General features: G+C 41.7%; 50 protein-coding genes (2 of these 50 cut by a window edge). 26 read left to right on the top strand and 24 right to left on the bottom strand.

The window, feature by feature from the left end; translation table 11 throughout:
• From mpl to QL886_RS07430, 4 genes are all read left to right on the top strand, one after another.
• Positions 1 to 486: the 3' portion of a UDP-N-acetylmuramate:L-alanyl-gamma-D-glutamyl-meso-diaminopimelate ligase gene (gene mpl, locus QL886_RS07445; protein WP_290178206.1), read on the top strand. Its footprint begins 996 nt before the window's first position; the window shows 486 of its 1482 coding nt (coding positions 997-1482); its start codon lies beyond the left edge, outside the window; its stop codon occupies positions 484 to 486.
• A gap of 359 nt (positions 487 to 845) precedes the next feature.
• Complete coding sequence (locus QL886_RS07440; RefSeq protein WP_057757652.1) at positions 846 to 1100, top strand: GlsB/YeaQ/YmgE family stress response membrane protein; 255 nt, start codon at positions 846 to 848, stop codon at positions 1098 to 1100.
• A gap of 233 nt (positions 1101 to 1333) precedes the next feature.
• Positions 1334 to 1888, top strand: coding sequence for a peptide deformylase (gene def, locus QL886_RS07435; protein WP_057757649.1), 555 nt, complete (start codon positions 1334 to 1336; stop codon positions 1886 to 1888).
• 147 nt (positions 1889 to 2035) lie between these two features.
• Entirely contained in the window at positions 2036 to 3211 is a 1176-nt protein-coding gene (locus QL886_RS07430) for a type III PLP-dependent enzyme (protein WP_290178314.1), read from the top strand.
• A 77-nt stretch (positions 3212 to 3288) separates the two neighbouring features.
• Here QL886_RS07430 and QL886_RS07425 read toward each other — a convergent pair whose 3' ends face one another.
• The 3 genes from QL886_RS07425 to dnaJ form a co-directional block, all read right to left on the bottom strand.
• Entirely contained in the window at positions 3289 to 4215 is a 927-nt protein-coding gene (locus QL886_RS07425; protein WP_290178205.1) for a hypothetical protein, read from the bottom strand.
• Positions 4216 to 4291: 76 nt separating this feature from the next.
• Positions 4292 to 5122: a 4-hydroxy-tetrahydrodipicolinate reductase gene (gene dapB / locus QL886_RS07420; protein WP_290178204.1), complete on the bottom strand. Its 831-nt coding sequence runs from the start codon at positions 5120 to 5122 to the stop codon at positions 4292 to 4294.
• A gap of 172 nt (positions 5123 to 5294) precedes the next feature.
• On the bottom strand, positions 5295 to 6431 hold the full coding sequence (gene dnaJ / locus QL886_RS07415; RefSeq protein ID WP_057757637.1) for a molecular chaperone DnaJ: 1137 nt from the start codon (positions 6429 to 6431) through the stop codon (positions 5295 to 5297).
• A 255-nt stretch (positions 6432 to 6686) separates the two neighbouring features.
• Here dnaJ and QL886_RS07410 point away from each other — a divergent pair, with 255 nt between their 5' ends.
• Positions 6687 to 7505 (top strand): DUF2939 domain-containing protein, encoded by an 819-nt coding sequence (locus QL886_RS07410; RefSeq protein ID WP_290178203.1) that lies wholly within the window; start codon positions 6687 to 6689, stop codon positions 7503 to 7505.
• Positions 7506 to 7659: 154 nt separating this feature from the next.
• On the opposite strand, the gene QL886_RS07405 is transcribed toward QL886_RS07410, so the two are convergent.
• Positions 7660 to 8724, bottom strand: coding sequence for a disulfide isomerase DsbC N-terminal domain-containing protein (locus QL886_RS07405; RefSeq protein ID WP_290178202.1), 1065 nt, complete (start codon positions 8722 to 8724; stop codon positions 7660 to 7662).
• Between the two features lie 377 nt (positions 8725 to 9101).
• On the bottom strand, positions 9102 to 9806 hold the full coding sequence (locus QL886_RS07400; protein ID WP_057757631.1) for a 16S rRNA pseudouridine(516) synthase: 705 nt from the start codon (positions 9804 to 9806) through the stop codon (positions 9102 to 9104).
• A 197-nt stretch (positions 9807 to 10003) separates the two neighbouring features.
• On the opposite strand from QL886_RS07400, the gene QL886_RS07395 reads away from it, so the two are divergent.
• The 4 genes from QL886_RS07395 (at position 10004) to QL886_RS07380 (ending at position 13074) form a co-directional block, all read left to right on the top strand.
• Positions 10004 to 10606: a YigZ family protein gene (locus tag QL886_RS07395; RefSeq protein WP_290178201.1), complete on the top strand. Its 603-nt coding sequence runs from the start codon at positions 10004 to 10006 to the stop codon at positions 10604 to 10606.
• A 204-nt stretch (positions 10607 to 10810) separates the two neighbouring features.
• A complete protein-coding gene (locus QL886_RS07390) occupies positions 10811 to 11908 on the top strand; it encodes an alpha/beta fold hydrolase (protein WP_290178199.1) in 1098 nt (365 codons plus the stop codon).
• Between the two features lie 59 nt (positions 11909 to 11967).
• Complete coding sequence (locus QL886_RS07385) at positions 11968 to 12519, top strand: acyl-CoA thioesterase (RefSeq protein ID WP_057757622.1); 552 nt, start codon at positions 11968 to 11970, stop codon at positions 12517 to 12519.
• A 177-nt stretch (positions 12520 to 12696) separates the two neighbouring features.
• Positions 12697 to 13074 carry a DsrE family protein gene (locus QL886_RS07380; RefSeq protein ID WP_102078217.1) on the top strand — a complete coding sequence of 126 codons (378 nt, stop codon included), beginning with the start codon at positions 12697 to 12699 and terminating at the stop codon, positions 13072 to 13074.
• Positions 13075 to 13187: 113 nt separating this feature from the next.
• Here QL886_RS07380 and QL886_RS07375 read toward each other — a convergent pair whose 3' ends face one another.
• Positions 13188 to 14297, bottom strand: a complete 1110-nt coding sequence (locus tag QL886_RS07375; protein ID WP_290178198.1) for a hypothetical protein — start codon at positions 14295 to 14297, stop codon at positions 13188 to 13190.
• 1 nt (position 14298) lies between these two features.
• The gene (locus QL886_RS07370) at positions 14299 to 15504 is read right to left on the bottom strand and encodes a hypothetical protein (RefSeq protein ID WP_290178197.1); all 1206 of its coding nucleotides are present in this window, start codon (positions 15502 to 15504) and stop codon (positions 14299 to 14301) included.
• Positions 15505 to 15877: 373 nt separating this feature from the next.
• Between QL886_RS07370 and QL886_RS07365 the strand changes: the two genes are divergently transcribed.
• Positions 15878 to 16927 carry a nitronate monooxygenase gene (locus tag QL886_RS07365; protein ID WP_290178196.1) on the top strand — a complete coding sequence of 350 codons (1050 nt, stop codon included), beginning with the start codon at positions 15878 to 15880 and terminating at the stop codon, positions 16925 to 16927.
• A 19-nt stretch (positions 16928 to 16946) separates the two neighbouring features.
• Here the strand turns inward: QL886_RS07365 and QL886_RS07360 are convergent, their stop codons facing one another.
• On the bottom strand, positions 16947 to 17666 hold the full coding sequence (locus QL886_RS07360; protein ID WP_290178195.1) for an aspartate/glutamate racemase family protein: 720 nt from the start codon (positions 17664 to 17666) through the stop codon (positions 16947 to 16949).
• 340 nt (positions 17667 to 18006) lie between these two features.
• Between QL886_RS07360 and QL886_RS07355 the strand changes: the two genes are divergently transcribed.
• On the top strand, positions 18007 to 18261 hold the full coding sequence (locus tag QL886_RS07355; protein ID WP_102078218.1) for a DUF2798 domain-containing protein: 255 nt from the start codon (positions 18007 to 18009) through the stop codon (positions 18259 to 18261).
• 110 nt (positions 18262 to 18371) lie between these two features.
• On the opposite strand, the gene oppF is transcribed toward QL886_RS07355, so the two are convergent.
• The 5 genes from oppF to QL886_RS07330 all read right to left on the bottom strand — a co-directional run bounded on the left by oppF (position 18372) and on the right by QL886_RS07330 (position 24378).
• Entirely contained in the window at positions 18372 to 19394 is a 1023-nt protein-coding gene (gene oppF, locus QL886_RS07350) for a murein tripeptide/oligopeptide ABC transporter ATP binding protein OppF (protein WP_290178194.1), read from the bottom strand.
• Positions 19395 to 19397: 3 nt separating this feature from the next.
• Entirely contained in the window at positions 19398 to 20567 is a 1170-nt protein-coding gene (gene oppD / locus QL886_RS07345) for an oligopeptide ABC transporter ATP-binding protein OppD (protein WP_290178193.1), read from the bottom strand.
• Positions 20568 to 20594: 27 nt separating this feature from the next.
• Positions 20595 to 21500: an oligopeptide ABC transporter permease OppC gene (gene oppC / locus QL886_RS07340; RefSeq protein WP_057757598.1), complete on the bottom strand. Its 906-nt coding sequence runs from the start codon at positions 21498 to 21500 to the stop codon at positions 20595 to 20597.
• 98 nt (positions 21501 to 21598) lie between these two features.
• Positions 21599 to 22519, bottom strand: a complete 921-nt coding sequence (oppB, locus tag QL886_RS07335) for an oligopeptide ABC transporter permease OppB (RefSeq protein ID WP_290178192.1) — start codon at positions 22517 to 22519, stop codon at positions 21599 to 21601.
• A gap of 188 nt (positions 22520 to 22707) precedes the next feature.
• The gene (locus QL886_RS07330; protein WP_290178191.1) at positions 22708 to 24378 is read right to left on the bottom strand and encodes an ABC transporter substrate-binding protein; all 1671 of its coding nucleotides are present in this window, start codon (positions 24376 to 24378) and stop codon (positions 22708 to 22710) included.
• Between the two features lie 933 nt (positions 24379 to 25311).
• On the opposite strand from QL886_RS07330, the gene QL886_RS07325 reads away from it, so the two are divergent.
• On the top strand, positions 25312 to 26289 hold the full coding sequence (locus QL886_RS07325; RefSeq protein WP_290178190.1) for a zinc-binding dehydrogenase: 978 nt from the start codon (positions 25312 to 25314) through the stop codon (positions 26287 to 26289).
• Between the two features lie 184 nt (positions 26290 to 26473).
• Positions 26474 to 27478 carry a YhdH/YhfP family quinone oxidoreductase gene (locus tag QL886_RS07320; RefSeq protein WP_290178189.1) on the top strand — a complete coding sequence of 335 codons (1005 nt, stop codon included), beginning with the start codon at positions 26474 to 26476 and terminating at the stop codon, positions 27476 to 27478.
• 79 nt (positions 27479 to 27557) lie between these two features.
• Here QL886_RS07320 and QL886_RS07315 read toward each other — a convergent pair whose 3' ends face one another.
• From QL886_RS07315 to QL886_RS07305, 3 genes are all read right to left on the bottom strand, one after another.
• Complete coding sequence (locus tag QL886_RS07315) at positions 27558 to 28550, bottom strand: hypothetical protein (RefSeq protein ID WP_290178188.1); 993 nt, start codon at positions 28548 to 28550, stop codon at positions 27558 to 27560.
• 269 nt (positions 28551 to 28819) lie between these two features.
• Positions 28820 to 30430, bottom strand: coding sequence for a glutamine-hydrolyzing GMP synthase (guaA, locus tag QL886_RS07310; RefSeq protein WP_290178187.1), 1611 nt, complete (start codon positions 30428 to 30430; stop codon positions 28820 to 28822).
• Between the two features lie 221 nt (positions 30431 to 30651).
• Entirely contained in the window at positions 30652 to 31809 is a 1158-nt protein-coding gene (locus QL886_RS07305) for a MalY/PatB family protein (RefSeq protein WP_290178186.1), read from the bottom strand.
• A 366-nt stretch (positions 31810 to 32175) separates the two neighbouring features.
• Here QL886_RS07305 and QL886_RS07300 point away from each other — a divergent pair, with 366 nt between their 5' ends.
• Positions 32176 to 32994 (top strand): hypothetical protein, encoded by an 819-nt coding sequence (locus QL886_RS07300; RefSeq protein WP_290178185.1) that lies wholly within the window; start codon positions 32176 to 32178, stop codon positions 32992 to 32994.
• Positions 32995 to 33300: 306 nt separating this feature from the next.
• Here QL886_RS07300 and QL886_RS07295 read toward each other — a convergent pair whose 3' ends face one another.
• Positions 33301 to 34083: an FRG domain-containing protein gene (locus tag QL886_RS07295; protein ID WP_290178184.1), complete on the bottom strand. Its 783-nt coding sequence runs from the start codon at positions 34081 to 34083 to the stop codon at positions 33301 to 33303.
• Between the two features lie 3 nt (positions 34084 to 34086).
• Positions 34087 to 34887, bottom strand: coding sequence for a crotonase/enoyl-CoA hydratase family protein (locus QL886_RS07290; RefSeq protein WP_290178183.1), 801 nt, complete (start codon positions 34885 to 34887; stop codon positions 34087 to 34089).
• A gap of 229 nt (positions 34888 to 35116) precedes the next feature.
• Between QL886_RS07290 and QL886_RS07285 the strand changes: the two genes are divergently transcribed.
• Positions 35117 to 35872, top strand: coding sequence for a LysE family transporter (locus QL886_RS07285; RefSeq protein WP_290178182.1), 756 nt, complete (start codon positions 35117 to 35119; stop codon positions 35870 to 35872).
• 87 nt (positions 35873 to 35959) lie between these two features.
• Positions 35960 to 36997, top strand: coding sequence for a 23S rRNA (adenine(1618)-N(6))-methyltransferase RlmF (gene rlmF / locus QL886_RS07280; protein ID WP_102094836.1), 1038 nt, complete (start codon positions 35960 to 35962; stop codon positions 36995 to 36997).
• A gap of 106 nt (positions 36998 to 37103) precedes the next feature.
• On the opposite strand, the gene QL886_RS07275 is transcribed toward rlmF, so the two are convergent.
• The 5 genes from QL886_RS07275 to dnaA all read right to left on the bottom strand — a co-directional run bounded on the left by QL886_RS07275 (position 37104) and on the right by dnaA (position 45106).
• On the bottom strand, positions 37104 to 37727 hold the full coding sequence (locus tag QL886_RS07275; RefSeq protein ID WP_290178180.1) for a manganese efflux pump MntP family protein: 624 nt from the start codon (positions 37725 to 37727) through the stop codon (positions 37104 to 37106).
• A gap of 126 nt (positions 37728 to 37853) precedes the next feature.
• Positions 37854 to 40469, bottom strand: coding sequence for a DNA topoisomerase (ATP-hydrolyzing) subunit B (gene gyrB, locus QL886_RS07270; protein WP_290178179.1), 2616 nt, complete (start codon positions 40467 to 40469; stop codon positions 37854 to 37856).
• Between the two features lie 511 nt (positions 40470 to 40980).
• Complete coding sequence (recF, locus tag QL886_RS07265) at positions 40981 to 42192, bottom strand: DNA replication and repair protein RecF (protein WP_290178178.1); 1212 nt, start codon at positions 42190 to 42192, stop codon at positions 40981 to 40983.
• 138 nt (positions 42193 to 42330) lie between these two features.
• A complete protein-coding gene (gene dnaN / locus QL886_RS07260) occupies positions 42331 to 43506 on the bottom strand; it encodes a DNA polymerase III subunit beta (protein ID WP_290178176.1) in 1176 nt (391 codons plus the stop codon).
• A gap of 160 nt (positions 43507 to 43666) precedes the next feature.
• Positions 43667 to 45106 carry a chromosomal replication initiator protein DnaA gene (dnaA, locus tag QL886_RS07255; protein WP_290178175.1) on the bottom strand — a complete coding sequence of 480 codons (1440 nt, stop codon included), beginning with the start codon at positions 45104 to 45106 and terminating at the stop codon, positions 43667 to 43669.
• Positions 45107 to 45697: 591 nt separating this feature from the next.
• Here dnaA and rpmH point away from each other — a divergent pair.
• The 8 genes from rpmH (at position 45698) to QL886_RS07215 (ending at position 53147) form a co-directional block, all read left to right on the top strand.
• Entirely contained in the window at positions 45698 to 45832 is a 135-nt protein-coding gene (gene rpmH / locus QL886_RS07250) for a 50S ribosomal protein L34 (protein ID WP_007394757.1), read from the top strand.
• A 179-nt stretch (positions 45833 to 46011) separates the two neighbouring features.
• Positions 46012 to 46383: a ribonuclease P protein component gene (gene rnpA / locus QL886_RS07245; protein ID WP_290178174.1), complete on the top strand. Its 372-nt coding sequence runs from the start codon at positions 46012 to 46014 to the stop codon at positions 46381 to 46383.
• Position 46384: 1 nt separating this feature from the next.
• Complete coding sequence (gene yidD, locus QL886_RS07240; protein WP_290178173.1) at positions 46385 to 46771, top strand: membrane protein insertion efficiency factor YidD; 387 nt, start codon at positions 46385 to 46387, stop codon at positions 46769 to 46771.
• A 215-nt stretch (positions 46772 to 46986) separates the two neighbouring features.
• Positions 46987 to 48669, top strand: a complete 1683-nt coding sequence (gene yidC / locus QL886_RS07235; RefSeq protein WP_160021025.1) for a membrane protein insertase YidC — start codon at positions 46987 to 46989, stop codon at positions 48667 to 48669.
• A gap of 280 nt (positions 48670 to 48949) precedes the next feature.
• On the top strand, positions 48950 to 50338 hold the full coding sequence (gene mnmE, locus QL886_RS07230; RefSeq protein WP_290178313.1) for a tRNA uridine-5-carboxymethylaminomethyl(34) synthesis GTPase MnmE: 1389 nt from the start codon (positions 48950 to 48952) through the stop codon (positions 50336 to 50338).
• A gap of 87 nt (positions 50339 to 50425) precedes the next feature.
• Positions 50426 to 50884: a transcriptional regulator NrdR gene (gene nrdR, locus QL886_RS07225; RefSeq protein WP_057762240.1), complete on the top strand. Its 459-nt coding sequence runs from the start codon at positions 50426 to 50428 to the stop codon at positions 50882 to 50884.
• 101 nt (positions 50885 to 50985) lie between these two features.
• Positions 50986 to 52041 carry a bifunctional diaminohydroxyphosphoribosylaminopyrimidine deaminase/5-amino-6-(5-phosphoribosylamino)uracil reductase RibD gene (ribD, locus tag QL886_RS07220; protein ID WP_290178172.1) on the top strand — a complete coding sequence of 352 codons (1056 nt, stop codon included), beginning with the start codon at positions 50986 to 50988 and terminating at the stop codon, positions 52039 to 52041.
• 431 nt (positions 52042 to 52472) lie between these two features.
• Positions 52473 to 53147, top strand: coding sequence for a riboflavin synthase (locus QL886_RS07215; RefSeq protein ID WP_290178171.1), 675 nt, complete (start codon positions 52473 to 52475; stop codon positions 53145 to 53147).
• A gap of 105 nt (positions 53148 to 53252) precedes the next feature.
• On the opposite strand, the gene QL886_RS07210 is transcribed toward QL886_RS07215, so the two are convergent.
• Positions 53253 to 56006, bottom strand: a complete 2754-nt coding sequence (locus QL886_RS07210) for a hybrid sensor histidine kinase/response regulator (RefSeq protein ID WP_290178170.1) — start codon at positions 56004 to 56006, stop codon at positions 53253 to 53255.
• Between the two features lie 326 nt (positions 56007 to 56332).
• Here QL886_RS07210 and fmt point away from each other — a divergent pair, with 326 nt between their 5' ends.
• Both fmt and QL886_RS07200 read left to right on the top strand, forming a co-directional pair.
• On the top strand, positions 56333 to 57403 hold the full coding sequence (gene fmt / locus QL886_RS07205; RefSeq protein ID WP_290178169.1) for a methionyl-tRNA formyltransferase: 1071 nt from the start codon (positions 56333 to 56335) through the stop codon (positions 57401 to 57403).
• A 65-nt stretch (positions 57404 to 57468) separates the two neighbouring features.
• On the top strand, positions 57469 to 57671 hold the 5' portion of the coding sequence (locus QL886_RS07200; protein ID WP_290178168.1) for a transcription antitermination factor NusB. 1369 nt of this gene lie beyond the right edge of the window; 203 of the gene's 1572 nt are visible here — the first part of the coding sequence; it begins with the start codon at positions 57469 to 57471; the stop codon falls past the right edge of the window.

The following is a 57671-nucleotide window of genomic DNA, read 5'->3' as shown; positions in this document are numbered from 1 at the left end:
AGTGTTGAGACTGCTTGTGCTGCTTTATCAGATTTCGCTGGTATTAAACGTCGGATGGAGTTGATTGGCGATGTCAATGATATCTTAGTTTTTGATGATTTTGCCCATCATCCAACAGCTATTACGACCACATTAGATGGTGCCAAAAAGAAGCTGGCTGATAGACGTATTTGGGCTATCATTGAGCCGCGTAGCAACACCATGAAAATGGGTATTCATCAAGACAGTTTGGCTCAATCAGCGGCACTTGCTGACTATACATTATGGTACGAGCCTACTGGTTTGGAATGGGGCTTAAAAGAGGTCATCGAACAAGCCAAAGCTACTAGCAACGCTATCGGCAACCAACAAGTACTATCAAGCATTGATGCTATCATTGAGCATATCAGCAGTCATGCAAAAGCAGGTGACGCGATTGTAGTTATGTCAAATGGCGGCTTTGAAGGAATTCATCAGCGTTTATTAACCGCATTGCATAATGGTTAATGCTTCTAGCTAAGATAAAGAATCAGCTCTTATAAAGAAATAACTCTTCTTATTTTCCTCTATATAAACGCAGCTCATCTAATAGATGGCTGCGTTTTTTACTTCTAATATTTATACGCCTTCATTTATATGAATTTGGCACTACAGGTACCACATTGATAAACGCTGTTAGCACCACTGCTACCTTTGTAACCTTTCGTTTACTTATTGCCCTTACTCGATAGCAAATCGGACTTTTTCCTCACATAGCCCCTACAGTAGTAACATTTTATGCTTACTTTTGCGTCCGAGGAGTGTTTACAATAGATTTATCAAAACTTGTAACACATTATAAATATTAATAATATTAGGAGAATAACATGAGCTTTATTTGGATGATTATTGTAGGTTTAGTCGCAGGTTTATTAGCACGTGCTATCAAACCAGGTAACGACCCTATGGGTTGGATTATGACTATCGTATTGGGTATCGTTGGTGCAATGCTAGGTGGTTTCCTAGCTGGTCTAATTGGTATTAACGCTGATGGTGGTTTCACTGGGCTTATATTCTCAGTAATTGGTGCAATTATTTTATTGTTCCTATATGAAATGATTGTAAACAAACGCCGTGCATAATTATTCATAAGCCATGCATAGTTTAGTCATAAATGATTACTAGCTAATTAAAATACTATATAAACAAAGCCTTGCGTTGAGCAGGGCTTTTTTATGCCATTTATCATCGAAATTTAGTCTTTCTATCTGCATATAGCATCATATGACTGCGAAAGTATTGATAAGCATTACTTTTGTCCCCATTTATCTTATAATATCAACCCTATTTTGTCCTTATCATTGAGGTGAGCGTTATGGCACTACTCCCTATCTTAAGTTACCCAGATCCTCGCTTGCGTACTATCGCCAAGCCTGTTAAGGAAGTGACTGCTGAAATCAAAACCTTAATCGCAGACATGATCGAGACGATGTATGATGCTCAAGGCATCGGGCTTGCAGCCAGTCAAGTGGATCATCATATTCAGCTTATCGTTATGGATTTGTCTGAAGACAAAAGCTCTCCTAGAGTTTTTATCAATCCAAAAGTCACGCCACTGGTAGAAGAAAAGCAACCGTATGAAGAAGGCTGCTTATCTGTACCTGATGTCTATGACAAAGTCGAACGTCCTAATAAAGTCCGTATTGAAGCGTTAGACGGTAACGGTGAGGTCATCGACGAGGTAGTTGAAGGACTGCTTGCTGTTTGTATCCAACATGAAATGGATCACCTAAATGGCGTAATCTTCGTTGACTACTTGTCTCGTCTTAAACAGACTCGTGCTCGTGATAAAGTCCGCAAAGTTCTTAAAATACGTGAAAAGCAAGAAGCACAATCAGCAGAAAAACAGACACAAGCCGTCAATTCTTAAAGCGCTACTCTTTATTCTTATCTTTTTTATTTCGTCTTCATCCTTCACATAGTTACGTCTACAGTGAGTGTTAATATTTAGCATTCACTGTTTGGCGATAACTTTTATAACCGATACAGTTTCCACAAAAGGTTTACTACTATGACAATGATCAAAATTGACCAATATTTTGAACCTGCCAGCTGGCAGAAATTTACCAAGGCTGCTGAAGGTCGCGAGACGCCTTTCTTAGTAGTTGACCTTAGTCGTATCGAAACCAAATACCATGAAATGGTAAGCCTGTTTCCTAATGCAAAACTGCATTATGCAATGAAAGCTAGCCCTGCTGTGGAAGTAATCGACCTATTGGCAAACCTTGGTTCAAACTTTGACTGTGCCTCTATTTATGAGCTTGATCGCGTGCTTGGTTGCGGCGTTGAGCCATCTCGTATCTCATATGGCAACACCATCAAAAAAGCTGAACATGTTAAATATGCTTTTGAGAAAGGTATCGATCTATATGCGACTGACTCAGAAGCGGATCTAAAAAACATTGCCAAACACGCTCCAGGTTCTAAAATATTTGTGCGTATCTTGGTTCAAGGCTCAGAGACAGCAGAATGGCCATTATCACGTAAGTTTGGTTGCCATCCTAATATGGCCATCGACCTACTGGTTCAAGCACGTGAGTTGGGCTTGGTTCCTTATGGTATCTCATTCCACGTCGGTAGCCAGCAAAAAGACGTCGCTGCATGGGATGATGCATTATCCAAAGTTAAATATATGTTTGACTGGATGAAGAACGAAGAAGGTATCAAGCTACAAATGATCAATTTGGGCGGCGGCTTCCCGACCAATTACATTAGCGAAGTCAACCCTATCAAAGTCTACGCGGAAGAGATTACCAGCTATCTGACTGACGACTATGATGATAATGAGATGCCGGAGATTATTTTAGAGCCGGGTCGTTCGTTGGTTGGTGGTTCAGGTGTATTGGTCAGTGACGTGGTACTGATATCTCGTAAGTCTGATACTGATTTGACTCGTTGGGTATATACCGACGTTGGTCTATTCCAAGGCTTAATCGAGACGCTAGGTGAAGCTATCAAGTATCCTGTCTATACGCCTAAGATGGAGACGTCTACTAGTGAAGGCACAGTAGTACTGGCAGGCCCAACCTGTGATTCAACTGATATTATGTATGAAGAAGCAGGCTATCAGCTACCAGAAGAGCTTGAGATTGGTGATAAAATCTACTGGCTCACCACTGGTGCTTATACCAACTCGTACTCATCGGTAGAGTTCAATGGTTTCCCACCGCTAGAAGTGGTTTATATTGACTAGTATTTGTAATGTTTCACAATAAAGCGCGGCACGGTTAATACCCGTATCGCGCTTTTTTGTGCGTAACGATTTAATAACTAGTCAATTCGCAAAGAAATAGGCACGCTATTATTGGTATTACGGCTACTGTTACTAGTACTACTGATTGAGTTTTGTGAAATCTGTCCAATCGTTACCCATTGTCCACGTGGCAAGATCATCGTACTGTTCAATCTTTGACCTCGAATAGCATTGCTAGCACGGTTAGTATTATTAGTAGAACTCATTTGATTATAAGATGAATTCGGCTGCACTAAGCTTTCTTCCACTTGGGAGAGTTGTACTTCCACCTGTCCATTAGGCAGCAGTCTTGGCGTGACGGCAATCCCTTGTGTCGTTGGCAGTAGTATTTGCTGCTGAATCACGATCTGTGGTTTGAAATTATTGTTAGCTGAACGATGATAAGTTGAATATTTATTAGCATTATAGGTTTGAGTCAGTGAGTAGAGAGTACCTGTGCTGATACTCGCCGCATTGCCAGATAGTGTTTGTACTTGATACAGATTATTACCCTGCTGCTGGCTGCTACGCTGACTAATAACCCCTGCACCTTGAATACCACGATTGGTAATAATGACTTGACCCTGCTGAATACTACCTTGCCCGCTACTACTATTGCCAACACGTACGGCAACCGTCAATGCCTGTGGCTGACGGTCAATCTGAGACAACAATTGCTGTACCGCCTGATAATTACGTGCGGTCGTCCGCAGTACCAATTTATCTTGATAGGTAGTCACCGTGCCACCGTCTGCGCTACTATTTAATTGTTGTCTTACTGCAGGTAACAGACTAGCCCCACCATAGGTATGAATGACATAGGTTTGAGAGGTGCTGGCTTGTACGGTAATTGGTAGAACCGCTAGACTCAGCGCACCGACAGACAAACATACACGGCTCGTAAGGTTGATGGTACAAATAGCACTAATCATTTTATGCCTAACATAACGTTTGATACTATTCATACCTGCTCCCTTGCTGCTATTAAGTCATCAGTCATCACGCTATAGTCAATCATTAACCATTAACTATAAATAGTCGTTAGTCACTTAATCCAAGTACATCTTGCATGTTGTACTGACCTACTTCCTGCTCAACGACCCACGTTGCGGCACGTACGGCACCAGCGGCAAATGTCATGCGCGCGCGTGCACGATGGGTAATCTCGACCACTTCGCCATCTGCGATAAACATTACAGTATGATCACCTACGATTTCGCCGCCGCGTACTGCATGGATACTGATTGTCCCAGATTCGCGCTCGCCAGTTTGTCCTTCGCGGCCATAGATAGCGACGTCTTTTAGGTTTTGTCCGCGAGCTTCTGCGACGGCTTCAGCCATCATATATGCCGTACCAGAAGGTGCATCGATTTTGTGTTTATGATGGGCTTCGATGATTTCTACATCAGCATCATTACCAAACGCTTTGGCAGCCATACCGAGTAGCTTCAATGATAAATTAACGCCTGTCGAATAGTTACCCGCATATACGATAGTTATTTTCTCACTTGCTTTTGCCAGTACTTGTTCTTGCTGTTCATTGAATCCTGTCGTCCCGATGACCATAGCGACGTTATGCTCAGCACAAACTTGCATGTTTTTTTCAGTGGCGTCAGGCAAGCTAAAATCAATCAGTACATCGATATCGTTAATCACAGCAGCTAAGTCATCAACGATTTGTACATTTAAATGACCGATAGCAGCAACTTCGCCTGCATCTGCTCCAACTAGGCTAGAGCCTTGACGCTCAATCGCTGCTTTTAATGCAGTCTGCGGATTGTTCTGTACTGCCTCGATAAGCATACGACCCATACGCCCGCCTGCACCGATTACCCCAACGTTGATAGATTTATTATTCGCTTGTTCGCTCATGTTTTTACCTTAGATATTTTATATTTAGTGAAATTATTTTTGACCATATTTATCGTAAGTTTAGCAAATATCGACACATGAATGGCTTTTTATACCATCAATAAAAAGCCCAAAGGTTTCATGTGAAACCTTTGGGCTTAGTTTAATACTAGCTACTTAGTCAGATTATTTCTTAATCGAATAAATCGCCGATTTTTTTGAAGAATGACTTTTTATGTGGCGACTGTTGATGTTTGCTGTCATCATCCAAAGTATCTTGGAATTGGCGTAGCAAGTCTTTTTGCTCACGAGTAAGATTTACTGGCGTTTCGATAACCACACGGCAAATCAAGTCACCTTTCATGGTAGTACGGACTGGCGTCACACCTTTGCCGCGTACACGCAGTAACTTACCGCTTTGCGTACCTTCTGCCACTTTGATTTTTACTTTGCCATCTAAGGTTGGGATTTCGACTTCTTTACCCAATGCTGCATCAGTGATGCTTACTGGCACATCCATATATAGGTCAGCGCCTTGACGGGTAAAGACATTGTGCTGTTTAACGCGTACTTCGACATATAGATCGCCATTTTGTACGCCAGCGCCGCCCGCTTCGCCTTCGCCTGCTAGACGAACGCGATCGCCATCATCGACGCCTGCAGGGATAGAGACTTCTAAGGTGCGTGATTTGTCTTTTACGCCGTTGCCATGACAGTCCGAACAAGGGTTTTTGATCTGTTTACCAGTACCACCGCAATGAGGACAAGCTTGCTGTACCGCAAAGAAACCTTGCTGCATACGTACTTGACCTTGGCCATGACAAGTCTGACAGGTAACAACATCAGAAGCATTTTTTGCCCCTTTACCATCACAGGTATCACAAGGCGCAGGAGCCGTGAAACTGATTTCTTTTTTGCAGCCACGTACGGCTTCTTCTAATGTCAGCTCAATCACATAGCGCAAGTCAGAGCCGCGACGCGAACGCCCACCACCGCCGCCACGTTGCTGACCGAAGATATCACCGAAGTTACCAAAGATATCGCCAAAGATATCTTGGAAGTTACCGCCACCTGCGCCGCCGAAGCCGCCGCCACCCATGCCGTTTTCAAAGGCTGCATGGCCCATACGATCGTAGGCTGAACGTTTCTCTTCGTCGCTCAATACTTCGTAAGCCATCGAAGCTTCTTTGAATTTGTCTTCCGAATCAGGATCATCAGAGTTGCGATCTGGATGGTATTTCATGGCAAGCTTACGGTAGGCTCGCTTAATTTCTTTGCTGTCAGCGGTCTTGCTGACACCTAATATTTCATAAAAATCGCGCTTACTCATGCTCTCTCCTATCGTCTTTACAGCCACACCGGTTCGTCAAATCATCAGCTCAATTGATAATTGTCTTAATCTTATTCGTGGTTCTTAGGTAGTGAATATGTATGACGTTTCACATGAAACACAATAATTCACCATGCTATAGAACCATAATGCTTAGACTTAACCAACAAATACGGTGAAGGCTGCTTAGCCAAATCAATTATAAAAAGTTTGCGCTATTTATGGAGATGGTCTGCTGATTTATCAAGCTCTTAAATGATGAAATTAGTAGTTGGCATCGCTGCGGCAAAAGCCAAACGATTCATTAAGGTTACTGCAAAGCTTTTCGTACCTGAGCGGTGCCCAGTCGTGCTAATATTTACCGCCACATCTACGGTCATTTATACTCATAGTGATGACGCTTGCGACAAGGTATCAAGTCTTATGAAAAAGCTGGTTATTCTATTAATCATCATTGCGGTAGCAGTGTATGCAGGCTCGCCTTATTACAGCGCTTATCAGCTCAAAAACGCTTATGACGATAAAGACGGTGCCACTATCGCAGCGGCTATTGATTATGAGCAAGTGCGACCAAGCGTCCAAAATCAGCTAACCAGCCAATTTGCGACGACAATGACTAAGTATCCATTAATTTCTGAATTGGGCGGTGAGCCGTTGACCCAAGCCGCGAATGGTTTTATCGCGCAGGCAGTTGAAGGTGCTATCACTCCGCAAAATATCGAAAAGGTGATTAATACCCAAGGTCAAGCCAATACAGCAACCAAAGAGCTAGCTGCAGCATGGGCCATCGCTAGCGATCAAGTTGATTTGAAAAACCTAATTCAGAGCTTAATTATTCAGCGCGGTGATGTCGATGCCGTGGTCAAAAGCCAAATGCAGCAAGTCATGAAAAAACAAGCGGCAGAACTTGAGCAGCAAGTCGCCCAAGGCAATGACAGCGAAAAGCCAACGCTGAGCTACTGCGGTATTAACTGCTTTAGTATTAGTGGTCAGGTAAAAGGCTACCCTCTCACTATCGAGATGCAACGTGAAGGACTTATCAATTGGAAAATCGTTGATATCGTCTTACCATAAATTATTTAAGACAGCTTTTGAGATGCAAAAATGTCTACATAGAACCCAAAAAGACCGCCTTATGAACTGATTCATAGGGCGGTTTTTTTACTTTGTTTAGCAGTCCAATACCTTAAAGTTTTGAATTGCTAGAACACTCAACCATACTAATCAATTATTCAACACCCAAAAATTCTAGAAATTCTGGACTCTCAAAACTCGCCTGATATAGCACGCCATCTTCACGATAGATTGCAGGCGTCGCCATTACCGCGAGTCCAGCTGCTTTTTCACGATTGGGTGTTACATGGTCAACCGTACAACTTGCTGATGCAGGTGTCATTTCACCTGTCAGCATTGCCTTGTCAAATGCCTGACGACGACTGTCTTCATCCGCTTGGCACCAGATACCACGCATCTGCTTTGGTGACGCCTCATATATCGGATAGCCGATGACATTGACCGTCACGCCTTTTGCATTGAGTGATGGCACTTGATGATGCAGGCGGCGGCAGTAAGGGCAGTTCACATCATCAGCTACATAGATAACGGCTCTCTCAGTAGTGGTTGCTGGATAAGTAATCAGCTGGCTTTTATCCAATGACGCAAACACAGACTGGTTTTTACGTTTTTCAAAGTTCTCATCGAGGCCGATAAACTGACCATTTTCGATGACTGATATTTCACCATCGGTAATATACTGCGCATCATCTGATAGTAAAAACGGCACCCCTTCTAGCGTTGCTCCCCAGATAACACCCGGTACTGCGGTATAAAAGAATGGCGTTTTAGCGCTCATGTTCTTAAGCGCAGCCATATTTGCTAGCATGTCAGACTTGACACTCGTATTGACAGGTTCGCCTACCTGCGCACTCGTGCTACGTACTGGTGTTTTAGTCACTACCCGTTTGCTTGGGTTTTTCTGTAGCTCACCTTGAATGACGTAACGGCCATCTTCGGTGATGTGCAGCGGCAACTGCCCAGCTAAATTTACTTGATACATATTAGGCAGTTTGGATGGCACAATAGAAGTAATCTGTGTTTTGATGCCTGCTTGGGTCAATATTTGGCGCAATCGCTTATCGACATTCTCACTCACTGCTTGAGCTGCTTGTGAATTTGTAGTGCTTTGCGTTACGTTATTGCTATTAGCATCCGCTGAACTTGGCTGAGCACAAGCAGTGGTTGCTAATAGTATGACGCTGATTAGGCTAGCGGACTTTAATACAGGTAATGTCACAGAGAGATTCCTATCTGGTTTTTAATGATGGCAGTTTTCAATATTAAGACCAATTCCAAATCTACAACTAACTGAAAGGTAGCAATACATTTTCTGATTAGTCAGATTTTTAGAGTTGGTTTCAGGGTTGTCTATCATAAAAATATAGATAAAAAAGACTGTAGCATAGGGGATAGTTTTGCAAAGCACTAAATGGCTAATGTCGCAAAACTGCTACTTATCTTTAAGAGATAGGCAACACAGGTAGGTAATAGACATAAATACAATATAGCAGACCGCAAAAAGCAGCACACTAAGTAGCGGCTGCTAATGGGTTCAAAACGATAGTTTCAAGACAAATACTAAGGCCAAAGCTTAATAATCTCAGTGCTCATTTATTAAAACTTGGCAACTTCTTCTGGCGTTAAGAAACGGCTATCGCCTTTTTCTAGACCTTCTAGATTGATGTGACCGATACTGGCGCGGTGCAGCTCAGTGACTCGATTACCGAAGTAGCCCATCATACGTTTGACCTGATGATACTTGCCCTGCTCTAATGTTAGGCGTGCATGTTTTTCATCAATGAACTCAAGAACAGCAGGCTTGGTTGGCTCATAATCACCTTCAAGCAAGATGCCTTCCGCCACTTTCTTCACGGCTTTTTCTTGTGCATCACTATCCATTGCATCTGCCAATGTCAGCTCGTACACCTTTGCATGCTCGTGCTTAGGACTGGTGACACGATGTAGCCAGCCGCCATCATCACTCATCAGCAATGCGCCAGTGGTATCGACATCGAGACGCCCAGCGATACGCAGGCTACCCAATTCTGGTACAGCAATCAGTTCAGTGACGATTGGATACTCTTTAACTTTTAGCGTGCACTCAAAGCCTTCAGGCTTATACAACAAGATATAGCGATTGCCCGCAGCGACCGACAATGGCTCGCCCGCCCACATCACATCATCATTGACCACATCGACATGTAGGCCAGGATCTTTAACCACTTGATCGTTTACGGTGATTTCGCCGGCGTGCATGATCTTTTTTGACTCTTTACGCGACAGCTCGGTGGCTTTACTAATGAATTTATCTAAACGCATACTATTTACTACCATCGGTTTTATTATACCAGCCCTAAATCAGAAACTAACGACGCCAGCACTCAGCCGTGAGCGGCTCGTTATCTTCGATGGTTAGAAATGGTACTATAATGAAAAATTAAATGAACACTGTGCTCAATACAAAAGCCAGTGAAAGTCAGACCAGTTTAACATATCCAACCTAAGCCTGATGAAATATGAGCTATCAAACGCTAAAACGTGCCGTTACCACGCGACTCGAAATTAAAAAATCTGAGTTTATCGCTTACGCCTATCCGGTGATCTCTCGTGAACAAGCAATGTTTCACGTGGAACAACTTCGTGAGCAATATCCAGATGCACGGCATTTCTGCTGGGCATACATCATCGGTGATCCAGATAATACCACCAGTGCTGGTTTCGATGATGATGGCGAGCCAAGCGGTACGGCAGGCAGGCCGATATTGAATGTACTGCAGCATAAGTCGATCGGCAACGTTATTATCATCGTGGTGCGTTACTTCGGTGGTATCAAATTGGGTGCTGGCGGTCTTACCCGTGCTTATGCGGGCTCTGCTCAAGCGGCCGTCGACGAGATGATATTAAACCCTTATGTACCGATGACCCAGATTCAGATACTGGCAGAGTTTGCGACTGAAGCGCAATGCCGCTATATGATAGAGAGCCTTGGCGGTCATATCGACGATGTCGCCTATAGCAAGCAAGTAACCTTAACCGCCACACTTGCTGAAGCAGATGTCGAAAATTTAAAAGCGCGCTTAGCAATGGATGGTCGAGTATTGGATAAGCCAGAAGATTAAAAATTTCTGATTAACTACTCTCGTCGCAAATTTTGGACAGCTCTCCTTTCAATATATTTATTTGTTAGATTTTTTCAGTAGCTGTTTTCAGTAACCATGCGTTCACTGAAAATTATTGGTTTTCACAGGTACTGGCGTTATGATAAAAAAACCTTACCACGCTACTCTATTTGTTTTTCCACGATCATTAAATAAGACCAAAATATGTCAACTTCAACCAAACCTTTTTCTCCAGCCCCTTTTAAGCCACCATTTTGGCTGACCAATCCACACTTGCAAAGCATCTTGCCCAAGTTCTTTGCGCCAAAGGCACCGACCTACCGCCGTGTGGTCGAAAAAGACTCATTGGACGAGAGCGATATTGCTTATGATTTCTATGATGCGCACCCTATAGAAGCATCAAAAGATGGTGAGCTTGAGCAAACGCCATTGATTGTCCTCTTCCACGGTATGGAAGGCAGTAGTGACAGTCATTACGCGCGCGCACTAGCGTACCAAATGCACGCGCAAGGCTGGCACTTTGTGGTGGCGCATTTCCGTAGTTGCGGCGGTATTCCTGCTAGTGGCACAGTATTTTATAATGCCGGCGATACGGACGAGGTGCATCATGCGCTACAGAATTTGCGTGAGCAGTATGCCAATATCTATGCGGTTGGCGTCTCGTTAGGAGGCAATGCACTGGCCAAATATATGGGCGAATATGAGGACAAAGTCCTTTGTAAAGGTGCTGTTGTTATCTCCGCGCCAGTCGATATGTCTTCAGCTGCCATTACTATGCACAGCTTCTTGAGTCATCGTATCTATACGCCTTATCTGCTTAACCCAATTATCAAAAAAGCGTTGGCTAACGATCTCACTCAAGATGAAATCAACTCTATCAAAGCTGCCAATCGTATCAGTGATTTTGATGATATTTTTACTGCGCCGCGTCACGGATATCGCTCCAAAAACGACTATTACCATACTGCATCCGCCATGCCGTATTTGCGCAACGTCACTCACCCTCTGCTATTAATCAGTGCAAAAGATGATCCTTTTATTGGCTTTACCGCTACCCCAAATGATGTCTCTGAGAGTGTCACTATCTTAGATACTGAGCACGGTGGGCACATCGGTTATCTGCGTTATCGCTCAGACAACGGTCAGTCCAAAAGCAAATCGTCTGTCACCAATGATAAAGAGTCAAAGACTTCAAAGTTCGATATCAACTGGATACCTGAAACTGTCAGCGCTTATTTTAATTGGATTGGTGTTCCTTCGACTAGCGAACCTTCTCAAGATGTAACCTCTGACAATAAATAATCACTGTCATCAATGACAAAATAATAAAGCCAACGTTTATAACTTTTTGAGAGTGTTTTATGTACCCATTTATCCGTTATGCTAGCACCATCGCTCATGCTGCTCTAAAAGCAAAAAAGGGCGACACACTGACGTTTAAGGACACCAGTGAAATTCAGTTTCGCTGCCGCCTATCCGATATAGATAATTTTTTGGAGATGAATAACGGCCGCGTATTTACGCTGTATGATTTGGGTCGTATGGACTTTGCAGTACGGACTGGGCTTGGCAAGCAATTGCTAAAACAACGCTGGGGCTTGGTCATCGCTGGCAGCACTATTCAATACCGTAAGCGTATTCGCGCCTTTCAAAAAGTCACACTCAAAACCAAAATCGTCGGCATCGACGCGCGCTGGCTGTATATTGAGCAATCAATGTGGGTCAAAGGGCAGCCCTGCTCATCTGGTCTACTGCGTACCGGTGTGACCAAAGGTGGCAGAGTGATCGACACGGCACAAGTACTGGCTGCGTTGGGTCAATCTGACTGGGATCTACCGCCAACGGGTTACGTGGCTGAGTGGATCAAAAGTGATGCTGATCGTCCGTGGCCGCCTGTCGATACAGCTGACTAACTTAACTTTATAAACTAGAAATCTATTACTTTTAACTTATTTAACAGATAGTACAAGCAAGCAACCTTATAGCTACTATTTCATAACAACTCATTATATAAATACATATAATAAATGTTAGGATAGTAGTGAGTACATACTCAGACAAAACAAATATAGTCTTATAAGGAGAATAATATGGCTAACACAACAGATTATGTCGGTACGTTATTTGATAATAGCGAATCAAACCCAAGCAAAATTACCTTAGCGTTTACCATGGCAGGCGTGGCACTAAAAAAAGGCCATTCTGCTACTGTGATATTAATGGTGGATGCGGTGCATTTGGCAAAACCAAACGCGCTAGACAATGTAGATATCGGCGATCCGTTTGAGCCAGCTGGTGAGTTACTAGAAGCCTTTATTGAAAAAGGTGGTCAGGTATTGGTCTGCGGCGCTTGTATGAAACACAACGGTGTAGAAGAATCAGATATCGACAAGCGCTTCGAAGTGATTAGCGGTGATGATGTGGTTGAGCTACTGATGAATGCGAAAGGGTCGTTGCAGTTGAATTAAACGGTGAGCAAAATCAGTTAATGAAGTTATAAGAATGGGTCAGTTTTCTTAGTCATCTTTTTGGTGACTTGGATGATTGGCTCTTTTTTTATAAGACAAATCAGCTTTTGAAGCTATTCTAGTGTAGTTAGAAAATCCTCGACAATCGAAACTACTAGCATTTCAAAATCGTTAACAATATCTGTTAGTTTTTCATACTCAGTATCTTTTATTATTTTGAAATCGTGAACCACCAAATTCCTAACATCATAGATTAGATCCCCTATAGTGTTCTTAGGCTCTCTCTTACAACTATTCAGTAGCTCAACACAGTTATCTTTTAGACTGGAATACTCAGACTGCTTCACAATATTTTCAGTTAAGATGTTAACCCTTGTTCTTTCTTTACGAGATGAGCTTATTCTTTCAATAAATTCATTTTTACTCATTTCATTATCGCTAAATTTTTTTATTATTTTATCTGATTTATTATCAAATATTATATCTATACAGTATTCGACCACTTGATAAAGTAGATGAAATCTCAGTAGACTATGTTCTAAGTTTTTTAGATACTTAGTAAATAAATTATAAAGAAACTCATTCTCTCTAATATTTATATCTGTTTCTTTCAATACAATTTTATCTTTATTTCTAGTTTCATCAAGGAAATACTTTTTATGACTAATGCTTCTAGTATTTTCTATATGATTGTATTCATAGTATCCATATTTAATCAAACTAGGGAAGTAATCATAAATATTTGATTCTGTAATCGAATTTAAGTTTTCCTTACATACTATGAAGACAATAACATCGTCTTCATATATATCAGATAAACTATATTTTTCTTTGTAATCAATAAACTCCTTATTGCAATTTAAAAGAATTAATAGGAAAGCTACAAATTTATACTTATTAAGATGCACATTATCGACGTAATCATGTTCCAAACTCTCTAAGTTAGATATTGTAAATATCCAACCAAGACGGTTTTTTACCGAATTTCCATTTACGATTTTTTCTCCAAAAACCTGAAACACATCGTTCTCAGCTTTTAAGTATTTATTTTCCAAAAGAATTAACTGATAATCATTCTTATCATACTCTGTATAAACTGTAGGCTTATACTCAAAATCTAGTGATGATTTTCTCTCGTTGTCATATACACGAAAAATATTTTTTGAATTTATTTCTTCAAAATCAACATCATTAAACTCTAATCCATTAAATTTTATAGTCATTTTATTGTGTCTTTCTAATATACATGGAGTAAGCCTCATCGACGGAACGATTAAAGTTTAAATACGCATCTCCTTTTTTGTCAAACAACTCACGAAATAAGTAGTGAAAAAACAAACGCTGATCATTACCTATTTTCGTAGCTGTTTTCCTTATTAAATCTAACTTAGTAATATAGTTATTGAAACCATTATTTACACCTATTGCGTTATCTTCTGTTTCAGATAAGTTTATATCGTCGATTAAAACTAACACATCATCTATACTGCCAAGAGCATTGAAATCTATAAGCTTTCCTATAGCAGAGCCAAAACCAGTCATAACTTGAGGCTTCCTGAATAAGCCTATGATATCTTTTCCAAATGGTGATGTAGATAGTTCCGCTTCTAAAGTATTGTCATCAAATATCCAACCACTAGATTTACAAGATAAAATATTAATAAATTTATCAAATGCTTTTAAGTAACTTAAGAATAAATCATCTTTGTGGTTTTTAGACTCTGAGGATAATTTATCTAAACTTTTAATGTTTTCAAGCACAGTACTCCTATCCATAGGAAGGTAATCTCTATCTAAATAAGAATTAAAACCTTCAACAATGTCTTTGAATTTATATTCACTTGGATTACTAGGTGATTTCTCATCTGACTCCATTAATAGTAACACTCCATCCAAATCTTTTTCTAGATAGTCGGAATAAAGAATTTCTATTTGATGTCTCATTGACATAGGAGTTTGACCAGTATTTAAAGTTAGCATTCTATACAAGATATCAGTCTTGCTCATTCCAAAATAAATCTCAATCCTCAACTTTTGGTTTTTTAGGTTTTCAAGTCTAGAACTATCTTCAGAGTCGTTTAACTCTTTATATAAATCTCTGATCGTAAATGTTCTTTGGAGTCCATCCAGTATAATCAATTTATCTTGTTTTTCTTGGATGTATTCATTATATCTTTCTTCTTTGAGGTTTGAATTATCTTTAAATTCTTTATCAGAAATAGCTAGAACAATTGGAGGGATGATACAACCTACTACTAAGTCTTCTTTTAGTAAGCTATACACAGTAGAAGAAGACTTTACTCTTCTCCTTTGAAACTTATTTTTAGTAAGAATTTCAGTTGACAATAAATAGTATTCTTCAATACTCATTTCAAAAAGAATATTAACCGCATTGATACGATTATCATGTATCTTACTTATTAATTCCACGTATTATCCCTTTTGTAGTTTGGTAATCAATTATTCAATGTTCTAAGAGTTATGAAAAATTTGAGCATTTCTCATTGTAGCCATACAAAGCATGTTTGAATGATATCAAAATTTATACATGAATGTGGATTATAATTTATCTTCCATAACTCATACCTACTCGTAAAGAAATTTAATCATCTTATTGAATTCATTAGTCAAAATACCATATAAACAGCTCAACTCTTAAGATATAGGTGTTTTAGCTAGGATTTCTCATCTAGTCCAAAACTCTCTAACCTATTCAGCAACTAAATAAACACTATCCAACACGCGCACTGCCTTCCTCTGCTACAGTAAGCCATGCAAATATCCTAATAAAAAGGAACCATTCATGTTCTTACTTGATACGCTTAATATCACCTACCCGATCATCCAAGCGCCAATGGCAGGAGCAACCACACCTGAACTGGCAGCGACGGTAAGTAACTTTGGTGGACTGGGCTCATTAGGATCTGGCATGACTGCGCCAAATGTTTTGACCAGCCAAATTAATACCATTAAATCGCTCACCGACCGTCCGTTTATGATCAATCTCATGGTATTGTCTGAGTATGAGTCGAGCACCTTTGATACCGAAATTCCCGCTTGGCTGAGTGAGTACTATCAAGATAATAATATCGAATTTACACTACTTGAATGTCCCTCTCAGAGATTCGCAGAACAGCTACAAGTGCTCTATGACAATCCCGTTCCTGTTGCCAGTTTTACCTTTGGTATTATCAGTGCTGAGCAAGTTCAGCGTCTGCAAGGTCTCGGCACGCGCGTCATCGGCACCGCCAATCATCCACTAGAAGCGAAAGCATGGAGCGAAATTGGCGCAGATGCGGTATGTGTACAAGGGGTCGAAGCGGGAGGTCATCGCGGTGGTTGGTTACCGCAAAGTGAAAGCGATCCATTGGGATTATTGACTTTGATTGGCCAAACCCGCGCCTGTACTGATATTCCTTTGATTGCAGCAGGTGGCATTATGACGGGACAGGATATTAAGGCAGTACAAGCGGCAGGTGCTGAGCTTGCACAAATGGGGACGGCGTTTTTGACCACCGACCAATGCGGTATCAATGATACTTATAAACAAGCCTTACTCGATGCTAGTCACAGCAGGCGCAGCTCAGAGACACGCTTAACTCGATTATTTTCAGGTAAGCTCGCTCGTGGTTTATTAAACGATTATCTACGTGATTTTGCTCAATTTGAAAGCGCTGATGAGCTACCGCCCTACCCGCAATTAAATGCCATGTCCAAATCTATGCGAGCTCATGCCTCTAAAAATATGGATGCAGAACATCAATCTTTATGGGCAGGACAAGGGGTAACTTTGGTCAAACAAGAGAGCACGCTTGAACTGCTTGAGCGACTGGTGAAAACGTTAGAGGCTTAAATATTTTTATCAGTCCGAACTACTCTAACAAAAAATCCACCGCCGCAGCTGCATGAATAGCTGTGGTATCAAATACAGGTATGGGGCTATCAGCCTGTTTGATAAGTAAACCAATCTCTGTGCAGCCCAAGATCACACCCTCTGCCCCTTGCGCTGCCAAATCTTTAATCACTTGACGATAATACTCTCGTGAGCTGTCTTTAAACTCACCGACACACAGCTCTTTTTTGATAATGCGGTGCACTTCTGCTCTTGCTTCATCTTCTGGTATCAATACTTGTAAACCCGCATCAATAAGACGCTGCTTATAAAAATCTTGAGTCATCGTAAACTGAGTACCAAGTAAGGCTATTTTGGTGAGATTTTGTTTTTTGATAGCATCAGTAGTCGCATCAGCGATGTGAGTCAATGGCAAGTCTGTGGCGGAGCGCACGTCATCGACCAGTTTGTGCATCGTGTTAGAGGCAATCATGATTCCTTGTACGCCAGCTGCTTGTAGACGCTGAGCACTGCTAGCCATTATCACGCCTAGCTCGTCCCATCTGCCTTGCTCCTGTAGCGCATTAATCAACGCAAAATCCACACTATGAATCAACAAATCTGCTGAATGTAGTCCGCCAAGCTGATGCTTGACACCTTCATTAATCAGACGATAATAGCTCTCGGTACTCTCCCAGCTCATACCACCGATGATTCCTAATGTTTTTTTTTGAGAATCTCTTTGTTCTTGAACTGCCATACTATACTCCTAGTTGTTTTTGGTCTTAGTTATAGTAAGTTATCGTAGCAAAATCGACTGTTGAGAACGCGCTATTTTTAGAGATATTCGTTTTAGAAATGATCTCTGCAAAAAGCTTTAAAATGCTGCCTTAAAGACAATAATCATATTAATAACATATCGCAAACCCTACCATTAATAATAACGATTTTACCCGTTTGACCTCACGGAGTATGATGAACACTGGTAGCCAATACCTTATCCATTTATTATGCCTGCTCACCACCTAACTATTAACTTACAACGTATGCCCGCATCATAGGCTGGGCGTAGCTAACACTATGTAGGACAACCGAATACTATGGCCAACTTCCCCACTATCAGAATACGTACGCGCCGCAAATATTATCGCCTTATCTTTACAGGTCTAATGGCGATGATGATGTCACTGATTATCTCAACAGCCCTGTTGGTGGTCAAACAAGGCTTCATCGACGGGTTTTTTATGGAGTTGATGCATTCGTGGGGACTGGCCTTTATGTTTGCATGGCCAAGTGCCTACATCTGCGCCTATCTAGTACAAGAGCACGTACTGAGTAGGATAGAGTTTTATTGAAATATGCCCTACCGCAGCTAAAACCACTACATAGTGGACATCACTGACTACGCTGACGAATTATCTATACTAGTGTTCTTTATACCGATAGCATCATGGATGTAGGTTAATTAGAGCTCAACCTTATTTTTTAAACAAGCCACTCTATGGTCCAAAGTACCTTCTAACACAGGTTTGATTTGGGCACACTCACTATCCGCTATTGGACAGCGAGTACGGAATACACAGCCTGATGGTGGATTGATTGGACTTGGTAAGTCGCCCTCTAATAACTGAATGACCTTATTACGTTCGGCAATAGGATCAGGTAATGGTACCGCTGACATCAGCGCTTGTGTATAAGGATGCGTCGGATTTCCATATACAGCTTCGTTTATACCTAGCTCGACGGCATGTCCTAAATACATAACAAGCACTCTATCCGCGATATGTTTAATCACTGATAGATCATGGGCGATAAAGATAAGCGCCAACCCCATCTCTTGCTGTATGTCTTGCAACAAGTTAATGACTTGCGCTTGAATCGAGACATCAAGAGCCGATACTGGCTCATCACAGATGATGATTTTAGGCTTTAGTATTAGAGCGCGAGCGATTCCAATACGCTGACACTGACCACCAGAAAACTCATGCGGATAGCGGTTAATCTGATTAGATAGTAGCCCAACCTTTTTCATCATTGTACGTACTTCATCTTGTACGTCAGATTTTTTCATTTCTGGATAGTAGGTACGCAGTGGTTCTGCGATGATATCGCCTACCGTCATGCGTGGGTTAAGCGACGCTAGCGGATCTTGGAATATCATTTGAATATCTTTGCGCTTTATTCTCATGGTTTTCTTAGAGGCGCCTACTATCTCTTCATCACCAAACTTTATGCTGCCAGCATTGGCTCTCACTAGGCCGATAATCGTTCTTGCCAGCGTTGATTTACCGCAGCCCGATTCACCCACCACACCTAAAGTCTCGCCAGCGAATAGCTCAAACGAGACACCATTGACGGCTTTTAAGGTGTCAGGTTTTTGCCAAAAGTACGTCCCTTTTTGTTTGATATTAAACGTCGTATGCACATCCTGCACTTGTAGTAGTGGAGCTTGGCTCTCTTTGACTATGCCTATATTAGATAATGTCATGTCCTAGCCCTCCAATGTCGATAGGTTATTGATATTAGTCTTAGGGTCAGTATCTGTTGCTATGCCCTTGGTAAATTCTGCTGAATCATCAATCTGCATCTCAGGATGCCAATGGCAAGCACGTTGACGCTCATTTGGTAAAAACTCAAGCGGCGGTGGTACATCACGGCAGATATCCATGGCATGCGTACAACGCTCATGAAAAGGACAGCCAGTCGGTAGATTCAATAAATTGGGCGGACTGCCAGGAATGGTTTCAAGCTTACCCTTATCATCATCAAGACGCGGAATAGCTTTTAATAATCCAATAGTATAAGGATGCGTCGGCGTATAGAAAATCTCTTCCGTTTCCCCATACGCCATGGTACGACCAGCGTACATCACGAGTACCCGATCACAGATACCAGCTACCACACCCAAGTCGTGAGTAATCATGATAATAGTGGTACCAAAGTCACGCTTTAGCTCGTTTAACAGCACCATAATCTGTGCTTGGACGGTCACATCAAGTGCTGTCGTTGGCTCATCGGCAATCAGTAGTTTAGGGCGACAGAGCAGCGCCATCGCAATCATTACCCGTTGGCGCATACCTCCCGAAAACTCATGCGGATACATACCAATCCGTTTTTTTGCCTCAGGAATCTTGACCGCATCTAGCATACGGATCGACTCCGCCCACGCGTCTTTTTTGCTCATTCCTTTATGTAAAATCAACACCTCGGCAAGCTGATCGCCTATTTTCATATAGGGATTTAGGGAGGTCATCGGATCTTGGAAGATCATAGCGATTTGCTCAGCACGAATCTTATTCAATGCCTTTTGCGATAAGCCCAGCAGCTCTTTGCCCTCAAATTTTACGGAACCTTTGGTTCGGCCGTTCTTTGCCAGCAGACCCATGATAGCGAATGCAGTCTGAGACTTGCCAGAGCCTGACTCACCGACGATACCCAACGTCTCACCCTCATGCAGGTTAAAATTTAAACCATTTACTGCGGTCACAAGTCCATCTTCGGTCGTAAATTGCACAGATAAATCTTTGACTGCTAATAAGCTGCTTTCTTGACTAACTTTTTTGGCCTGATTGGCTTGGGTATTGAGCACTGAGTCAGCGCCCACTTTACGGACAGTAGAGTCTATTTTCTCAGGTGCGCTATTGCTATCTTGCATTGACATGATGTTGTTCTCCTAGCGAGCTTGAGTCTAGCGGTCTTTAGGGTCAAACGCATCACGTAGACCATCGCCGATAAAGTTAAAACAAAATAAAGTAATGACCAAGAAAGCCGAGGGAATTAAAATTTGCCAAGGCGCAACTTGCATTGTTTGTGAACCCTCTTGGAGTAGCGCACCCCAACTTGTCATTGGCTCCTGCACACCAAGTCCTAAAAAGCTCAAAAACGACTCAAATAAAATCATCGTTGGCACTAGCAACGAGGCATACACCACAACCACACCAAGCACGTTGGGCACGATATGACGCAGGATAATATTGAAACCTGATACCCCACCAACGTGGGCTGCTTCAATAAACTCTTTACTCTTCAGACTCAGTGTCTGACCACGGACGATACGAGCGACATCCAGCCAAGAGACTAAGCCGATAGCGACGAAAATTAAAATAAGGTTACGACCAAATATCGTCACTAGCAAAATCACAAAGAACATAAATGGAAAGGCGCTTAGAATCTCCAAAAAGCGCATCATAATCATATCTACTTTGCCGCCTAGATAGCCTGACGTTGCGCCATACACCGTACCAACCAATACCGCCACCGTTGCACCAGCGATACCTACCAATAGTGATATTCGCCCGCCGACTGCTGTACGCACGAGTAAATCACGACCGAGTGAGTCCGTACCGAAATAGTGCTTGTTTTCAATCGACGGTGCAGATTGCATAAAGTTCCAATCAGTCTCTGCATAACCAAAAGGTGCTAGCATGGGCACAAAGATGACAAACATACCGACGAGTAATAGGATAAAAAAGCTCGTCACTGCCGCTTTGTTTTGATAAAAGCGGCGCCATGCATCTTGCCAAAGGCTACGGCCTTTTATCTCTTTGATAGGCAGTTCCATAAGCTCGGTTGGCTGGTCTACGGTAAGGCTCATAGTCGTCCTTTTACTCATTTAATTGAGAATCTGATATTTATTTTTAAGCGATAATTGGCATTTATACGGTGTGCTTTAAGTGGCCATTAGTACCAATATCAATACTGGATTTTTGGATCAATAATGGCGTATAAAATATCGACGATGGCATTAAAGGCAATCGTCAATACACCAACCAAAATGGTCAAACTAAGTACAACACCATAATCGCGATTCAATGCCCCATTCACAAATAACTGCCCGATACCTGGTAAACCAAAAATAGTCTCGATTACGATAGAGCCAGTAATAATGCCGACGAATGCAGGACCAAGATAAGAAATCACAGGTAGTAATGCTGGTCTGAGCGCATGCTTCATCACGATTCGACGCATCGGTAAGCCTTTAGACTTTGCCGTACGGATATACTGACTATTCATCACCTCAATCATCGAGCCACGCATGATACGTGCAATACTAGCGACGTAAGCCAATGCTAAAGCTGTAACGGGCAGTATCAGGTTTCGCACTGCTCCATCATTCCAGCCACCAGCTGGCAGCCACTGTAAAAGAATCGCAAACACCAGTACCAATAAGGGGGCTTTTACAAAGCTTGGAATCACGACACCCGTCATGGCAAACGCCATCAGAACATAATCCATCCAAGAGTTTTGCTTGAGCGCAGCTATCACCCCAAGAATAAGCCCCAACACCAGTGCTAATATAAAAGCGTACAAGCCAAGTTCCATTGATACCGGAAAGGACTGCGATAACAATTCATTAACCGTATAGTCTTTATACTTAAAGGATGGTCCGAAATCGCCTAGAGCCAGCTGCTTGAGATAATTAACATATTGCAGCCACATAGGATCATTAAGGTTATATTTGGCTTCGATATTGGCCAATACTGCTGGCGACAAACTACGCTCACTAGTAAAAGGACTGCCCGGTGCCAAACGCATCATAAAAAAAGACACGGTTATCAAAACAAACATGGTCGGAATGGCTTCTAAAATCCGCCGAAAAATAAGCTTTAGCATAATGCCTCTTTATAAGGTTACCTGTACAACAACGCTTGATTTCAAAATGCTCGTTTTGAGTATTTACGCCACTTTCAGACTTTCTCTGGTCCATAGCAGACGGACGCTATCAATCGGAATTGCTCCTTTTCATAGCGCCTGCTAATAAGACTGTTGGATGTCATTCTTTGATGATCAGTGCTTAATGATCAGTGCTTGGCGATAGAGATATCTTTACCTTGCCAGTTGTCTAGAGGATCTTTCGTTGAAAAGCCGATGACGTAAGGTTTTACCAAACGAGGGCTGACATAGTGATAGATATTAAGTAGCCCCATATCCTGATCTAACTGTGCTTCTGCTTTTTGATATAAGCTTGCACGTTGCTCAGGCGTGACGCCCGCTTTTAACGTTTGAGCCATTAAGCTATCAAAATTGGCATTGGCGTACTTACCGTAGTTACCGCTATTGTCAGATTTGGCAATATTCAAAAATGCTGAAGGTTCGTTGTAGTCGGCACACCAACCAGCACGTGCGATTTGATAGTTACCGTTACGGCGCGTATCAAGATAGGTTTTCCATTCTTTATTGGTCAAGGTTACATCGACGAAACCGAGCGCTTGTTTCCATAACGAAGTAGCAGCGACTGCGACCTTTTTATGATTGTCATTGGTGTTATAAAGCAGCTCAAAGGAGAGCGGATTACTCTCGTTGTAACCAGCTTCATTTAGTAGTTTTTTGGCTTCAGCAATACGCTTCTCTTTATCCCACGTGGACCATTCTGGTTTGTTTTCCACCTTGCCATTAGCTGCTATAGGTGTGAGCTGATAAGCCGCTGTTTGGCCTTGTCCAATAACTTTATCGGCAATAGTGTCACGATCTAATGATAAAGCTAAGGCGCGACGTACTTTAGGGTTATCGAAAGGAGGCTTGACGGTATTGAACTCGTAATAATAGGTACAGAGATAAGGTGAAACTCTAAGCTCATCACCATTGCTCTCTTTCAAAGAAGCAAACTGCTCGGTTGGAATTTCATTATATGTGACATCCACTTCACCAGCCTGATAGCGTGCTACATCGGTTGTGCTAGAAGGAATAGGTAGCATCGTGATGGTATCAAGCGTTGTATTGGCATCGTCATAATAAGAGGTATTACGTGTCAAAACGAGCTCATCGTTAATCTGCCATTTACTGACTTTATAAGGGCCGTTGACGACGATATTGGCAGGATCCGTCCATTTATCACCAAATGCTTCGATTGTTTTTTGATGCACAGGTTTGACGGAATTATGAATAAGCATATCTGGAAAATAAGGCACTGGCTCTGACAAAGTTACTTGCAGAGTTTTGTCATCGATTGCCTTTACTCCAAGCGTATCTATACCAGCAGCACCTTCAACGATTTTATCAGCACCAACTACTTTAGCATCAACCAAATAGCTTGAATAAGGCGACGCTGTATCGGGATCGACTAGGCGGCGCATGCTATAGACAAAGTCTTGCGCAGTAACTGGATCACCATTTGACCACTTGGCATCACGTAATTTGAAAGTCCATACCTTGTTATCCGGACTCTCCCATTCGGTTGCGATTCCTGGGATGGTTTTACCGTCTGCATCGGTATTGGTTAGCCCTTCAAATAATTGACGACCAATATTAGACTCAGGTACACCAGACACTTTATGTGGATCAAGCGATTCAGGCTCTGTTCCATTATTAATGACCAACTCTTGAGTATCTGCTAGTACGTTTGGATCAATATTGGCTGATGAGTTGGTACTATTAGTGGCCGCATTATCACTACACCCTGTCATAAACATGGCAAGTACAAGAGAGGTCGGTAAAAATACAGCAGTACGAAGGGAGAGAATGTTGTGGGTCATATAGCGTCCTAGCGGGCAGATTGATAATCTGTTAATAAGTCCATTTAAGTTTGATATTTATCGTTTTCATATCCATTATTGACGTCATTGAGAGGTGTGATCTGTCATGACGAACTTTAGAAAACTATTGGTAATATTAATAGTAAAAAAAATTATTAATGTCAACAATTTTTCAGTTCATAGAAAAAATATGAGTTTAGTCAAACATTTGCATATATTATTAGTGAGTAAAAACGAACAAAAAACATAATAATTTACGGAATTCTACAAAGATTTAACCGATTTTTTTATAAGAAACCCATCACTCGTCAAAATGCTACTCTTATGTTATAAATTGTATCTGACATATGTTTGACATTTTATAGTGCTTACGAACTAATACTTGGAATAGTATTCTATTATTAAGCTTAAGATATTTGATAATTTAGATAATCATATGGAGGACCATTCATATGATACGTTCTAGTGCGACCTTGAGTAACACTGTAATTAATTAAGGTATTCGCTGTAATTCATTGAATCATGTCACCAATCATTTTTCTTTTTAAAGAGAAACTAAAAAGAAAAATTATTAGAGAATCCTGCTTAATCCCATAAATTAAATAACATGAACAGCTCTACATCAGTGTGAGCGGTAACACGAAGAATATGACTGATGTAAGCCAAGCTTTCTATAACAAAATCCCGTTAGCGCAAATGTATCCGACTCCTAGACGACCAGTCTATTTTTAAGTATAGTGTCTTTGTTAGTCGATAACCTCTAAGCATCATTATCATGGTATCGTTTCTACTAGAAGAAAAAATACATCGATGAGTGATCTCAATAACATGATATTTATAGTCGGTTATTCATACACTTAAACATGATATTTATAGTCGGTTATTCATACACTTATACATAAATTAAATCATAAATATATAAAGGAAATCATCATGCGTAGTGCTATTCATAACAGCTTTGGCAAACCTTCTGACGTGTTGAGCGTGGGCGACAGTCCTATGCCGCAGCCTGCTGCCAACGAAGTCCGTATCAAAACCATTCTCTCCCCTATCCACAACCATGACATGCTGACAGTGAGTGGACAATATGGCTATAAGCCTGAGATGCCAGCCATCGGTGGTAGTGAAGCGCTAGGCATTATCGATGCGGTAGGCGATAACGTGACAGAGTTCAGTGTTGGCCAGCGTGTGGCGTGTGCCAGTGTGCATGAGACGTGGGCAGAGTATTTTGTCGCCCCTGCCAGTATGGTATTTAACATGCCTGATAGTATCGAAGACGAGTTGGCTGCCCAACTGATTGCTATGCCGCTGTCTGCCCTAATGCTATTAGAATTCTTAGAAGTGAATAGCGGTCAATGGGTTATCCACAATGCGGCAAACGGCGCTGTCGGTAAAACCCTTGCTATGCTCGCAGCAGCACGCGGTGTGAATACGATTAACCTAGTCCGTAGCAAAGATGCGATAGAAGAGCTGACCTCACTCGGTATCAAAAACAATGTCGTCACTGCTGATGACGACTGGAAAGACCAAGTTCGCGCCATCATCGGCGATGACAAGATCACAGCAGCCGTTGATTCAGTCGGTGGTGAGTCGAGCAATGAGCTACTATCACTACTGGGTAGCAAAGGAACGCTGGTCTCATTCGGTATCATGTCAGGCAAGCCAATGGCACTGGACGCTGGCAGCTTGATCTTTAAGCAAGCCACGGTAAAAGGATTCTGGGGTAGCAAAACCAGCCAAGAAATGGATCTAGACAACAAACAACGCCTGATCACTGAATTGCTAGAACGCGCGTCGAATGGCGATTTGAAGCTACCGATTGAAGCTGTTTATAGCTTGGACGATATCGCAACAGCGGTCTCTGGAAAAGTACAATCTAGTAAAAAAGGCAAAGTGCTTTTAAAACCTTAATTTCTACACTCGCCTCCTAATTTCGTAATAAGGGCAAAAACCAGCGGTATTAGCAAATATAAGAAAGCCCCTGTGTATTAGCGATAAGATACGGTGGGCTTTTTTAACCATTCTGCTGTAGCAGTAATCATATCTATCGCCAAGCCAATCAGCGCAAATAGTAAGATTTAATAAGGATATAACCATGTCAAACGATACAATATTCAAAGCATTAGTCGTTGAAGAAACCAGCGATGGTGAATTCAAAAAAAGCATTCAAGAGCGCAAAGTTAGTGACTTACCAGAAAATGACTTGCTCATCGAAGTACATTATTCGTCGTTAAACTTTAAAGATGCGATGTCGGCCACTGGTAATAAAAGAATCACCAAACAGTACCCACATACCCCTGGTATCGATGCAGCTGGCGTCGTCGTCAGTGACAAATCAGGCACGTTTACTGTAGGGCAAGAAGTATTGGTATTCGGCTATGATCTCGGTATGGATACGGATGGTGGTCTGGGTCAAATGATATCAATCCCAGCAGATTGGGCACTGGCTTGTCCAGAAACGCTCACCCTAAAAGAAGCAATGACCTATGGTACTGGCGGCTTAACCGCAGCGCTAAGTGTGCAAAAGCTAGAAAAAATGGGCGCAAAACCCAGTGATGGCCCAGTTGCTGTGACTGGCGCAACAGGTGGCGTCGGTACAATCAGTATCGCTATCTTAAAGCAGCTCGGCTATGACGTGATTGCATTCTCAGGTAAGCCAGAGCAAAGCGAGCATCTAAAAGAGCTTGGCGCGAGCGAAGTACGTCATCGCGATACCATCAATGAAATCGGTAATAAGCCTGTCGGCCGTGAGCTATGGGCAAACGCCATTGATACCATCGGCGGCGACTACCTATCTAACTTGCTCAAACAAACCAAAGCAGGCGGCGCGGTGACGAGCTGTGGTCTAGCGGGTGGTGCTGAGTTTTCGATGACGGTCATGCCGTTTATCACCCGCGCGGTGTCGCTATTGGGTATCGACTCGGTCTATATTCCACTGGCTGACAAAGAAGCCATTTGGAAGCGTGTTGCCACTGATATGAAACTGCCTAATCTTGAGAGCTATGGCGAAGAGATTACGTTAGAGCAAACACCAGAATATTTAGATCGTTTTATGTCGAGCAAAGTGGTTGGCCGTTATGTAGTGAATGTGAAAGGATAGGATGTTTAGCTTAGCAGTTGAACATTATAAAAAGGCAGCATCTCCGTTGAGGTGCTGCCTTTTTTCAGGTCTGAACAACTTATAAAGACACATTCACACCTTTGTATGCTTTGCTTGCACCAAATACGTGTTCATGACAGAGAAACACTGTATGTTTATTATAAATTTCTAGTACAGCTAGGTCGTTGTGCCTGCTCTCAACACTAATAGATTTAGGCATCGATTTGAAAAATTCTATAGTTTCTTTTGTTATAAAATCTGGTATATAAGCATTTAAATCCTCAAAAATATATCTTATAAATGCATAAGAACATAAATTAAACTCCCACACCATTTCACCACCTTCTCCTACATATGTATTATATCCACGGTCAGAAAGAAGGCAGTTTTCATCATCATAGGTATATACACATACTCGAACTAAGCGGTTCGGGTTCTCATAAATCCTCTTTATAAGTCGATCTAGAAAGTTTGGTTGATCTGTTCCCATAGAGTTTAATAGAAAGAAGATAGTCGCAAGCCAGTATTCATAATCATTTTTTGTTATACCTAGCTGTTCGCATAAATAATCCTGCTGTGGCTTGTTTCCATTGAGCACGTGATTGAAGTTTGCAAGATGTATAGGATCGGTTGGAATCACACCCTTAAGCTCAGAGAAGGTGTTTAAAATCTTTTTTATAGAATAAGGATTTCTAATAAAATTTAGAAATTTAGACCTGAAGATGTTAAAAATTTCTAATTTAACATCAGTTTTAGGTGAATGTATTTTAGATAGTAAGCTTTCAGTATTAGCCTGTATTATTACTTCATAGGAATGGAATAGTTTTTCGAAATTGTACTTACTAGCTTCTTTTCCTAATACATCAAAGCTAAATAAATCATTCAAGCTTAGATTTTTGCAAATACTAACACCTATTTCTGAGTCTATGCTGACAGTGCATGAATCACGATTTTTTATGCTAAACGAGTAAATCTTTTGATTTTTACTTTTAGCTTGAGGATTAATTGCATTAAGCCTTTGCTCTACTTGAGGTAAAAAATGCTGATTTTTAGTTACATCACGCAAGTCCATTTTCAACTCTCTGTTAGGTTATATCTCATCATTCTAGCTTATCTAAAAAACTATGGAAATTTTGCATTCAAACCAAAAAAAACACCCAACCAAGTTGAGTGTTTTTTTATTGATGACAAGCTCTATATCAATTCAAAAAATCTGAGTTGAAAAGCTGTTTAGATAAGTTTACGTAGTCTAAGATGGTAACAAGGCAACCGAGCGCAGATAATACGTGTTTGTATATCTAGCGAGGTTAACGCCGTTACCGTTTAGAATACGTAAACGAATTACTCCCACTCAATCGTAGCTGGTGGCTTGCTCGACACATCATAGGTCACACGAGATACTTCAGCGATTTCATTCATAATGCGGTTCGATACCGTCTCGATCAAATCATACGGCAGATGCGCAAAGCGAGCCGTCATAAAGTCTACGGTTTCAACCGCACGTAGCGCGATTACCCATGCATATCGGCGACCATCGCCGACCACACCGACAGATTTTATTGGTTGGAATACGGCAAATGCTTGTGCCGTCTTGTCATACCAGCCTGAACGCTCAAGCTCTTGCATAAAGATCGCATCAGCCAAACGCAGAATATCCGCATATTCCTTTTTGACTTCGCCAAGGATACGCACGCCCAAACCTGGACCTGGGAACGGATGACGATAGATCATTTTGGCTGGCAACCCTAGCGTAATACCAAGCTTACGTACTTCGTCTTTGAACAAATCACGTAACGGCTCAATCAGCTTAAATGCCAAATCATCTGGCAAACCGCCTACGTTATGATGGCTCTTAATGACGTGTGCTTTGCCTTGATGCGACTTAGCAGATTCGATCACGTCTGGGTAAATCGTACCCTGTGCTAAGAATTCAACAACTTTACCATCGCTCTGCTCGCTCACTTGACGCGCGCTATCAGCGAATACGTCAATGAACGTCTTGCCGATGATTTTACGTTTTTTCTCTGGATCAGACTCGCCTGCTAGCGCATCTAAGAACAAATCTTCTGCATCAACACGGATGACTTTTACACCCATGTTTTCTGCGAAGATTTGCATGACTTGGTCGCCTTCATGCAGACGCAATAGACCGTTATCAACGAACACACAAGTCAGCTGATCGCCGATTGCTTTGTGCAATAGCGCGGCAACGACTGAACTATCAACACCGCCCGATAGACCTAGCAATACTTGCTTGTCACCGATTTGCTCTTTTAGCTGTGCGATACGCATATCAGCGATATTGTCTGGCGTCCACTCACCTGCACACTCACAGATTTGATGAACGAAACGGCCAAGCAGCGCTTGACCTTGTAGAGTATGCGTCACTTCTGGATGGAACTGTAGACCGTAGTATTGCTTGTCATCATTAGCCATAATCGCAATCGGGCAGCTTGGCGTACTAGCAACGATGTCAAAGCCTTCAGGCGCTTCGATGACCTTGTCACCATGACTCATCCAAACGTTTAGCTTGGCAGCCGCGCCGTCAGTCTTGCTGTCTTCGATACCGTCAGTCAGCTGCGAGTGACCATTTACTTCGATGGTCGCCGCACCAAACTCATGAATATCACTGGCATGAACCTGCCCGCCAAAACGATCTGCCATCGCTTGCATACCGTAGCAAATACCCAATACAGGCACGCCTAGGTCAAACACCGCGTCATTGATACGCGGGCTGTTATCTGCATGGACGCTCTCAGGGCCACCTGACAAGATGACGCCTTTTGCGCCAAAATCGATGATGCGCTGAGTGTCGATATCATAAGGGAACATCTCACAAAACACCCCAGAATCGCGCACACGGCGGGCGATTAACTGGCTATATTGCGAGCCAAAATCGAGGATTAAGATGCGATCTTCTTTGATTGCAGGAGTGGCAGCAGCAGTGGTCATAAATCGATATCCATCAATAGATAAATTGGTGCCCTATTTTAACAAGTTTACGCACTCTATTGGCTATTAGATGATGAATTATTCGCGATTATTATTCGCGCATACCCTCAATTTGAATAATTACTCTCTAAGTAATGACAAAAATAAGCAAAGAGTAGACAGTAAACCCAATTATGAGCAAACTATCTTCCTCTCTATTCATCAGCCATTTACTAGGTTTACTACGTAATATCACCCAACGCTGCATAAATGCGATTCAACCCTTCTATCAATATTGCTTTAGGACAAGCCACATTTAAACGCATTTTTAAATGTCCTTCCTCACCATATTTAATGCCAGCGTTTAGCTCAACTTTAGCAGCTCTAAGCGCACCATACAGCGTCTGATCGTCTTGACTATATGCTGAGCAATCTAGCCAAATTAGGTACGATGCTTCTGGGCGCATGATTTTAATATCAGGCAAATGCTCATTTAAAAACTGCATCGTCAATTCAATATTGGCCTCGATATAACTAAGCGCCTGCTCTAACCACTCACCGCCGTGCTCGTAAGCACTACGCATGGCCGTATAAGCAAATAAATTCAGCTCATACTCATCATTTAACTGCTGCTGCTGACCGATTTTTTTGATTAGCGCCTTATCTTTAGCAAATATCATTGAGCCTTTGATACCTGCGATATTAAAGGTTTTGGTCATCGAAGTCAGGCTGACGACGTTGTGCTCATAGCCTTTTGCCAGTGTTAAAAACGGTATAAACGTATGACCAGTCAAGGTCAAATCTTGATGAATCTCGTCACTAACAATCGCCACGTTGTGCTTTTTACAAATCGCAAGTAGCGCTTCCAGCTCGTCCCTCGTCCATACACGCCCGCCAGGATTATGTGGATTGCACAGTAGATAAAGCTTAACCTCATGCTCGATGATTTTGGCTTCGATATCGGCCAAGTCTAGATGATACTTACCCTCGGCTTCTTTCAGTGCAGAAAATACAAGCTTGCGACCATTTTGCTCAACCTTAGTCATAAAAGGCGTGTAGATAGGATCGTTGACCATTACCGCCTCGCCTACCTTGGTAAAGACATTCATCATCAGCGCTAGGCTTGGCACGACACCAGGGGAAAACAAAATATTTTGCTTTTCTAACTGCAAGTCATAACGACTGCCATGCCAGTTAATAATCGAGTTGTATAAGGCATCAGTAGGCTTGGTATAACCCAAGATGCCATGCTGCATGATTTGCTCAACCGCGCTTAATATCGGCGTGGCAGCCTTAAAATCCATATCCGCCACCCATAGCGCAATCGTGTCATCGTTATAGTGCCACTTGAGTGAGCCGGTGTCGCGTCTATCGATTATTTCATCAAAGTTATATTGCATTGGTACTCTTCTTATTTGGAATAATAATGGTTTGGAACGTCAAAAACACAGCGCAATATGTGCACTATATTATGAATATACACTACGCTATCCGCTCTAGTAGATTAAGGCGTATTCGATCTTTTACAAATAATTAAGGTGCTTTTAGACCTTAATTATCCATTTATCGGCTTAAATAACCGACAAAGATATAAAGTAAACATTATTTCAATAATGGTTAAAAATTGATGCTACATTAAGGTTTCGGACTCTATCTATCATAAAGTTGTTTGTGCCAGAGTGCGCTGATGTTGCCATGATTATAATCTATCAACATCTACCCAAACTATCTAATAAGCCATCAAGGCTAACAAAAAGGAATGAAGAATGAAAATGGACTTGTTACCGAAATCAGTACTAAAGATTAGTGCCCTCACTTTTGCCATTGCTGCAACCGCTTCTTGCACTGCTATGGCAACAGGAACTGACCATCAGACTGCAAACGCAACTAGCAGCACCGCCATCACTCTTGGCAATGCTGCCACAACTAGCGGCACCAATGATACCGTTGCCATCGGTAGTCAGGCCAATGCAGGATTAAACTCAGCTACTGCGGTTGGCGGTCAAGCCAACGCTGCTGGTCTAGGCTCAACCTCTATCGGTTGGCAGTCAAAAGCCACTGCCGAACGTGCGCAAGCTTTTGGTCATCTAGCCAATGCAAGTGGTGTACGCTCTACCGCTGTCGGTGAGGCAGCTATGGCAGGTGGCAATAATGACACGGTTGCTGTCGGTAATAAAGCCAATGCAGGTCTCAACTCAGCCACTGCCGTAGGCGGTGAAGCCAATGCTGCTGGTCTAGGCTCAACGTCTATCGGCTGGCAGTCAAAAGCCACCGCTGAACGTGCACAAGCGTTTGGTCATCTAGCCAATGCAAGCGGTATGCGCTCTACCGCTGTGGGTGAAGCGGCAACAGCGCAAGGCACAACTTCGGTCGCTGTTGGTAATAAATCTATGGCAGGTGGCATGAACAGTATCGCTATCGGTAACGAGGCAAAGGCAGCTAAAAACAACCAAGTCGTCTTAGGTAATGCCGGACAAGTGCAGTCGAGTACCGCAGCACAATCAGGTACGGTCAGAATCGTCACGATCGATGACAACGGCACTTTAGGTACGATGATGGTTGACTACTATAAGTCAGCTAAATAATAGTCTATTAGAACCTAGTTTCTAATGCTGCTGCAGATGTAATTAGCCGAATTCAATAAAAAAAACCTCGCGATTGCGAGGTTTTTTTTGGGTGGTATTGTTAGTTTATATGATGGTATTTTGAATTGCTGCGTTAGATTCCGTGGTTATCAGAGTTATTATGAAGCTGGAGCCAATTCTGCCATTTGCTGCTCTATGTAAGTAGATGGTTTCAGCTAAAGTAGCTTAAAGTAATATTTCTATTCTTAATTCACTTTTTTAAAGATATTATACCCTTTCAAAATCTTAGTAAAAGACTCGTTTAGCTTACCAACGGTTGTGTTGAAACTGACCGAACCTAAAACTATGTACATACCCAAATCCATCAAGATCAGGAAATAACGTTAAATGTCTTATATCAAAAGTCTCTGCTAGCTCTTTGAAAGCTAGTTTTTTAAAGGAAGGAGTAATGTTTATGGCTATATATGAATCTATATTATTAGATATAGCTACACTTCCAGACGGTTTATTAGTAACTCCGCTATAAAGAAACTGGGCACTTTGAGATGCTATTCTTTTAGAAACTACTGGCGGTTGCCAAACGAATGGATGATCATAACCTTCTAGCTCATTACACACATCCGCATAAGACCTAACTTCAAGCTCATTTTCATATCCTCCAACAAAGTTGGAATGAAATCCGAAAAGTAGCCCATTTTTTTCTTGCTCAGATGTGCAAGCAAACCATAGACCTATTAACAAATTTCTAGAGCAGTCAAGCAATCTCGTTGCAGCTCCATGATGTTGAAGTTTAGCTAGTAACTCTAGATCTTTAAGCTCTCTATTATTATCGTATCTATAACCTTGATGAGTAGCATGCTCTAACAAAGACTTCTCATAACTTTGCATAATTTGCTCAGTCACTTCTTTATTAGTAATATTCAACCGTCTGTAAGCTGCACTATGAATAGGCCATTGGATATCACTTTGCCCTCTCCAAAAATAAACATTTCTACGATTTGGAGCATGACTCTTAACTAAGGCTAATAAATCTTCAATTGACTCTGGAGAAGGAACTTTTCCAAACAGCTCACTATCGAAAAGCATCATTATCTATATCCCTTTAAACTCCGCCTCACGTCTCTCAACCATCGCCATTACACCCTCTTTCGCATCTTCTGAATGAAAGAGCGGCGGGAGATAACTATGGATATTGGCTAATGCAGTCGCGGCCCCATTTCGACTGGCATCTTGTGCTGACGACAATGCCCCTCTCACACCTAACGGCGCAGCTTTACAGATCTCTTGTGCCAGCGTCAGTGCTCGCTCATACTCAGTACCATTAGCCACGACTTCACTGACCAAATTCAGTCTATCAGCCGTTTGCGCATCGAATGCTTTACCAGTGAGTAGATACGGCATGGCTTTTTGCCAGCCAGCAGCGGCTACAAAACGTACCGTTGCACCGCCAAATGGCATGATACCGCGCTGGACTTCCATCTGTGCAAAGTTACAGCTATCACTGGCGATGACCACGTCACTGTTTAGCATCAGCTCGATAGCTACGGTGAAGCAAGTGCCTTTGACCGCGACGACTACTGGTTTGGTACGCAGTTTTCCACCGATGCCCCACGGGTCGATTTGATCGTCATTAAACTCAAACACGCCATCGTTTAGCTTGTCTTGTAGCTCTACCAAATCTAACCCAGCAGTGAAGTGATCTCCATGGGCAAATATCAGCGCACAGCGTAAGTTATCGTCTTGCTCATAGCGAGTCATGGCGTCAGACAGTTGGGCAATCATATGACTGTCAAAGGCGTTGCGTTTATTGGCACGGTTTAGCCCGACAAGGCAAACATGGCCTTGCGTGTTATAAGTGATGCGGTTTTCTGTGGCGTTACTATCCGTAGTCATGGTTCCATCCTTGTTAAAGTAATTATTGGAATATAATGAGTGGTTATATAGTCGAATCTCGATACTTTATCGGTAGAGATTGAGCGATAAGTCACCTTTAATATAGACACCCTCGTTCTATAACACAAGCCATAGAGATGACTCGCATAGTGCAAAAATCGATAAAAGTTGACCTCATTTACGATAAGTGCAACTATGTTGCAGGTCTAAATATGGTTCAGAGTATTTTATGGAATTTTGGCACGGTTTTTTACTCATCACTAGCGTACATCTATTGGCTGCAGCCTCACCTGGCCCTGATTTTGTCTTAGTCTCGCAGCAAACATTAGCAAAAGGCCGACGCACAGGTTTGATTTGTAGTCTCGGTATTACCTTGGGTCTTGCCGTCCATATTATCTATTCTGTATTAGGACTGGCGACTGTCATTGCTCATTCACAGCCATTATTGACTACTATCAAATGGTTGGGTGGCGGCTATCTGATTTATTTAGGTTGGCAAGGTATCCAAGCCAAGCCTAAAAAACCAGCAGATTTAGAAACAGCTCATCTTTTAGAAAAAACACATGCTTTAGAAAAAGCAGATTCACAAGTAGGTTCAAGTGCTCACGTTTCGCAAGATTCGCTTACTAGCCAGACCACACCTACAACCAAAGAAACCTCTATCGAGAAATCGCCTAGTAATGGCGAATCTACCTTTGCCACGTTGCGTCGCGGATTCCTTTGTAATGTCTTTAATCCAAAAGCGCCTGTCTATTTTGTAGCTATTTTTACTCTTGTATTGTCGCCTGACATACCGCTTTGGCAATTGGCTATTTATGGTGTATGGATGATGGTGTTACAGATGGCGTGGTTTAGTACGGTCGTCATGCTACTTTCTATCCCTGCGGTACATCGACGCTTCCAAAGGTTTGAGCATTGGATCGACCGTGTATTGGGTACTGCGATGATCGTATTAGGGCTTAACTTGATATTGCGTCACCGATAAGCGACCGATAAAGCGCGGATAAACAATTAGCAACCTGCGAAATCTGCTACACTGGTTACTTATATCCATATATCGTAGCCTGACATTATGACAAGTAAGCCCATGACCCGTAACCCTGCAAATAGTAAACACAGAAACAGATCTCCTGCGACCGCAAAGAAACTCGGTCAGCTGCACCCACGTAATCCGCACCAAGGTCGTTACGATTTTGCGGTATTGACTCGCGCCTTACCCGAGCTTGCTGACCACACCATTACCAACCCTAAAGGTGAGTCGACGATTAACTTCTCGGATCATCAGGCTGTTCGTGTGCTAAATAAAGCACTGTTAGCGAACTATTACGGGGTTAAATTTTGGGACATTCCTGAAGGCTATCTATGCCCGCCTATTCCTGGACGTGCCGATTATATTCACTATATTGCGGACTTATTGGCGCAAACTACTCACGTAAATGCCGATAACACACCGCCAACGGGTAAAGAGATTCATGCCCTTGATATCGGTACTGGTGCCAGTGCTATCTATCCTATCGTTGGTAGTCAGAGCTATGGCTGGCGCTTTACAGCAAGTGATATTGACCCTATTTCGGTCAACACTGCAGCGTTGATTTGTGAAGCCAATCCAAAACTAAAGAGTGCGGTCAAAGTAAAGCTGCAGCCTGAGCCTAAGTTTATCTTTAAGAACATCATTGGTCGTCAAGATTATTTTGATGTCGTGGTTTGCAACCCTCCGTTTCATGCTTCATTAGAAGAAGCGATGGAAGCCAATAGTCGCAAGCAGCACAATTTGCAGCGCCATCGTGGTAAAAATGAAAGCGAGCAAATCAGCCGTAGTTCAACCAAATCAGGCAACGCTGCGCAAAACCTAAACTTTGGCGGTCAGCACAAAGAGCTATGGAGTGAAGGTGGAGAAATTGCGTTCTTGACTAAGATGGCAAAAGAAAGTCAGAGCTTTGCAGAGCACGTCGGTTGGTTCACTACCTTAGTGTCGAAATCTGAAAACGTTAAGCCATTGCAATTATTATTAAAGCAGTTAAACGTCGCTCAAATGCGTATTATCGAAATGAGCCAAGGTCAAAAAAGCACTCGCGTACTAGCTTGGCGCTTTGACAGTGACGAAGAGTAACCACTAAGCAAAATTGCCAATTTTAGTTTCACGTGAAACAAAAAAGCACCGTTTTGATATTCCAAGCGGTGCTTTTGTATAAATACTCAGTAAAAAACTAAATTAGCTAAAAAAACATTACTTTTAGACCAATCGCAATAAGCACGATACCGCCCAATGCTTCAGCTTTATCTTCTAGCCATGTGCCTGAGCGACGTCCCAAATAGACCCCGAGCCAGCCAAATATAGCAGTTACTATAGCGATAATAAGGCAGGCTAACCACGCGTTCAGTGCCAATAAATTCAGCGTAAACCCTGCCGCCATTGCATCAATACTGGTTGCAACCGCTAACGTAAACATAGTGCGGTGATTGATATGTCCATGCTTACTCGTGGCTGTTACTGTATCACTATCAGTGTTAATAGCATCATCATTGACGTCCAGATCATCACTGTCATCATCTGACTCATCAGCAGTAAACACTTCATAAAGCATTTTGCTACCTAGAGCAATCAAAATAGTGCCGCCAATCCAAGGTGCAGCAGCGGCCAGCCAACCCAACATTGCCGCACCTAATAAGTATCCAGTAAGAGGCATTACGCCCTGAGCGATACCAAAGTAAAGCGCAGCATAGATAGCCAAGCGCAGTACATATTGATGACTATATTTCTGTGCCTTAGCACCCAACCCTATCGACACTGCAAACGCATCCATCGCTAAAGCAATAGCGAGTAAAATTACTTCAACCATTTGATTCCCACAAATTATAATTATTAAGTAATAGCAACGCTAACAAATGAGTTTCACGTGAAACAAAAATACCGCCTTGAATATCAAAGCGGTATTTTTATAAATTGTCAGTAACCAGTTTCAAATTTAAATATCTAAGTTCGATACTGTTAATGCATTCTCTTCAATGAAGATACGACGCGGTTCAACGTGATCACCCATTAAACAGGTAAACATATGGTCAGCGGCGATAGCATCTTCGATAGTAACGCGTAGCATACGACGATTTTCAGGGTCCATCGTTGTATCCCATAGCTGGTCGGCGTTCATCTCACCTAGCCCTTTATAACGCTGGATAGCTAGACCACGACGTGCATCCAGCATCATTTGTTGCCATAGGTAATCGAAGTCACGCACTGGGATATCTTTCGTTGTTCCTGCACTTGCTTCACGGCGGATAAAAGCATCGCTCTCAAGCAATGTATTCCACTCGCTTGATAGACGTAGCAGTTTGCCATACTCACCCGAGTTGATAAAGCTAGCATCTAATAGATAATGGTGTGCCAGTTGATGCACGTATACCGTGACGCGTGGCAGCCACTGAGCCTTAGTAGATAAAGCCTCACTATCTGACGTTTCGCCTTCTTCAGTACCTACTACTGGCGTCATACCCAATAAATCTGCTGCGGCTGCGTCCATATTTTTTGGCTGCGGCGCATGGATATTAACTAATTCAATCTCAGGGCTTAGATCGCTACCGAAGTGATCAAGCTTAGTCTGCATCGCTACTTTCCAATCCTGCATGGCAGGCTCATCATAAGTCATGTCAGTGCTAAGTTTTGGTGTATGCGTCAATGCGTCCAAAATGACCGCTGGGAAGCGAATCTGTAAACGTGCTTTGATCAACTGTGTCTGGTTGTAGTCATTGAGCAGTGTCTCAAGTGCTTGACCAGTAATCGCAGGCGCATCGGCACTGATATGTAGCTTGGTATTATCAATCGTTGAAGACAATAGATACGCTTTAAGCGCTTCATCATCTTTTAGGTATAACTCTTGACGACCTTTTTTCACTTTGTATAGCGGTGGCTGAGCAATATATACATAACCACGCTCGATCAACTCAGGTGTTTGACGGAAGAAGAACGTCAATAACAAGGTACGAATATGCGATCCATCAACGTCGGCATCGGTCATGATAATGATTTTGTGGTAGCGTATTTTGTCAGGATTATACTCATCAGGACCAATACCACAACCTAACGCAGTAATCAGGTTACCCACTTCGGCAGACGATAGCATCTTATCGAAACGAGCACGCTCGACGTTTAGAATCTTACCTTTTAGTGGCAAGATTGCTTGCGTTTTACGGCTACGACCTTGTTTAGCTGACCCACCTGCAGAGTCACCCTCCACAATGTATAGTTCAGATAATACTGGATCTTTTTCTTGGCAATCAGCCAACTTGCCAGGCAGACCTGCAATATCCAAAGTGGTCTTGCGACGTGTCATTTCACGTGCTTTACGAGCCGCATCACGTGCACGCGCTGCTTCCATAATTTTATTAGCAATGGCTTTACCAGCACTTGGATTTTCTAATAGATAATCGTTAAATTTATCGTGCATCGCAGATTCGACAGCAGATTTTACTTCGCTTGATACTAGCTTATCTTTCGTCTGGCTTGAGAACTTTGGATCTGGTACTTTAACAGAGACGATTGCCGTTAAACCTTCACGAGCATCATCACCCGTTGCGGCTACTTTTTCTTTTTTGAATAAGTTTTCACGATCCATATAACTGTTCAAGCAACGCGTCAATGCTGAACGGAAACCAGATAAGTGAGTACCACCATCTTTTTGCGGGATATTGTTGGTGAAGCACAATACTTTTTCGTTATACGTATCTGTCCACTGTAGCGCGACTTCTACGCTGATACCATCATCTTGCTGACTGGTAAAATGGAATACTTCGTTGATACCGTCTTTACCAGCATTGATATAGCTAACAAACTCTAGCAAGCCACCTTTATGCTCAAATTCATGACGCTTATCAATACGCTCATCAGTCAAAACAATACGCACACCAGAGTTCAAAAATGACAGTTCACGTAAGCGTTTTGCCAAGATATCGTACTCAAAGATCGTACCGGTAAACACATCACTGCTAGGGTAAAAGCGGATTTGGGTACCTGTCTGATCGGTTGCTTCCAGCTGTTGGATATCGCTATCAGGTACACCATCAGTATAAGTCTGATGGTAGTGATAGCCTTCACGCCAGATATTCATCTCAAGCTTTTGAGACAGAGCGTTAACTACTGATACACCTACACCGTGCAAACCACCTGATACTTTATAGCTATTGTCATCGAACTTACCGCCTGCATGCAATACAGTCATAATGACCTGAGCTGCTGATACACCTTCTTCTGGGTGGATATCAACAGGCACACCGCGACCATTATCCATCACACTGACAGACTCATCTTCATGAATAACGATATCAATCTGATCACAATGACCAGCCAGCGCCTCATCGATAGAGTTATCCACTACCTCAAAGACCATATGATGCAAGCCTGTGCCATCATCGGTATCACCGATATACATACCAGGACGCACACGTACGGCCTCTAACCCACGCAATACGCGAATATCTTTAGAGCTATAATCAGAAGGCAACACTTCTGAAACTACAGTAGGCACGGCGGCTTCAGTAGCACTGTCGTCTATCAATTGCTCGTGGTCAATAGGTAATGAATCACTCATGTACATTCCTTAATCTAGCCATAATCAGCCATTTACGATTAGCGCACTTATAAAAAGTCCGCTACATAATGGCATCTTAGAATTAACGTCTATTATTCATAATCTAGAGTGCATATGAGCAGCTAAACCACTAACCACCGTTAGCCTCAAAAAAGGCCGCACAGAGATAAAATTAGTAAATTACTTATTAGTAATAGTCTTTGTTTTTCTAGCCATTGTTAAAACTATTGAAATAAATAAAATACATAACTATCAAACACTTATAGATATTTGAAAAATAGAAATCTTTTCTATGATGCTGTCAAATAAATTGCTGAGCACAGGACAAAAATAAAGGGTTATTTTAACATTTTTTTGCTTCTAAGTCACTGTTTACTGAGAGTTTTACGGTCTTAGGAAGGTTGTTTTAACATAGTAACTGTTAGGACAAATAGTAGTGGCTAGTGTACTGAGTAATGAGAGGTGAAAGTAGATAGGTTATCGTCAAAAGTATAAGCAGAAGAATGAAATATTAGTTAGTAAGCAGAATCTCACCTTGTTTCACGTGAAACACATTTGGTTGTGACCAAAGTTCATTAACTAAAGGTAAAATATCATCTGTCAGACTGGTCATGAATACTTGACAAGGGAGTTTAGCGAGGGTCGATAGTAGTATCTCTATAGCTCTATCATCCAATTCTGCAGTGATATCATCTAGGAGCACAACAGGGGTTGCTTTCGATGATAAATCATCATTGAGTGAGTCACTGCGCTCTTCATCGTTTAGCAACAGTGGCAGTTGCGATAGGCGCAGTGCCGTGATGAGCAGTTTCTTTTCACCGCGAGACAATACATTTGCTGCCTGCTCTTTTAAAGTCGGTAATTTGGTTTGGATACTATTTGCTGAAGCCGCTTTTCTGGCATCTGTCGTTTGGTCGCTTATAGACTCATCAGAACGCCAATGTACATGAATATCAGCACGATGATTGCCTATACGGGTATATCCCAATTGCAAATCCTGCTCTAACCGCTCATTAAGCTGCACATCTAGTGCGACACTGGTGTCGTAACCAGCGTTATAGCTTAGGCTCAGTTGCTCAGCGTAAGATGGCAATAGCTGTATGATGCTCTTGGCAAAATAATGCTGCCATTCAGTAAATACTTGCTCGCGATAATGATGAATCAAGGCAGCATGGTTGCTCAATCCTTTATCCCATGACTTCAGCTCAGCAAGCTGTACTTGAGTCAAATTACGAGTAATTTTTAGCAAACTATTGCGCTGTTTTAAGAGGCGTTGATAAGCCATCCATTGTGGATGAAATCCTTGTTTCATGTGAAACACTAACCAATCTAGCAGCTGTCGACGGCTCGCACTTCCCTGCTCCAACATATCCATTGTCGATGGATCTATCAGTAATGTAGGTAGCTGCTCTGTTAAGATACTTTGGTTGTAAACAGTGGTTTGATTGAGGCGTAAGATGGTCGTAGCATCTGCTTGCTTTTGAATAGCTAGAGTACGACTATCATTGAGCTTAGCATGAACAGTCGTGTCATTTTGATAATGTTGGATATAACGTTTAGGCTGGTGATGGCGAAAACTCTTACCTCTTGATAATAAGAATATTGCTTCGAGCATCGAAGTTTTACCGCTGCCATTTGCACCGATAATAACGTTACAAGCAGCAGGCTCTAGGCTAGTTTGAGTAAGGTTTCTAAGATGGGATATTTGTAGACGTTCAATCATGGTATCGATAGCCGCCCATTAAAGCCTGCTAGATTAGCAGGCAAAAGTTTATTAAAAATCAATATTTAGTATTGAAAAAAAAGCTCTTTGAAACGTGCTATTTCTATTCAATTTTGTTTATTGCCAAAGAAAAACACACTATATACGCATTGGCATAATGACATACTGATGGAACTCATCATTTAGTTGATTGACCAATACAGAGGCATTCGATTGGCTCATATGCATCTGTAAATCGCCTTGGATAACGCCTAATACATCTTGCAGATACGCAGCGTTAAACGATAGCTCCATCGGCTCACCTTGATACTTAGCTTGTATCATCTCGACTGCTTCATCCTGCTCAGCATTGTTGGCACGTACTTCGACCATACCATCGCTAGCAAAATTAAAGACCACACCACGAGACTTCTCATTACTCAGGATGGCAACACGGCGCAATACATCTGTCATTTTTTCTTGACTGAATAAAGCCAGTTTGTCAGTATTGCTCGGCATCACACGGCGATAATCAGGGAACTTGCCATCAATCAAACGTGCGGTAAAAGTCACCATCAGATCTTGGCTAACTTGCCCTGCACTATCTACATCACCAAATGGCAAACTTACTTGTAGAAACTCTCGACCGAAGCTCAGAGTAACTACGTTATCCTGATCACCCAGCATTTTACCAAGCTCAGAAGCTAAACGCTCAAGTTCAATCACTGCCTTACGTGGCAAAATAGCTTGCATATTGAGATCTGCACTTACATTGATAACACTACGGGCTAATGCCAATCTATGACCGTCTGTTGCTACCGTTGTCAGTTGCTGCTGTGAAACGTCAAATAACATACCTGTTAAGTAGTAGCGTACATCTTGAATCGCCATTGCAAACTGTGTTTTGTGAATCAAATCTGTCAGACGATTACGGCTGATAGTCAGAGGTGTGATATTTTCAGGGTTACCCAAGCTAGGATAGTCTTCACTTGGCAATGTTCCTAATGTAAAACGACTCTTACCACTAGTTAACAAGCAACGCTCATTTGCTTGAGTTGCTAGATTAACTTGCGCCTGTGCAGGTAGTGATTTACAAATATCTTTTAGCTTGGTTGCAGGAAGCGTCGTTGTACCTGCTTCTACACAAGCACCAGCAGGCAATTTCAATGTCGATGTCAGCTCTACCTCTAAATCTGACGCTGTTAAGATAAGCTCAGATTCTGATAGCTGTAGCTTGATATTACCTAATATAACCATATTGTGGCGTTTATCAGCGGCTTTGGCGATCAAGTTGATAGCTTTTAGTAACGATTCTCGATTGATCGATAATTGCATGCTTAGTTACTCTTATTTGAATGATTCTTTTATAAAAATTTATCGTAATGACTCAATAATACCTTGTCTGCTGACGATAATCTACAAAGCATCTGTGCACTTGTATTTTCGATATTATAAACCATCTGTATCTACTAGAATACAACGATATCTGTCGCTTTTATCCTGCCTGTAACATCAGAGCTAGGGTTTTATAATCCTTATCAAATGCAGGATCTGCTGCTCTTAACTCATTTACTTTATCGCAAGCGTGCATCACCGTCGTATGGTCGCGTCCACCGAACGACTGACCGATTTCAGGGAAGCTATCGCCTGTTAATTCACGCGACAAAGCCATCGCTATTTGACGTGGTCTTGCAATACTACGCGTACGTTTACGCCCCATAATATCTTTGACCGTGACATCATAGTACTCAGCAACTATCTTACGGATGTTATCCATATTCACTGCTTGCACACGCATCGCAACGATGTCTTTTAGCGCATATTGCACCATTTCAAGAGTAACCTGTGCCCCTGTTAAGTTAGCATTGGCAAACACCTGATTTAAGGCACCTTCTAAACGTCTGACGTTAGATACCACATTTTGTGCAATAAATAGCGCACATTCTTTTGGTAATACCATACCGTAAGAGGCCGCTTTTTTCTGCAGAATTTGCACTCGAGTATCAATCTCAGGAGGATCAACAGCGACTGTTAACCCCCAAGAAAACCGCGATCTAAATCGTTCATCAAATTCTGTCATTTGGGAGGGATGTCGATCAGAGGCTAAAATAAGTTGTTTATCTCCACTAGTAAAATCTGCAAATAATGTTAGAAACTCATTACTACTTTTAGTCTTCCCTGCCAATACATGAATATCATCTACAATTAATAAATCTACTTTTTTTATTTTCTTTTTAAAATCTTCTATTTTATTATTTCTTAATGAATAAACTAATTGATTAATAAATTTTTCAGAAGTGAAATAATAAAAACTTTGATTATTTTTTAAATAACGATGAGCTACAGAATGCATTAAATGCGTTTTTCCCAATCCAGAAGGGCCGTATATAAATAAAGGATTGTGACGATTTTTCGATTGGCGCTTACCAAGCTCATAACAAGCCTTGTAAGCCAAGTTATTGGACTTACCTGTAACAAAGGTTTCAAAAGTAAAGTCGGGGTTCAGATAGCTTAATGATTTTGTATCAGCAGACTCAACTGGCTCATTGTGACGCATGTTCGCGTCGATATCTGCTTTTGCGTTGTTATGATGAATAGATTCAAATTTATGTTCGGATGGGGTAGGGGAGACCTCGTCTTCTACAAATAAAGAACCTGATTGACTGTTATCTTCTGCATTGCGGCCAGCATTATCAACACGTACGACGACCTCTTCAATACTACCTTGACTGTGTTTGGTCACCAACTGCTGAATATCCTGAAGATGATTCTTCTTGATATACGTCACAAAATAATCATTGGGAGCAAGAATGATCAAAGCTTGTGCTTCTTGATGAGCTGACAGAGGTCTCAGCCACATAGTAAATACGTTGTCTTTGACGTTATAACGCAAATCGTTTAGACATTTATCCCAAATATTTGCTGTGTCTATCATGAAAAATACTGACCTTGTAATCTGAAATAATAGTTATTTTTTAGCAATATAACTTGCTACCTAAGCCTTGATGTTACACGTAACAACTAACCAAAGAGTTTGTACTAATACCTTATACAAAGGTGTATACCAAGTAGCGCCTAATTTAACACAGATACCCTGTGGATAAAACATTGTTTTTTGTGGATAAGACTGTGGACAATTTTGTGCATAACTTTTACAAGCTAGTTATCCATATTTAACCCACAGTTTATCCACAGGCTTACCCATAGCCTAGTAAATTGATAATAAAAAGGAAAATAGACTTAACCACAGATAATCATGGTCCCAATAATAACAATACTATATTTATATTAATTAATTATTATTATAGTGCTTGAGTCTAGCTGTGGATAACTTTGCAGATCATAGAATATATAACTGTAAAATTTGGTTAACTAGAAATAGGTTTTTAAGGAAATATCTCTACTAGGTTCGTATGAGGTATTTCCTATTTGGGGACAAAACAAATTAGTTTATTGACCAAAACTATACTGAATGGTATAATCCTCCGTTATTACGAATTTAGTCCATTATTTTGATAGGTGAGTTATGAAACGTACATTCCAACCAAGCGTGATCAAGCGTAAACGTACTCACGGTTTCCGTGCTCGTATGGCAACTAAAAAAGGCCGTCAGGTCTTAGCTCGTCGCCGCGCTAAAGGACGTCATCGCCTTACTGTATAATCAGTAGATTGCGATAAGCATGGCTAATAGTGCTTGTTGTGTTCTTATTGTTTATAGATTGCGATAGTCAATCATCACAACTGACACTTAGCCATATATTAAAAGCGCCCACATCGGCGCTTTTTTTGTCTCTATAATTTGTTATTATTTCTTCTATCGTTATTCTACTAGGTTGTACTATGTCCAATACACTTTCAGATACACCTGCAGCTAGTTTCACTAAACAGCAACGTCTGCTTACTCCTGCAGCCTTTCGTGAGGTATTTGACGCACCTGAGCGCAAGATTCATCAGAGTCATTTAATGGCTTTTGTACGCGCCAACGAGCATGCACAGCCGCGAGTCGGTATGGCTATTACTAAGCGTAAAGTACCTACTGCTGTCGCTCGTAATCTAATCAAAAGATATGTGCGTGAAGAGTTCCGTACCAAAGCTTTTAAAATGGAAAATAAAGATATTGTTTTTATTGTCAAAAAATCTATTAAAGATATAGATAATAAAGAGCTAAAAAATCAAATAATTAATATATTTAAAAAAATAGAAAAAAAATAAAATGAATACTTTATTAAAAATAAAAATAAAAATTATAAATAAAATTTTATATAAAGTGTTTTTTAACTTAATTGTTTTTTATCAAAAAATAGTTAGTCCTATAATACCTGCTCGTTGTCGCTATTATCCGACGTGCTCAAATTATGGCAAACAAGCTTTAGCATGGCATGGCGCTCGTAAGGGTGGTTGGTTGCTGTTGAAACGTCTTAGCAGGTGTCACCCTTTAGGTGGGCATGGCATAGACTTTGTACCCTTACCCTTAGCTTCTTATAACTATCAATACATATCTTTTACTGATGTACCAAATACTGATAATCAGGGTTTGGGTGTCTATCGAGACAATACTAGCTATGTTTCACAGCTTAATCGTTTGATGAAATCAACATGAAGTCGCTCTCTTTAGTCTCAGATAGATACTCTATTAAGTTACCCACAAGTTATCCACACTCTTGGTATCATTTGAGACAGATTTTTAGTAAAATGATGCACATTTTATGTAAATGACTACTGATACAGTTGCAGTGTTACACGACAGCTGTGTAGGTCAGTCATGACACATGCCCTAATTTTTCATTCCCTAATTTTTTAATCTAGGAAAGGTTTATGCAAAAGATATTTCGGGTGATGATCATCATTGCGATGCTAATTACCGCTTATCTGCTGATTTTGGCATGGCGAGATGATTATGCCGATGCTCCAGCTGTAGATGCGGTGCCAGAAACTACGAGTTCGGTAGGTGCTGACATTCCTTCTACTACTGGTGCAGCAGGTGATATCCCGGTACAGACATTACCTGTGGATAATAGTGCCGTGACAGCGACTCCTGCGAAAAACGCTGGTCTAATCACGGTAACAACTGATCGCTATGATATAAAAATCAATCCAGAAGGTGGTGATATTGTTTATGCTGCGCTCAAGCAGTATGACGCAACGCTCGATAGCGATAAGCCTTTCGTATTGTTAGAAAACAACAGTAACCGTGTGTATGTGGCTCAATCTGGACTTATTGGTCAGAACGGTATCGATACAGCAGAAGGTAGAGCGACTTATAACCATACTGCTAACAACTATGTGATGGAAGATGGACAGCAAACGTTGTCAGTGCCGCTTACTTACAAAAAAGACGGTGTGACGATTACCAAGACTTTCACTTTCACTGAAAATAAATATCCAATCGATATTAGCTATCAGATTCAAAACGCGTCTACCAATGCTTGGCAAGGTCAGATGTTTGCACAGTTAAAGCGTGATGATAGTAAAGATCCTGGTATGTCTGATAAAGGCGCGCTGAGCATGGCGACTTATCTAGGCGGTGCTTGGGGTACACCAGATGATCCTTATAATAAGCTGAAATTTGGCGACTTTAGTGATGGTGAGTTGACGACCACTAGCGATAAAGGCTGGGTTGGTATCGTACAGCATTACTTTGTATCTGCTTGGACGCCTGAAAACTTCACTGGCAAATTCTTCACACGTGAAACAGGTAGTGATTACTTTATTGGTTTTAATAGCCAACCAGTGAACGTAGCACCAAACAAACAAGTTACTTTAAATGCAACACTGTATGCAGGTCCAAAAGTTCAGTCTGAGCTAAAAGACGTTGCGGTAGGCCTTAACAAAACAGTTGATTATGGTCTACTGTGGCCAATATCAAAGGTCTTGTTTGCTATCTTGGAAGGTGTGCATAAGGTTGTTGGTAACTGGGGTTGGTCAATTATTTTACTGACTATCTTAGTAAAAATTGCCTTAATGTGGTTCTCTAATAAGAGCTACTACTCGATGGCTAAAATGCGTGCCATTGCGCCAAGGCTCAAAGTGCTCAAAGAAGAGCATGGCGATGATCGGATGAAAATGTCGCAAGAAATGATGGCGATATACAAAGAAGAAAAAGTTAATCCGATGGCAGGTTGTCTACCAATCTTAATGCAAATGCCTATTTTCTTAGCTTTATATTGGGTGTTGGTAGAGAGTGTTGAGCTGCGTCATGCACCATGGATTTTGTGGATTCAAGATCTATCAGCGATGGATCCATGGTTTATCTTGCCGTTGCTAATGGGTGCATCAATGTTTGTACAGCAGCAGTTGAATCCGCAGCCAGCAGATCCGATGCAAGCAAAAGTCATGAAGTTCTTGCCGATTATCTTTACTGCATTCATGCTGTTCTTCCCAGCAGGTTTGGTTTTATATTGGACAGTCAACAACTTGTTTAGTATGACTCAGCAATATATCGTCAATAAGAAAGTCGATGAAGAGCAGAAGCGTCGTACGGTAAAAGTAGTCGATTAATTAGTTCTTTGTCAGAAACACCAAAAACCATCGCGCAAGCGGTGGTTTTTTTATAGGTGGTGGATAAGTGGTAAATGTTATCCACAGCTTATCAACATTATCCACAGTTTATAAATATTGAAACGAAAATATGTCTGATGCGGCTACCTTTCAAAGTTTGCTTTGTCAGTATGAGTCCAGACGTCTATAATGGAGCTTTTAAACATTGAGAGTCATTGTGGATTCCTTAGAGACAGCATTAGCCGTACCTAATTCTTCTGAAAAATCTAATACATCTGGATTGCCCACAATTGCTGCGATTGCAACGCCGCTCGGGCGAGGGGGTGTGGGTGTCATACGTCTATCAGGTAGTCGTGCTTACGACATGGCATGCGCTCTAACAGATAAGTCTACTTTTACGCCGCGGATGGCCAGCTTTTGTCGTTTTTATCAAGCTGATGGCACTGTCATCGATGAGGGATTGGTATTGTTTTTCAAAGGTCCTCATTCATTCACAGGTGAGGATGTGGTTGAGCTGCAAGGGCATGGTGGTGTTATTTTACAAAACCAGTTACTTGCACGAGTTTTTGAGCTAGGTGCCAAGCAAGCGAGTGCAGGAGAGTTCTCTTACCGTGCCTTTGATAATGATAAATTGGACTTGGTACAGGCCGAAGCGATCGCTGATGCGATTGATGCGACTAGTGCTGCCGCGGCTAGTAGTGCGATTCGTTCTTTAAGTGGTGAGTTTTCACAAAAAATTAACCAGCTACTAGAACAACTCATTCACCTTCGTTTACATGTCGAAGCTGCGATTGATTTCCCTGATGAAGAAGACGTCGATTTTTTGTCTGATGGCGTCATACAAAGTAAACTTGAGCAAACGCAAGATAAGATACAACAAGTCTTAGCAACGGCAAAGCAAGGTCAGCTTTTGCGCGACGGTATCCATGTTGTGCTAGCAGGTAGGCCAAACGCAGGTAAATCTAGCTTGCTTAACCGCCTTGCAGGGCAAGAGCGTGCTATCGTGACTGATGTCGCGGGTACTACACGTGATACGCTGCAAGAGACAGTTGTACTCAATGGTTTGACACTACATCTGACCGATACGGCAGGCCTACGCGAGACAGAAGACACTGTGGAGCGTATCGGAATCGAGCGTGCCCGTACTGCTATCACGCAAGCTGATATGCTACTGATGGTCTACGATGTGACTCGCGATGTTGAAGAAGAGAGCACACCTTTGCAGCTTGCTGAACAGTTATTTGGTGAATTACCAGAAGCTAAACGCTTACTAATTATTGCTAATAAGAGCGATTTATTGAGCGATAATGATAGAGAAGAAAGTGCTGCTATGATCCAAGCTGAAATCAAGAACAGAGGCTATCAGCAAGTTAATGTTTCATGTGAAACAGGCATTGGTATCGATAATTTGGTTGAAGCACTATGTGAGAAAGTAGGCTTTCATCCACCAGAGAATAGCTTAATCGCTCGTACCAGACATCTCGATGCACTTAGACGAACTGCTAAGTTCTTGGCAGAAGCCCATGAGCAATTAACGGTATTCGAAGCGGGTGAATTGGTTGCTGATAGCTTACGTCAGGCGCAGCAGAGCTTGGGTGAAATTACGGGTGAGTTTAGCGCCGATGACTTATTGGGTAAGATATTCGGCAGCTTTTGTATTGGTAAATAACTGGTAAGTGGTCTTTGTTATTATCCAATAAACCTAGCTAACTTAAAAACACTGCTCTTATTCTCAATCGTAAAATAAGGAAATGCTATGCACTGTCCGTACTGTAATGCGTCAGAGACCAAGGTTATTGACTCACGTCTTGCTGCGGAAGGTGCACAAGTACGTCGACGCCGTTCGTGTAACAGCTGCCAAGAACGTTTTACGACTTTTGAGATGGTAGAAGTTGTCATGCCAAGGATTATCAAATCAAGCAACAAGATTGAACCTTACGACAATGAAAAGCTGCGCCGTTCTATTTTACTACCTTTACAAAAGCGTCCTATCACTATCGATGAACAAGAGGCGATGATTAGTCGTATTGAAAAGCGTGTTAGGCAGATGGGTGAGCGAGAAATTAGTAGTAAAGTCTTGGGTGAAATCATCATGAGTGAACTCAAAACTTTGGATGATGTCGCCTATGTACGCTTTGCTAGCGTGTATCGAGACTTTCAAGATATCGATGCATTTCATCAGGAAATTGCCAATATTCGTCCAAATGAAAAGTAGGCGAAGTAAGCCTTAGTTGATAAGTGAATTCTAATTGCCAATCAGCTTTTAACGTTTATTTTCTTATATAGAACCCTCAATCCTTTATTAAGCCTAGCCTTATGTCTATTCAAAGCCATGCTCAAAATGCACAAGACCGCTACTTTATGATGCTTGCTATCGAACAAGCGAAGCGCGGTTTGTATACTACTAGACCCAATCCTGCAGTGGGCTGCGTTATTGTTCAGGCAGAGCAGATTGTTGGTCAAGGGTTTCATCCTAAAGCTGGTGAGCCACATGCAGAAGTATTCGCGCTTAACGAGGCTGGTACACAGGCAGCAGGGGCAACTGCTTACGTTACATTAGAGCCATGTAGTCATACGGGACGTACGCCGCCATGTGCGTTGGCGCTTGTTGCCGCTAAGGTAAATCGCGTTGTGATTGCAGGTCTAGATCCTAATCCGCAGGTTGCAGGTCGCGGTGTGAAACTATTAGAGCAGGTTGGTATTGAGGTAACGGTCGGTGTCCTGACAGAGCAGGCAGAAGTACTAAACCGTGGGTTTCTAAAAGCCATGCGAACTCAGATGCCCTATGTACGATTGAAAATAGCAACCAGTCTAGACGGTCGTACAGCGATGGCATCTGGCGAATCAAAGTGGATTACATCAACTGCTGCTCGCGAAGATGTACAAAAAATACGAGCACAAAGTGGCGCGATTATCACAGGTAGTGAAACTGTAATAACTGATAACCCACAGCTCAATGTGCGCTCAAGACAATTGGACGTACCACCTGAAAAAATACCTAACCCTAAGATAGTCATACTTGATAGGCGTCAGCGTTTAAAGCACAGCCTACAGTCTGAGTATCAGCTGTGTCAGCATCCAGATACTATCTATTGGCATGAAGACGATTTGTCGGCGTTGTTGGCTAAGTTAGTCAGTGAGTATCAATGCTATGACGTGTTAGTAGAAGCGGGTGCTAGCGTTGCAGGTAGTTTTTTGAGTCAACAGTTGGTAGATGAGCTAATCGTGTATCAAGCACCTTGCTTACTTGGTGAGCAAGCACGTCCCATGGTTGATTTCAATCCTATGTCCCTTGCTCAGCAGTTACGATTTGATATAGAAAGTCATCAGCAGCTTGGTCCAGATCTCAAATTAACCTTATTACCTTTATAAATATTCTTCGTATGAGCACATTGTCCATAAACTATAAAAATAAGCTTAGAATGTGGATAAATTGATCATTAATTTACGTGTTTCACATGGAACTGTGCATAACTTTGTTTCACATGAAACAGATAAGATGTGTCCACCTTGATCTTTTTAGTAAATATTATTTAAAATCAATAACTTATTATATTTTTACTAGATAGGTATACTTCATGTAAAATTTGCATTCGTTGTGGATAACTATGTATTTATAGAGACTTCTAGCTATATCTCTATTGATTTATCCCTACTTATCCACAATCTATCCTATTAAAGGTCAAGTCTAACGATGTTGCACTGTCAGTTATTTGAACAAGTTGTGATAAAGAATTGATAGATGATTTGATAAACTAAAATATTCGCCTATAACGGCAATACTGTAATGAGATGAGGGTAATATGTTTACTGGAATTATAGAAAGCGTTGGAAAAGTTAAATCGATGCAGGCGACAGGCGGTGACATACGTTTGACAGTAGAGTCTGATGACTTGGATTTCAGTGACGTGAAGCTAGGCGATTCTATTGCATCAAATGGTATTTGTTTAACCGTGGTGGAATTCGGGAGTAACTACTATTCTGTTGATGTTTCACGTGAAACTATTGCTAGAACAGCATTAGAAGGGTTAAAAGCAGGTCATACCGTCAATCTAGAAAAAGCCATGCTACCAACGACTCGTTTTGGTGGTCATATCGTCGCTGGTCATGTAGATGGAGTAGGGGTCGTTAGTAAATTACAACAAGATGCTCGTTCTATCTATATTGAAATTGAGATACCGCAGGAGCTGGCGCACTATACAGCGACCAAAGGCTCTATTACAGTAGATGGTATTAGTCTGACGACCAATTTAGTGCGTGACAATATTGTCTCTCTAAATATCATTCCGCATACTGCTCAAGTGACGAATATCGCTAAGCATTGGTTAGTAGGTAATAAAGTTAATATTGAAGTAGATATCGTTGCCCGTTATCTAGAGCGTCTATTAAATAAATCTCAATCTGGCGGTATGAATGCATCAAGCCCGCAAAGCCAAATCACAGAAACATTTTTGGCCGATAATGGGTTTATGAAATAATAATTAAGCTTACCGAAATATTATCCTCGTACCAAGTTTTCGACCCTATCCATATTACTTTGATTAAATGATATCGATAGGGTGTTTTTTATTTGCACTAGAGATTTATTGTATAAAACTCTGCAAAACGGATTCTAAGTCTTTCTTACTAATGGGTTTGGATAAAAACTCGTCCATACCTACTTGCATACAAGCCTCGCGATCTTCTTCTGTATTATTCGCAGTTAGCGCCACAATCGGTATTTTATCACCTTGCGAGCGAATCACTTGTGTGGCTTGTAAGCCATCCATAACGGGCATTCGGCAGTCCATCAAAATCAAAGAGATTTCTTCACGTTGGCTTTTGAGTTTCTCGAGTGCTTGCTGTCCATCTTCTGCGACAATACTACGATAACCAAGCTTACTTAACATCTTACAGGCTATCTTTTGGTTAGTAGGACTGTCTTCTACGACCAAAATCAGTGGAGACAAGATTTCTTTCTTAGGTATATCTTCTACAAAAGATAGACTGCTGTCATATTGATGTTTGACCAGTGTGTTTAGCGTTTTCCTTGCAAACAAGGTTAAACGTAGCAGTTCAGACAGTAGTAAACTTGCGTCCAAGGGTTTGGTCAAAAATCCATCATATTGGCCTAGTAAAGTAGAAGGGATATGCCTTTCAAGTTTCATGCTAAGTAATATCTTCGGTAGTGAAGGCGTAGCGACTAGGTCGTTTAACACTTCTTGTTGCTCGCTATACTTGTTGCTCGCATGAGCTGATAAGGTGATGGATTCGCTGTATTCATAATCTAATAACAAGATAGGAATGACGGTTTGCTCATCTTGTTTTAATTTATTTTTTAGCTGCTGTACAGTAGCTCTATCTAAAGTGCTGTAGATAGTCACGGATATCGTTAAGTACTCGCACAAACGTTGTAAATGTTCAGCAACTAGAGGCTGATTGATGACAGCGATAAGGTGAATATGGGGCAGCTGCGAACAACGATGATATACCGATTGATAAGTGGCATGAGGATAAGGAAGGTAGAGGCTAAATATCGTTTCTTTATCCACCGTATTATTTAGTTCGATAAAACCGCCGAGTAACTGAGCAAAGCTATTGGCATCACTCAAGCCAATATTACTGTCTTCAACTAAGTTATGATTGCTTTGATTCAAGATATTGACTAATTGATTTTTTCTCTCAGGAGTAATAGTTACTCCAGTGTCTTTTACGCTAAACCGAATCCAATAAGATGTCTGCGCAGGCATTGCTATGTCATTGTTAGGAGTTAAATGCTGATTACTTATTCGCGTTACTTTATCTTCAGGTACACGATCAACAGTGAGCGCGACATAGCCTGATGTTGTAAAGCTAATAGCGTTTTTCAACATGTTTAATAGGATATGGTGCAGTCGAATGTAATCAGTTTCGATGTAACGAGGACAGTCTGGCGCAAAGAAATAGATCAATTCTAACCCTTGTTGTCTTATTTCTTGTGTGACTAAATTGCTAACTTCTTTACTTAACTTATAAATATCAACCGTTTCTATACTTAGACGTGTTTTTCTGACTTCAACTTCCTCTGTTGCTAGCGTCTCATTAAGCACAGTCAACATGCTTTGACTGGTTGCAATCAATGTATTTAGAGTTTTTTTGCCTTGAGCCGTCAATGTTGAAGGGTCGATGGGTTCCAACGAATCAATTATCTTCTCTAGTGGTAACCTTAACTTACGACCTATAAATGCTTGGGCTTCGTTTGATTCATCAATTTGTAATTGCAGTTGTTGGTTGTGCAGCTGTAGTTGTTCAGATTGATGGAAAATTTCATCAACATTATTAAAAATCACAGTAAAACCGTGAACTTGCCCATGTTCTCCGAACCATGGTGTCACGTGTAGTTGGTAGGCTTGTTTGTTTTCCAAGCCATAAACTATCAGTGTGCGAGTAACACGTAAACTTGAGATGGTTTTTAACAGTATTTGAGTGGCCTCATCTTTCCCTTCAACGAAATCAGTCAGCTCATAGCTCTGTTCACTCTGGGTAGGAGGGGTGAATACTTGCTCAAAGCGCTGATTATAGAAACTAATTTGACCATGTCGTATACTCATCAACATCGGTAAGGGTGCCTGATCAACCAAGCGTTCTAAACGATGAGACAGTGTTTTGATACGCCGATAGTCATTATGTAGTTGGTAGCTGACGCGACTTAGCGCATGACCTAACAGCATGAACTCGGTAGTAGATTTCTTTTGTAAAAACGGCGGCGGCGTATAAGATTCTTTGGCGCGGCTACTCAAATTATCCGTATAAACCAGTAATTGCTCCCAATTGGTTCGACGATTGAGCATATAGAGCAATGCCATGAAAAATAGTACGATGGCGACCATCAAAGGAAGCCAATAACGGTAAGATATCCAGTCAACAACAAAAGGCTCATGGCGTAATACGATATAAACCTGATGTCCGCTTTTTAGATTAATGATTCCTGTTAGTTCACTGCTATTGACTGTATAAGAGCTATGGTCGCTGCTGCTAGAAGCTGATGTACCGATGGTAGGGAAAGCAACGGTAGAAAAAGCAGATTCATTAGGACGAGTATTATGATGAATATAGGTCTGCCCAGAAGGCATCATTAAAATCAGCTGATAGCTAAGGTGATCAAAAGTAGGTTGCTCTAAGATTCTTTTTATTTCACTATCTACAGGCGCTGCATGCTCAATAATACTGTGCTGTAGGGCATAAAAAGTATCTATGCTATGTTGCTCACTATGTTTTTTCATCCCATCAAACATTGTGACATAGTACAGCAGTAACATAACCGTGAGAGACAAGGCATAAAAAATCAATAAGCGTTGTAAGGACTGAAACTGTTGCATGAAAGCGTGGCCCTATCTCGACACGAAAGAATATAGTGAAATAAAATTAAGTTTCTACATACAGTAGATGAATTATACGACAGTTGAATTGTCTAAAACTTTTAGTGTTACCTTCTATTTATAGCAGAATAACGGCTTACTGTTTACAGAGAGTGGTTATTAACACCAAATTGTTTTGTAAAAAATATAAATAGAACGTTCGATGTCCTTGATATTATAAAGGCAAATAATGTCATTGGTTATCATGAAGTGAGGTCATTACAATCATGGCACTGCGCCGTAAACTCACCTATAATGAACAAATAAACCTTATATAATGCATGATTATGACTACAACTGCTCCTACCTTTGATACATCTAACTCGCTTACTGACCATGATAACCCAACTACTAACCGATTAAGGGTAGTATTTGCGGGTACACCTGAATTTGCTGCTATCAGCCTTGAGTCGTTAATTAAGCAGCAAGAAGCGCTGAATATAGAGATAGTCGCTGTTTACACGCAGCCTGATCGTAAAGCAGGTCGTGGTCAGAAGCTGTCAGCCTCTGCGGTAAAAGAAGTTGCGTTGGCACATGATATCGCTGTAGAGCAGCCAGTCACTTTTAAAAAGTCTAGTGCAGAAGGGCTAGCTGCTAGGCAAACTCTGCGCACCTACCAACCAGATGTGATGGTTGTCGCCGCTTACGGATTGATTTTACCTATTGGTGTATTAGAGACACCTACTCATGGTTGCTTGAATATTCACGCTTCACTGTTGCCACGCTGGCGCGGTGCTGCACCTATCCATCGTGCACTCTTGGCCGGAGACGATGAGACCGGTATTACCATTATGCAGATGGACAAAGGTCTTGATACAGGTGACATGCTTTATAAAGTTAGCGAAAGTATTGCCTCTAATGATACCGCTGCTAGCCTACATGATAAGATGGCTGCACTTGGTGCGACAGCCATTAGTACGGTGCTAAAAGATTTAGCTGCTTATCAAGCTCAAGCTATCGCTCAAGACGATAGTCAAGCTAACTACGCTGAAAAACTGGTCAAAACCGAAGGCGAAGTTGATTGGTCGCAGCCTGCCGCCGCTATTGAACGCCAAATTCGTGGGCTGACACCATGGCCAGGTGCTTATACTTTCCTAGCAGGGCAGCGCGTCAAAGTGTTGGCTAGCTTACCTGTAAATACATCGCAGCAAACCAATGAACCTGCTGGGACGGTCATCAGTGTCGGACGAAAAGCGATCTTAGTCGCTTGTGGCAAAGAGAGTGACGCTGAATCATCAGCCACCACTTTAGCCATTACTCACTTGCAGTTTGCGGGTGGTAAACCAATGACTGCCGAACAAGTTTGCCATGGCAACCAATTAAATGACGGCGATCAATTTACGTCAGAAACAAAATAACGTTACTTATATTTAACCTACTTGCACAAGACGCTATCGATCATACGTCAAGGAAATGAAATTTAATGAGACAAAACAGTACTGCGCCTAGAAACAATAAGCTCAAACCATCAAGCAATCTTATTATGAATGGCAGCGTACGCGTGCGTGTGATTCGTACCTTACTGGCTATCCAAAACGGTCAGTCGCTCTCAAGCGTCCTTGATCCATTGCTAAATAGTCTGCACGATGGTGACAAAGGTTTTGCCCATGCGTTACTGCTCACGAC

This window comes from Psychrobacter sp. APC 3281 (genome assembly GCF_030407815.1).
Taxonomy (GTDB): Bacteria; Pseudomonadota; Gammaproteobacteria; order Pseudomonadales; family Moraxellaceae; genus Psychrobacter.
Note: the sequence above shows the minus strand (reverse complement) of the source record. Positions and strands in the feature narration are given on the sequence as shown.

Bases quoted from the DNA above. Each gene is read 5' to 3' on its own strand.
- QL886_RS07410 (WP_290178203.1), top strand. From the start codon at position 6,687: ATGATGAAATTAGTAGTTGGCATCGCTGCGGCAAAAGCCAAACGATTC.
- QL886_RS07305 (WP_290178186.1), bottom strand. From the start codon at position 31,809: ATGCAATATAACTTTGATGAAATAATCGATAGACGCGACACCGGCTCA.
- guaA (WP_290178187.1), bottom strand. From the start codon at position 30,430: ATGACCACTGCTGCTGCCACTCCTGCAATCAAAGAAGATCGCATCTTA.
- QL886_RS07365 (WP_290178196.1), top strand. From the start codon at position 15,878: ATGTTCTTACTTGATACGCTTAATATCACCTACCCGATCATCCAAGCG.
- dapB (WP_290178204.1), bottom strand. From the start codon at position 5,122: ATGAGCGAACAAGCGAATAATAAATCTATCAACGTTGGGGTAATCGGT.
- QL886_RS07315 (WP_290178188.1), bottom strand. From the start codon at position 28,550: ATGGACTTGCGTGATGTAACTAAAAATCAGCATTTTTTACCTCAAGTA.
- QL886_RS07285 (WP_290178182.1), top strand. From the start codon at position 35,117: ATGGAATTTTGGCACGGTTTTTTACTCATCACTAGCGTACATCTATTG.
- QL886_RS07330 (WP_290178191.1), bottom strand. From the start codon at position 24,378: ATGACCCACAACATTCTCTCCCTTCGTACTGCTGTATTTTTACCGACC.
- QL886_RS07300 (WP_290178185.1), top strand. From the start codon at position 32,176: ATGAAAATGGACTTGTTACCGAAATCAGTACTAAAGATTAGTGCCCTC.
- oppB (WP_290178192.1), bottom strand. From the start codon at position 22,519: ATGCTAAAGCTTATTTTTCGGCGGATTTTAGAAGCCATTCCGACCATG.
- QL886_RS07375 (WP_290178198.1), bottom strand. From the start codon at position 14,297: ATGACTATAAAATTTAATGGATTAGAGTTTAATGATGTTGATTTTGAA.
- QL886_RS07440 (WP_057757652.1), top strand. From the start codon at position 846: ATGAGCTTTATTTGGATGATTATTGTAGGTTTAGTCGCAGGTTTATTA.
- QL886_RS07275 (WP_290178180.1), bottom strand. From the start codon at position 37,727: ATGGTTGAAGTAATTTTACTCGCTATTGCTTTAGCGATGGATGCGTTT.
- QL886_RS07400 (WP_057757631.1), bottom strand. From the start codon at position 9,806: ATGCGTTTAGATAAATTCATTAGTAAAGCCACCGAGCTGTCGCGTAAA.
- QL886_RS07355 (WP_102078218.1), top strand. From the start codon at position 18,007: ATGGCCAACTTCCCCACTATCAGAATACGTACGCGCCGCAAATATTAT.
- QL886_RS07215 (WP_290178171.1), top strand. From the start codon at position 52,473: ATGTTTACTGGAATTATAGAAAGCGTTGGAAAAGTTAAATCGATGCAG.
- QL886_RS07290 (WP_290178183.1), bottom strand. From the start codon at position 34,887: ATGACTACGGATAGTAACGCCACAGAAAACCGCATCACTTATAACACG.
- QL886_RS07430 (WP_290178314.1), top strand. From the start codon at position 2,036: ATGATCAAAATTGACCAATATTTTGAACCTGCCAGCTGGCAGAAATTT.
- rlmF (WP_102094836.1), top strand. From the start codon at position 35,960: ATGACAAGTAAGCCCATGACCCGTAACCCTGCAAATAGTAAACACAGA.
- dnaN (WP_290178176.1), bottom strand. From the start codon at position 43,506: ATGCAATTATCGATCAATCGAGAATCGTTACTAAAAGCTATCAACTTG.
- def (WP_057757649.1), top strand. From the start codon at position 1,334: ATGGCACTACTCCCTATCTTAAGTTACCCAGATCCTCGCTTGCGTACT.
- dnaJ (WP_057757637.1), bottom strand. From the start codon at position 6,431: ATGAGTAAGCGCGATTTTTATGAAATATTAGGTGTCAGCAAGACCGCT.
- fmt (WP_290178169.1), top strand. From the start codon at position 56,333: ATGACTACAACTGCTCCTACCTTTGATACATCTAACTCGCTTACTGAC.
- recF (WP_290178178.1), bottom strand. From the start codon at position 42,192: ATGATTGAACGTCTACAAATATCCCATCTTAGAAACCTTACTCAAACT.
- yidD (WP_290178173.1), top strand. From the start codon at position 46,385: ATGAATACTTTATTAAAAATAAAAATAAAAATTATAAATAAAATTTTA.
- rpmH (WP_007394757.1), top strand. From the start codon at position 45,698: ATGAAACGTACATTCCAACCAAGCGTGATCAAGCGTAAACGTACTCAC.
- QL886_RS07385 (WP_057757622.1), top strand. From the start codon at position 11,968: ATGTACCCATTTATCCGTTATGCTAGCACCATCGCTCATGCTGCTCTA.
- QL886_RS07425 (WP_290178205.1), bottom strand. From the start codon at position 4,215: ATGAATAGTATCAAACGTTATGTTAGGCATAAAATGATTAGTGCTATT.
- rnpA (WP_290178174.1), top strand. From the start codon at position 46,012: ATGTCCAATACACTTTCAGATACACCTGCAGCTAGTTTCACTAAACAG.
- QL886_RS07380 (WP_102078217.1), top strand. From the start codon at position 12,697: ATGGCTAACACAACAGATTATGTCGGTACGTTATTTGATAATAGCGAA.
- gyrB (WP_290178179.1), bottom strand. From the start codon at position 40,469: ATGAGTGATTCATTACCTATTGACCACGAGCAATTGATAGACGACAGT.
- dnaA (WP_290178175.1), bottom strand. From the start codon at position 45,106: ATGATAGACACAGCAAATATTTGGGATAAATGTCTAAACGATTTGCGT.
- QL886_RS07395 (WP_290178201.1), top strand. From the start codon at position 10,004: ATGAGCTATCAAACGCTAAAACGTGCCGTTACCACGCGACTCGAAATT.
- oppF (WP_290178194.1), bottom strand. From the start codon at position 19,394: ATGACATTATCTAATATAGGCATAGTCAAAGAGAGCCAAGCTCCACTA.
- QL886_RS07320 (WP_290178189.1), top strand. From the start codon at position 26,474: ATGTCAAACGATACAATATTCAAAGCATTAGTCGTTGAAGAAACCAGC.
- QL886_RS07210 (WP_290178170.1), bottom strand. From the start codon at position 56,006: ATGCAACAGTTTCAGTCCTTACAACGCTTATTGATTTTTTATGCCTTG.
- ribD (WP_290178172.1), top strand. From the start codon at position 50,986: ATGTCTATTCAAAGCCATGCTCAAAATGCACAAGACCGCTACTTTATG.
- QL886_RS07390 (WP_290178199.1), top strand. From the start codon at position 10,811: ATGTCAACTTCAACCAAACCTTTTTCTCCAGCCCCTTTTAAGCCACCA.
- QL886_RS07360 (WP_290178195.1), bottom strand. From the start codon at position 17,666: ATGGCAGTTCAAGAACAAAGAGATTCTCAAAAAAAAACATTAGGAATC.
- oppC (WP_057757598.1), bottom strand. From the start codon at position 21,500: ATGAGCCTTACCGTAGACCAGCCAACCGAGCTTATGGAACTGCCTATC.
- oppD (WP_290178193.1), bottom strand. From the start codon at position 20,567: ATGTCAATGCAAGATAGCAATAGCGCACCTGAGAAAATAGACTCTACT.
- nrdR (WP_057762240.1), top strand. From the start codon at position 50,426: ATGCACTGTCCGTACTGTAATGCGTCAGAGACCAAGGTTATTGACTCA.
- QL886_RS07325 (WP_290178190.1), top strand. From the start codon at position 25,312: ATGCGTAGTGCTATTCATAACAGCTTTGGCAAACCTTCTGACGTGTTG.
- QL886_RS07295 (WP_290178184.1), bottom strand. From the start codon at position 34,083: ATGATGCTTTTCGATAGTGAGCTGTTTGGAAAAGTTCCTTCTCCAGAG.
- yidC (WP_160021025.1), top strand. From the start codon at position 46,987: ATGCAAAAGATATTTCGGGTGATGATCATCATTGCGATGCTAATTACC.